Genomic DNA, 57,671 nt, shown 5'->3' on the forward strand with positions numbered 1-57,671 from the left:
TGAGATTTCCCAGTATGTAAGACCCCTTGTAGACGACGAGGTTGATAGGTTCGAGGTGGAAGTGCGGCAACGTATGCAGCTGACGAATACTAATCGGTCGAGGGCTTAACCTAATATAGGGATCTTTAATCGTAAATTAAAGTCTCTCTGCTATCCTAAGTAGCATACTTTACGTGAGTTTCGTATCTAGTTTTCAAGGAATAATATTCCTACTGTGGCGATCGTGGCGAAGGGGTTAACGCACCGGTTTGTGGATCCGGCATTCGTGGGTTCAAGTCCCATCGGTCGCCCTTTTCCCTTTACTAATGGGGATTAGCCAAGCGGTAAGGCAACGGACTTTGACTCCGTCATGCCTAGGTTCAAATCCTAGATCCCCAGTATACTTTCTTAAGCGGTCGTGGTGGAACGGCAGACACACCATCTTGAGGGGGTGGCGCTCACAAGGCGTGAGGGTTCAAATCCCTCCGACCGCATCCCAGCTTTACAAGCGTGAAACCCTTGATATTTAAGGGTTTTTTTGTTTTATAACAGATCGAATAAGTGCTTACCTCCATGCAGGTAGTTAGAACGTACACTTTTACTACGCCAGAGAATTTGCTATTAAACAAAGAAGCGAGAAGGATTAACTTTCCTCATCGCTTTTTTTTGTTTGTATTTAGTCATTCATAAAATCGGTATCCTTGATGCGTTTCCGGGATCGTCCGGAACACGGATTAATTTACTGGAATGCCCAACGTAATTGACGTCCCCTGTTTAGAGGCTGATTCGATAGTGACCTTGGATTGTTCGCCATAGTGCAGCTTGAGCCGCTCCATCACATTGGAGAGTCCGATGCCGGTCATTCGGCCGCCGCTCGTCTTCGTCGTTTTCTCCGCATCCGCAGATAAACCTCGCAATATGGCTTCTACCTTCTCTTCGGACATGCCGTCGCCGTTATCAGCGATGGTGATGTTGAATCTTCCATCTGTCATATCCGATTTAACGGCAATATGCCCGATTCCTTCCAGGGCAACACCGTGAAAGATCGAATTTTCCACCAGTGGCTGCAAAATCATTTTCGGAATAAGGAAACCCTCATGCTCCTGTGGTACCTCCACGCTGAAGGTGATTCCCTCGCCGTAACGCATTTGCTGAATTTGCATATAAGCTCTAAGTGTATCCAGCTCAAGCTGCAGAGGGACAAAATCGTTCTTCTTATCGATGCTGTATGTCAAAATCAGGATGAGTGAACGAACCGTTTCCTCAATCAGCTCACCTTTATTTTGTTTGGACAGGCTGGAGATACACGTCAGTGTATTATATAAAAAGTGCGGCCGGATCTGGTTCAGTAGAAGCCGGAGCTCCACATCCTTCTTTTTCTTCTCTGTCCGCTCGATGTCCTCTACGAGTATTTTAATCCGTTTTAGCATCGTCTGGAAACTGTGAGCCAGCAGACCAATTTCATCGGTTCGCTCGGTGAAGTCGATCTGAGACGTCAGTCTGCCGTCCTTGATCCGATCCATTTTTTTGGCCAGCCTGCGAATGGGAAGCGTAACCTGTCTGCTGATCAGGAGCACACAGATGAAGAGCAAGACATACCAGAGCAGTCCCAGCTTGAGGATGCGAGAGGTCAGCCCCTGGACGCTTTGCTGAAATACCTCTTCCTTCGTCAGGGAGACAAAGTACCATCCGATCTTGTTGCGGTTGCTCTTGGTGACCATGAACGAGCCGATCGTGTTTTGCACACTATGGATGCCGTTGGGCAGACTGATTAGCTGCTGAAGAACCTCAGAGGAAGGGGATTCCTGCGGCTTTTGGAACGCTCCTCCAGCGAAGGTGTCTCCTTCAGCGGCTATGACATCCCCGAACGTGTTGAACAGCACGTAGCTTTGATTTTGATCATTCAAGAACCGGCCAAGCTCGCGAGAAAGTTGCAGGATGTCTAGCTCGGCGGCAATCGCCAGCTTTTGATTCCCAAGGGCATCCTTCACGGACAAGACAAATGAGATCGTCTGCTCCGTGGACAGCGGAGAATAATAAGGCCGGCTCCAAGTAATGACCCCGGGATTGTCATTAGCAGTTCGAAACAGCTTTGAGATTTCGGGGTGGCCGATCACGTCGTACAAGACCGGACTGCTGGAGTACACGTGACCCTGTTGGTCGCCGACGAAAAGATGATTCACCAAGCCTTGATTGTTTATGGCATAGTTCCGCAGCGCTCCTTCAATTTCCATTTGACTGGATGACTTGGCGAACACGGGATGCTGCGAGATGCTGAGCAGGATATTTCGTATATTTTGGAGATAAAGATCCAAATATTGACCGGTCCGCTCCATGTACAAGGTTTGGTCGTTCGACTTTTGGGAGATCAAGGCTTCCTTGGAGCTGTAGGTCACGGTGTACAGCAGCCCGCAAAGAACAAGCACGGTTGGGATGGTTAGCATGATCATCAATTTAGCGAAAATACCGGCGCGAATAGGTAGGATACTTCTCATGAACTTCGGTACTCCCTCGGTGATTTACCGAATTGCTTTAAGAAAATTTCCGTAAAATAGCGGTAATTCGAAATGCCGATCCTGTCGGCGACCTCGTATACCTTAAGTGTGCTTCCTTTAAGCAGCTCCGCCGCATGCTCCAGCTTGACGCGTTTGACGTAGTCCGGGAAATATTCCCCGGTTTCTTTACGAAAAAGTCCTCCAAAGTAATTGACACTGAGTCCGACATGAGCAGCTATATCCGGCATACTGATGGTTTCTCCTTGATGCTGTCTGACATAGTCGATGGCTTGCTCTACTTCCAGACGGTAAAGACGCTCAGGCTTGGTAGGCACGACGTGATCGAGTGTTTGGCGTGCTTTATCCAAGGCTTCCAGCAGCTGCTGATCACGGTAAACGCCTTTCACCAGATAGTCGGTCGCACCAAGCAGCAGCGCTTCCCGGACATAGTCAAAATCTCTATGACAGGTTAGAAGAATAACTGGAATGTCCATTCCTTGGTCCCGGAGTGTCCTCATTAAGTGGATACCATCCATGACCGGCATCATAATATCGGTAATCAGGATGTCCGGCGAATGGCTTTGAATAAGCTCAAGCGCTTCCAAACCATGCCTAGCTTCGCCTGCCAGCATATACCCATGATCGCTCCATGGAAAAATTCGCATATTTTCCCGGATAGGAATCTCATCATCCACGATCAATACTTTCGTTGGTATTGTCATTTTGAAGCCTCCTGAGTGTCGTATCGAATATATAGTTTAAGTATAACGGATGAGGGAATTTTCGAATATCCGAAAAACAGCGATAATGTCAGTAATTCAACGATCCCTTAAATGGTCCACGTAATATCATTGATTTTCTGACATTATCGTCGTTTATCCGTATATTCAGAGGCGAGGCTTTGGACGTAGAATACGAAATATAACGCCACATGAGAAGGAAGAGCTTGGAGGGGAAGGAATGACAAAAGGACTAAAAGTAATCTGGAAATATCAAACCTTATATCTGATGCTCCTGCCCGGTCTGCTCTATTACGCAGTCTACAGGTATGGACCGATGTGGGGCTCCATCATCGCCTTCAAAGATTTCAACATTTTGGATGGCATCTGGGGAAGCTCTTGGGCGGATCCTTGGTATAAGCATTTCGCTTATTTCTACAACTCGCCGTATTTCGGCCAAATTCTTAAGAACACGTTCTTGATCAGTTTTTACAAAATCGTTTGGGGCGTGCCGCCGGGTATTATTTTGGCGCTAATGATCTACGAAGTGAGGAACGTCCGTTTCAAAAAATGGATACAGACGATCAGCTATTTGCCGCATTTTTTGTCTTGGGTCATTATTTACGGCATGCTGTTTGCTTTTCTCTCGGAAACCAGCGGTCTGGTTAGCCGGTGGGTCAAGGAGTCAATTGGACACTCGATCCCGTTCCTGACTTCCACGGAATGGTTTCGTACCATTCTCGTGAGTTCCGAGGTGTGGCAAAGCGCCGGTTGGGGCGCGATCATTTACTTAGCTGCGCTGGCGGGCATCGATCCGACGCTGTATGAGGCAGCTCGCTGTGACGGAGCCGGACGATTGCGCATGGTGTGGCATATCTCACTGCCGGGCATTCGCAGTATTATCATGCTCATGCTTATTCTGAAGCTCGGACATATTCTAGACGCCGGGTTCGATCAAATTTACATTATGTATAACATTCACGTTTATCAAGTATCGGACATTATCGATACTTGGGTGTTCCGCGTCGGTCTGGAACAGCTGAACTTCAGCTTAGGGGCAGCGGTCGGATTGTTCAAATCGCTGATCGGTCTGGCACTCGTCGTTATCGCCAACCAGATTGCAAGGAAATGGGGTGAGGGCATATGGTGAAGTCAACGCAAGAGAAAGTATATCTGAGCTTCGTTTACGGACTGTTATCTCTGTTTGCTCTCTGCATCATCTTTCCAGTGCTGTATGTCGTTTCGGTTTCGATAACGCCTTACAGCGAGCTTGTGAAGCATGGCGGCTTCGTTGTTATTCCACGTGAGATCACATGGGATGCTTATCGCATTTTCCTATCTGATTCAATTATTCCGAATGCGTATAAGGTTACCTTATTCATTACAGTAGTCGGTACGGCCGTGAACCTGGTGCTCACCTCGCTAATGGCATATCCGCTGAGTAAAAAGTTTTTGCCAGGCAGAAGCTTACTCCTGTTCCTGATCATCTTTACCTTCTTGTTTAGCGGTGGTCTCATTCCGACGTATCTGGTCGTGAAAGGTACAGGGTTGATCAATTCTGTCTGGTCCATGATCATTCCGCTGGCGGTGTCCTCCTACAATTTGCTCATCATGAAGACCTTCTTTGAAAATTTGCCAGAGAGCCTCTACGACGCAGCAAGGATTGATGGAGCAGGAGAGCTTCGAATCTTCGTACAGCTGGTGCTGCCTTTATCGATGCCCATCATGGCGACGATCGGATTATTTTGCGCTGTCGGCCATTGGAACGAATTTTTCCAAGCGATCATGTACATTAACGATAACTCGAAAAAGCCGCTTCAGGTCGTGCTTCGAGGAATCCTATTGAGTGCGATGAATCCCGATCAACAAGCATCGCTTGAACAGACGCTGCCGACCGAGTCCCTACAAATGGCGGCGGTTGTATTAACCGCATTGCCGATTCTCGTTGTATACCCGTTCGTCCAAAAGTACTTCACGCAAGGCGTACTTCTTGGATCAATTAAGGGTTAACATATTAGTAACCAGAGAGGTGGACATTTAAATGAAAAAGGGTATGGTCCAATCGATTTCATTAGGCTTGGCTTTGTCTGTTGTTTTGGCGGGCTGTTCTTCCAACACGCCGCAATCCTCGAGTAAGGTGGATAAACCGGCAGATAACGCGCCTAAAACGCCGGTCAAGGTAAGTGTATTCGTATCGGGAAGCGGTGTGCCAACACCGGATAAAGATCCGATTCTTCAAGCTTTGAATAAGGATCTAAATATGGATTTGGAGTTTAACGTAGCGACGAGCGATTATCCGCAGCAGTTGAACGTGAAGGTGGCCGGGGGGACGCCTCCTGATATTTTCGAGGTCGGCAAGACGCAGCTTGACGAGTTGTCCAAACAAGGTCTGCTGTTGGATCTGGGGCCATACATCGATAAAATGCCGAATGTCAAAAAAACCTATACCCCGGATGACCTAAGTAAAGGGAAGACGGGTGGTAAGCAGTTTTCCCTCTTGAAAAGAGGCGGACAACAGCAGGCATCGTTATGGATTCGTAAGGATTGGCTCGACAAGCTGGGATTGCAGATGCCGAAGACGCTCGATGATTTCAAAGCGACGCTTGTCGCGTTCACTGAAAAAGATCCAGACGGCAACGGAAAGAAGGATACGTTCGGCATGACCGGACTTGGCGACTTCAGTCAGCAGTCAGCTTTTAGCCCGATCTTTGCTGCTTACGGGGTACCGGTACCAGGCAATTTCACGATTGATAACGGCAAGGTCGGTTACTCAACGTTGGATGCGAAAACGCCGCAAGCCATCGGATATATTGCAGAGCTGGTTAAGCTAGGCGTTATCGATCCGGAGCTGGCGGCAAACAAAGGCACGAAGGACCAGCAGAAGGCTTTCCAGGGTCTAGCAGGCGTCATTTACCGCAACTGGGGTGAGATGTCGAAAGACAATTTCATCGCGGACTACAAGAAAATTAACCCGAACGCAGATTGGGTACAGGTCGGTGCACTTACAGGCCCGGGCGGAACTTTAAGCGGATTTTGGGACGAAGGCAGTGTATTTGGACGTATCGCACTCTCCAAGAGCCTGGAGAAAAAGCCGGACGTTTTGAACAAAGCACTGGAATACTTAAATTACATTACCGAGCCGGGCAAAGGGCAGAACATCGTAAATTACGGTGTGGAAGGCAAGCATTATGAAATGCTGAACGGCCAGATCAAGCTGCTGCCGGCGATTACGGAAACCGCTTACGCATTCCAGGTGCAGCTGACGGGACGTACGGAAGGTCCATATTTGAAAGCGAAATTCCCAAATCAGGTGAAAGTGATTGATTTTGCCGTTAATCTGCCCGTGATCAAAACGTATAGTGGCTTGGTCTCCAATCCTACTGGTGTTGTTGCTGACGATAAGAACCGTTATGAGCTGGAAGAAATCACAAAATTCATGTTCGGTAAACGCCCTTTGTCCGAGTATGCCCAATTTACGGATACGTTGAACAAGACTTACCAGCTGCCGCTTTATGTGCAAGAGGCTGATAAAGCCTTAAAGAGCTTGGGATACATCAAATAAAATAACAGCAGCCTAGGAGGAATTACCATGCTGATCAGAGAACAAGCCAAGGAAATTCCTGTCATTTATGAAGCGGACATTTGTGTGCTGGGAGGCAGTTGCACGGGCGTGTTCGCTGCCGTCAGAGCTGCACGGCTGGGAGCCAAGGTCGTCATCGTGGAAAAGCAGAGCGCATTCGGCGGCGTCGCTACCTCGGGACTCGTTAATATATGGCATTCCATTTACGACACTGTCTTCCAGCGTCAGATTATTGCGGGGATGACGACTGAGACGATCGAGCGGCTTCGCCGCAGAAGCGCAGTCACGGAAGAGCAGCGCAGCCACTCCGTTGGATATGTGCTCAATACCGAAGAGCTCAAGATCGAGCTTGATGAACTAGTCCAAGAAGTGGGTGTGAAGTCGTACCTGCATACGATGTTCGTAGCTCCATATCTCGAGGACGGCAAGCTTCAGGCGATAATCGTGGAAAATAAATCGGGTCGCGGTGCGATTAAAACTTCATATTTCATCGATGCCACAGGAGATGGCGATTTGTGCGCCAGGTTGGGTGTTCAGCACCGGATGTCTTCGCATCACCAGCCCTCGACGATGTGCGCCAAGTTCAGCGGATGGGGCGTTAATGATCAAGTGCAGGATGATGTGACGGGCTCGGATCAGCTCACAGGACTTGATCTGCAGCAGGCTCTGCTTCAGTACAAGGATGAATTCGGCATCCCGGAAGGCTTCGGATGGGGACGTCACGTTCCGAGCAGCAGAGATGTGTACATGTATGCCGGAACGCGTGTCTACCATGCGAATAGCGCAGATGGTGAAGATCTGACCTACAGCGAGATGGAAGGGCGCCGTCAGGTGAGAGCGATTATGGACTTAATCCGCAAGTATGGACCGGATAACAAGCTCTCGCTCGTGTCGCTGCCTTCGTACATCGGTACGAGGGAAACGCGCCACATCAACTGTGCATACCGGTTGACAGGGGAAGATGTTCTGTACGGCAGACGGTTCGACGACGCCATTGCCAACGGCAGCTACCGGGTCGATATTCACCACCAGGAGAAGCCGGGGTTGACGTTCAAATATCTCGATGGCGAACAGGTGTATATACGTCCCGGGTATCCGAAAGAGGTCGGGCGTTGGCGGGATGCGCTACCGGCGGGGGATCCGACATTTTATCAGATCCCATACCGCAGTTTGCTTCCGGAAGGATCTTACGGAAATGTCATCGTCGCCGGGCGGATGCTTGACGCCGATGAAGAAGCCTTCGGCGGCGTGCGCGTAATGGTCAACATGAATCAGACCGGCGAAGCGGCTGGTGTAGCGGCGTATTTGGCACTGACGGGGTCGAAGTCGTTCAGCGAGATTAGCGTCTCTTCGATTCGAACCCTACTAACGAACGGCGGTTCGCAGATCATTTAAGGTAATGTGTAGAGCAGCGTTTAACAGGATTCACGTTAAGCGCTGTATTTTTTATGAACTTATCCGACCTCATTTTGCTGCATAGGAGAGATATCGAATGAAGAAATTGGCGGGGATTGCCGACTATAACCGAATTCCGGCGTTCAGTGTAAGTGAAAATGCCAAAGTGCTGTTGCGATATGAATATGTCGAGAGGAGACTTGTCCGCATGATGGCCGGGTGGATGGCCGGTGTGAAGGAGTGGGAGGCTAAGCTGCTGCTCGGCCGGATGGTATGGGAGGACGCGGTGCATGCCACAGAACTGCGCACTCGCATTCTCGAGCTTCGCACTGGCTCTAGAGCGCTCGAACGCTGCCCGGATCCGCATCTGGACTTGATGTTGGAGGAAGCGTTGCTAGCCGAGGATTCTTTAGCGTTTCTGAGCGGGCTGGTCGTCATTAAACAGCATTTGCTGGCAGCGTACCGCAAGCATCTCACCCAAACACAGCCGCTGGTGGATCAGCCGACGACGAGATTGCTATCCATCCTCATCATGGAGGTTGGGCATCAGCTTGAGGAGCTGGAAGGCATTATAGCCATGTGGATCGACGATTCGAATGCTGGTCAATTAAATCAGTGGCAACAAACGATCGAGGCGCTGATTCATGCCGCAGCAGGCATCCAAGGCCTGGATCCAGTTGTTTACAATGTGAAAAGCGAGTCGCTCCGTGCCGGTAAGGGTACGAAGTTTACGATATCCAAGACATACGGACTGGACAGCCGTTTTGTGCTAACACAGCCTTATCGGTACAGTCCGGAGCAGAAACCGGATACCGCAGACCCCTATGCGCTGCAACGAGGTATGGGGCTCGCCCGATTTTACGAAATGCAGGCTGCGCTAGGCATTGCTACCAGCATCTATGAGAACGACGGGATGCCTTGGGAGTATTATTCCACCTTGGCCCGCCACCTGTGGGATGAGATCCGGCACTGCGCAATGGGGCAGGGACTCATCGAAAGCTTGGGGATGGATTTTACCAAGGTTCCGCATTGGACCGGGAATTATGATTTCTACACGACCTTGACGCCGCAGGAAAGATATATTCGCTTAGGCGTTATTATTGAACTTGAAGCCATGGAGTCAGGCACTAAGAAGGCGGAGTATGAATTTTGTCGGAAAAATGGATTCGAGCTGGCTGAAACGTTTCAGGATTACGACTGGGCCGATGAAGTGAATCATGTGGAATGGTCAAGGCGCTGGGTACAATACATGGTTGGCGGGGACCAGGAGCTGTTGGAGCAGAAGGTTGCTGAAGTGAAGATGAAATATGCGGAGTTCAAAAAGCCCTGGGAGGAACTGGGTAATATTTTCTAGGGCAGAATTCACATCCGAGGAGAAACGATATGATGTCAGTGCGACTATGCGCTTCCAATCTGGAGCAGTTCCAACACCCAATAGAAGCTTGGGAGAAGGATGGTTTTAAGGTTGAGGTAAAAGCTTGTCTTAGCTACTGCGGCGATTGCACCGAATGCCCTTACATCGAACTGGATGGAGAGCTCTTGATGGAAGATACGATGGAGGCTCTGCTCGAGCAAATGCGTAAAAGCAGCAGGAAGTAAATGATGCATAAAGAGGTCGAGACAAAGCTGCCAAGAGTAACATATATCACGTAGCGACTTCATGTTGCATGACTTTACTGCTTTCTAAAAAGCCTAACCGTTCCACTTTGTACAAATCATAGATGAATTGATTATGATTTATTGATTGATATATGTGAAGGTTTGTATCATTTGCTAATAGGGCATACGGTAGTTTTTCTACGGCCTTCTTCGATCGAATATTTTGTTTTCGAATTTTCAAAAATATAGTATCGATCTTATTTTCAAGAAATAATTCTGTGAAAAAGGATTCCTTCGCTTGTTGGTTATAACCTTTTCCAAAATAAGGGGCTCCAATCCATGTTGCCAAGAAGCCTGTTCTATTAACTATTTCATAGAGTTCAATTGTACCTATAGGATGTCCCATTTCATCAAGAATTGTTCTAGAAATACATGTTTCCTTATCTTCTTCAACGATCAATTGTTTGGTTATGAACAAATATTCTTCATAAAACTGGCATTTATTACGAACGTAAGGGAAAACTGCAGGATCTGTCATTAAGTTAAACAGTGAATGGCATTCGTGTAAATCACGCTTTTTTAACATGTTATCTACCACCTAGCTCTTATGATTCGTAAAATCAGTCAATCTAAGTATATAAAAGGACTTTTCGGATTATATGAACTCTACGTTTTGTTTCTGTAAATTTAGCGTAGAGACGAGTTAGAAGCTCAACAGATATCACTTGGAACCGGCCTATGTGCAAACAAAAAGGAGGATACCCCCAAGCCACAACGTGGCTAGGGGGGCATCCTCCTCTTTACATAAACCTACTTACATAAATCGAATCCATCCCATGTCGATGTTGCAGCCGGGAAGAAAAATCAGCGACACGGTATTTTTACCTGTGATCGACTCGTCTAGACTAAACACGGCACTGGTATACTCATCACAGTTTGCCACTTCTATCATTGTTCTGATTTCACGTTGGCCGTCATCGGTAAACACGAGCTGTATTGAATTTTGTGCAATGTTTGAACGCAAGCAAATTTCAATTTGTCTGGCGCCTAATTCACCAAAGTCCATATTTTCGTATACGAGTGATACGTTATTCCCTATCTGTTCGATCGTATCCTCTCGAATGGTAAAGCAATCGCCATACACGGTTGTGACTTCAGTGGCCTTCAATTTTTGGAACGCCTTTTGATACTGGGAAAAAGTAAAGCCTTGGATGTGTACCTTTTGTCTAAATACAAAGCATAAGGTGGTCACGCCGATCAGTCTACGAGGGAGTTTGCAGATGATTTCCTGGTAAGTATTCCAAATGGAACCTTTGTCGTAGTGGATGGTGCTGAGAAGCTCGCCGCCCTCCAAAGGCATTCCTTCCCAAATCTCAAAGGTAAAAGGGTCTTTACTCAAAGGGAATAAAGGCAAAGTAATCTCATCTGACCCGTAATCTCCAAAGTCTAGGTCTTTAAACCCGACATGACTTTCGCCATCTCTTAACGTAGCTACCCCGCGCTCATTGCCATTGGTCAACGCTACGTTGCTCGTATTGTACAGTCCGCCGGATACGAATTCATAAGGATTTATAAAAGGCTTTCCTAAGCCTTGGATTTGCAATGTAATCATCGAGATAAAAGCAAAATGATTGCCGCCGTTCTTAGGGGAACAACGCACATAAACTTCACCGTCTCCCCTAGGCTTGATGGTTGCGCTTCGTCCATCTTCAGCTACCACAATCGTGGCCAACTGGCTATCAATACCAGCGGAGTCTGTGACCCGCCAATATAAGTCGCTGTAGGTTGCATGTTCTGGGAATGTCTTTGCCTTCACATGGTAACCGTCCACTGTCAATTGGATTTTGCGAATAGGTACTTCACTCTGCACTATTTCAGCATGAACGACAGGAACGCTATTACCATCCCGCTTTACGATGGCCAACAACTTCCCGCTAAAGAGCCGCCTGGAGTCCGTCTGATACTGGTCATAGTCTGTAGCATCCCCGTTATCCAGTGCGAGCAATGTTCCGTTCTCGACGGATACCTGGACACGACAGTTGGCATTTTCAACGGGATTCCCTTGCAAATCCAACGCTGTAATCGTTGTAAAAAGAAGCTCGCCTATGATTTCGTTCTCTAGCTGCAACTCTACAGCATCACCAAAAGATGTTCTGCTCTGCTGTGCAACCTGTATGCCATCGCCATCGTAAGCGACGGCGCGAAGTGTGCCAGTCCGATAGTTGATTTGCCAATCAGCAACGATTTTATCATGATCCAACGAGACAATACCTTGACTCTCCTCATTTACAAACAATTCGACTTGAGGCGCGTTGGAGCAGACTCTTACGTCGATGAGCTGACCTTCCGAAAAATCCCAGTACGGATACAGATGGACAAAAGGCTCTTCTCGATAGTCGGTCCAAGCAGCTTTAAACAAGTAATACGAATCTTTGGGAAAGCCTGCTGTATCTACATGTCCAAGATAAGTATTCTTGGTGTGGTAAGGTGTTGGCTCGCCAAGGTAGTCCTGGCCTGCCCAAATAAACTGTCCTAGTGAGAAAGGAGTGTTTGCGTCTGCTTGGATACACCATTCCACGCTTTTGGCTCCCCAGCTTGTGGCGCTGTTGCCAAGAGCCGAACATTGCAGATCATCGTCCGCTAAAATTGATTTGGACAGTGGGAAATGGTAAATGCCTCGGCTTTGCACCGTAGAACAAGTCTCACTCCCATAGATAATCCAATCCGGATGAGCAGCATGATGTTTTTCGTATAAGGATTCAGCGTAGTTATAGCCGATTAGTTTGATAACGTCGGCGCATTTTTGCGTATTTTCCCAAGGCATGTAGTTGGAGCATAAGGTAACAGGCGCATGAACATGGGGATCATGTTTTTTCACCAATTCCATGAGGTACGTCATCGTAGCTATTCCAGTCTCTGCATCTGCATGCGTATCATAAACTTCGTTGCCAACGCTCCACATGATAATTGAAGGGTGATTGCGATCCCGGCGAATCCAAGAGGCCACATCCTTTTCTGCCCATTCATCAAAGAAATTTGCATAATCATGTTTTGTTTTGGGACGCTTCCATACGTCGAATATTTCGCTCATGACAAGAAAGCCCATTTCATCGGCAATATCGTTAAAAATGCTAGCGGGCGGGTTGTGAGCCGTACGGATGGCATTGACGCCCATTTTACGGAATATCGTAAGCTGCCTGCGAATGGCGTCCGGATATACTGCGGCACCCAATCCGCCGAGATCGTGATGGAGGCAGACGCCATTTAACTTAACATGCCTGCCGTTGAGGAAGAATCCCCGATCTGTCGTAAACGCGATCGTCCTAAAGCCAAAGCGGGTATCCGCTATATCTGTGATCTCACCGTTAACTGAGAGCTCACTTCGCAGCGTGTAGAGCTTTGGATTGTCAACGTCCCACTCGACGATTTCGTCATCGTTTTCTAAAAGCGTGTGGCGAACCTGATAAGGTATTCCTTCGGTTTCTACTTCCACATCTACGTCGTAACTCCATTTACCGTCTACTTTACGCGTCGTAATATAGATGCCGTCAGATACAAAATGACAAGCGTTTTTGATAATCAGAAACACATCTCGATATATGCCGGCCCCTGTATACCATCGGGAGTTTGGCGCTTGATGAACGACTTTAAGCAAAATAGTGTTCATGCTGTCTTTGTTTATAAATCCTGTAATGTCAAATTCAAAAGCGGTGTACCCGTACTTCCACTGACCTACCTCTTGGTCGTTTACAAACAAGGTACTATCCATATATACGCCATCAAAGCGGATGAAAAGACGCTGTCCATCCTTTATGTTACTTGCGTCCAGATCACGTTTGTACCAGCCAATGTCATCTTTGTACAAATTGTTGGTATCTGCAATTAACCAGTCGTGGGGAACGCTGACAGGTACAAACTCGCGCGGTTCCCCTTTTGCAAACAGCCAACCATTATTCAATAGCTTCATACGAATCCCATGCCTCCATAAAAGCCTAGAGGCTTGCATGCGCAAGCCTCTGGGCTATATCAATCTTTAGAATGCTATTTTAGCGTTGTTTCTTTTCCGAAAGATTTCTCCCATGCAGCTGTTCGCTCGTCGATAATCGCTTGACCGCCTGAATTGAGGTAATCCTTCATGCCTGCATCATAGACAGCGTCAAATTTATCAACAGGTGCCACAACAGCCTTGTTCAAGATCGTATCACGTTTTTCTTTAAGAGCTTGCCCTTGTCCGTTTTCAGCCTTGATCGCACCCACATTGGCATTTTTGCCTACACGACCATCATGAGTTGTAATTTGATTCGCTTTCTCAATATATTTGGCGTCAATACCCGCATATCCGTTGGCAATGGATTTGACTGTCTTAGCAGGATCGCCAAGGTCAAGACCATTACTTGTAATCGTGTAGTCGATGTTTGCTGGAGAGTTCATAATTTTTTCGCCTGTTGCTGCAATTGTCTTCACGGAACCGTCAGGCAACGTTTGACGAGTCACTCCTTCTTCTCCAAATTGAAGGAATACGCGATTATCAAGCTTGGAAATCCAATTTAAATAGAGCAGAGAAGCAATGGGTTCTTTGTTCGTAGCTGGGAAAAAGATTTTACGGTCAACAGGACCTGATAAAAATTTCTTATAAACACCAGCATCATTGGCGAATGGTTCAACAGCAATATAAGCTGCATCTGGGCTAACAAGCTTCTGAAGGCCTGCCTGAATGCTGTCGGCGCCGTTACGATATGGGTAATCCCAGTTGTGCATGAATGCGCCAACATAGCCCGCTTTCATGAGATTATCCTCCGTTTTATCTCCGGCAGGGTAAAGTGCGAAATCCTTCCAAACCAAACCTTGGTTATACCACTTGTTTATCGTTTTGATGCCTTCTTTGTAGTTCGGATAGAGGAAACGTCGATCGTCAAAATCGTGCGTGAAGATGTCTTTGTCTGATAGATTATTGGGCGCGTAGGCCGCAGTTAGATGATCTGTACGCCAACCAACGTCAAAGCTCGTTGAAAAAGGAATCATCTTGTCAGCATCTTTTCCTAAAAGCGTGGAAGAGTTGTCTTTAAATGCTTTTAGCATGCTTTCAAATTCTGGTAACGTTTTTGGCGCTTGAAGATTGAGCTTCTTTAACCAATCCTCGCGCACAAAGGTATTCGTGCGGTTAAGGGTGTTCAAACGAGATTCTATGGCCCACAAGGTTCCTTTGCTAGGATCTTTGTCCCAATAGATGTTGGCTTCCGTTAAATATTTCCACATGTCTGGCAGAAGGTCTTTGTTATCCTTGAGCAGGGGACCTAGGTCAAGAACACCGCCCATATTGGCGTACGTTTGGATGGTTGGATAAGAGTAGGTCAGACTGATATCCGGTGCTTGATTCCCTGCCAAAAGGTTGTTAATTGCTTCGCCCTCTGTCCAACGTGGTACAGGAACAAAAGTAACATCTACATTGTGGTCACGAAGCATGCCGTCCTTAATATATTTTGTATAGAAGTTGTTCTCTGGTTTGGTTCCCCCGGGATTACCACGGTCATAAATCTCTACTTTGATTTTACGAGTATCCTTGAATTTGAGATTGGCATCGAGACCTAGCTTTTCTAGTGCTGCGTTGTTGTTAGGCGCATTAGATGCAGGCGCCGAAGATGATGGGGCTGATGAAGCTGATGGAGTTGGTTTGTCGTCAGTGGTACATCCTGAAAGTGCTCCAGCAAAAATGGTACTAACCGCTAGAACGGACAATGCTTTGAGAAATTTCACGGTTATTCCTCCTAGTTCTTATTTGGTTTCCTTTATAAAAATTGACGTAGCCAATTCCTATCATGCGTTAAAATTAACCTTTTACCGCTCCAATTGTGACGCCGGAGATAAAGTATCTCTGCAGCCACGGATAAATGAGCAAAATGGGTACGGTTGCAAACATAACGGTTGCTGATTTAATCGTTTCAGACAGGCCTGGGCTTGAAAAACCTTCCTGCGTAGCCACCTCAATGCTACTGACACTATTAAGTATGTTATAGAGCAGCAATTGTATGGGGAAGTAGGTTCTATCGGACATAAACATTAATGCATCAGAGAATCCGTTCCAGCGGCCTACTGCATAGAAAAGCGCCAGCGTTGCAAGCACAGGAGTGGAAAGCGGTAGATAGATGTTGATAAGTACCCTAAGAGGACCTGCACCATCGATTTCAGCGGATTCCCTAAGACTCTCTGGAATCCCGAAGAAGAAGCTGCGCATGATGATGACATTAAATACACTAATGCAGTTTGGCAGAATCAGTACCAACGGATTATTAAGCAAGTGCAGCTCTTTCAAAAGCAAGTAGGTCGGGATTGTGCCTGCACTAAAGTACATAGTAAAAATGATGAGTGCCGTGATAATCTTTTTACCTTTAAGGTTGTCATAGGTGAGAGGGTATGCACACATAATCGTCATGAACATCGACCAAAGCGTGGTAATCACAGTTAGTATGGCTGTCCACAACAACGCCCATGTGTATTTGGAATCGCCAAGTACCGTTGAGTAAGCATCGAAATTCAGTCCTACAGGCAGAATTAATACTTCATTTTTCACCAAGGAACTCGCAGAACTCAAGGATCGCGCCAAGATATTCAATAACGGCAGGAGACAGACTAAAATACACAAGAAGCAAACGAAAGCGATAATCCAGTCTCCGATTCTAGTACCTTTTGATTTAATCATGTTACAGCCTCCTACCAGATGCCACGATCGCCAAATTTTTTCGCCAGAGCGTTTGCTGCAAACAAAAAGATGACGCACACGACGGACTGAAATATACCGACGGCAGTGGTGAGAGAAAATTGCAGTCCACGAATACCGTTGTTGTATACGAATACGGAAATAACGTTAGAAACTTCTGTGACAAGTTTATTGCTGAGTGCGTAAGGTCTGTCAAATTCACTGCCTAAAATACGTCCAAGGCTTAGAATAAGCATAATAATGATCGTAGGACGAAGTCCTGGCAGCGTAATGTGCCAAATATTGCGTAAACGACTTGCGCCATCCACCGATGAGGCCTCGTACAGTTCAGGGTTGATCCCTGTAATGGCTGCTAGATAGATGATGGTATTCCAACCACAGCTTTGCCATATGCCCAGTAAAATGTAAGTGACCACCCAATAACCAGGCTCATTTAGAAAAGGAATGGATGCAATGCCCATCTTATTTAGCAGGATGTTGACAAGCCCTGTAGTTGGCGCAAGAAGCTGGAGTGCCATACCTGAAATAATAATCCATGACAAAAAGTGCGGCATATAGACAATCGTTTGGGTGAATCGCTTAAAACGTTTGAAAGCGAGCTCATTTAAGAGAATGGCTAGAATAATTGGTGCAGGGAAGCCAAACAGTAAGTCAAGAAAGTTTAGACCGATGGTATTTCTAAGTGAATAAAGAAAGTCGCGATTAGAAAATGCCTGTATAAAATATTCGAACCCATTATTTCCTGCCCACTCCATCTCTGATGGGCTTTTTACAAGGCTATAGTTTTTGAAAGCAATTTGAATGTAGCCCATAGGTATGTACCGGAAAATGAGAAAGAAGGCCATTGGGAGAACCAACATCACATAGAGTATCCAGTAACGTTTCATGTACCGGATTGATGGACTCTTATTTGTAATTACCATATTTGCACCGCCTTACTTATAAATTTTTCTTCCCTTGTCATCGTCAATGCCTGTTTTGCGATAGAAGTACGTATTCACTTGATCTCGCCACTCATGAGCATTGCGAAGTTGATGTTTAAGCCGCTCTTTCACCGAGTTAAAGACTTCCTGTGGAAGTCGGTTCTCCAGCGTCTCCCAGAATTGTAACAAGGCTTCCGCTTGCTGAGCACCCTCAAAGTGACTGTCATACATGTATTGCAGCAATGTTCGTCCGTCCTTCATTTTGTAGTCATACCGAACGCGATGGAAGAAGAGTAATAATTCCTCCGGACAAGTTGCTATATGGTCATACATGTTTTGCAATGACTCTGGATACTGAGTTGTAAATCCCGTTCCTTTGGAAGTGCGATCGACCCCAATGGCATCAAAGCTTGCTCTGTGATACGTCCCCCACTTTGAAAACTCATAGCCGTCAACATTAGGCCCATAGTGATTATTGGGATTTACCATAAAGCCAATACCAAGAGGTGCTGTATAGCTCTCGTAAATTCCGCTTGATGTAAGCAGCATCTCCTCGACCGTTTGGCACCCATGCTCATCTGTTTCGAACGTGAGCCGAACCCACTCGCCGATCAGTTCTTTCGCAGTAAGTTCCGGATTCCACGCCATTCTCCCAAAGGCATACAGATTACACTGCGCAAGGGTGTTGCCTGTCCAGTTCCTGTTATTTCCTGTGTTCGTAACCGCTGTTACAGCAACGATTTCTTGACCAAACAAGCTTTTCAACAGCTTCCCTTTGTCAACTTCCGTTGTCAAAATTTCTTCCCATTGAACAGCTAAGCTGAATAGGTCGATTTGCTGGCCTGTGTACTCCTGAGCGATCTGAAATTCAATAGCTTCGCGCGTGTTTTTAAGGCTTGAAAAAAGAGGTGATACAGGCTCTCTCGTCTGAAAATCGACAGGTCCATTTTTAATTTGAAGAATAACGTTCTGATCAAATGTGCCATCCAGTGGCTGAAAGTGTTTATAAGCCGCCATTGGACGGTCGGTTTGTGTATCTCTCCAGTCCTGCTGGCAGTTATACACAAAGCATCGCCAAAAGACCAACCCGCCAAATGGAGCAACAGCTGCGGCAATCGTATTGGCACCGTCTGCCTGAGTTCGTCCGAAGGCCTCCGGGCCACCTCTGAATTCGGAATCCGCTTTCACAACATACCCTAAGAAGTCCGGAATTTTATCGTATACAACAGCAGATTGCGCTTTCCAAAAATCTTTTACTCCCGCATCCAGCGGATCAGAAGTTGTAAGCCCTCCGACGATCATCGGTGCGTCAAAATGTACCGATACCAACAATCGAATGCCAAAGGGCCTAAACAGATCAGCTAGTTCTGCCAAGTCAGCAAGCAGCGGTTCAGCAATCAGAGCAGCACTTACTTTGTTCACGTTCACATTGTTAATGCAAATTCCGTTAATGCCGATAGAAGCCATGAGTCGGGCATAATCCTTGATTCTTTCTGCATCATAATCAAACTTATTATTACGGAAGAAGAAAGAATTACCAGCATATCCGCGTTCAATATGTCCATCCATGTTGTCCCAATGATTGATGATGCGATAGTCCACTTGGGGGGCGGAGCGTTCATGAATCTGTTCCATACTCTCTCCAGTGGCAAGACGGTTAAGGAAGCGATACACACCATATAAGAGACCCATCCTACTGCCGCCTGCGATTTCAAATCCATTAGCCAGTGGGGTGAGCGAAAATGCCTCATGCGCCAAGTCGTCAATTTTCAATTGCAGCGTATACGCAGCACTTTCTTGAATTTCCCCCCATAGGCGATTTAGACCTAGGCGACATTCTTGATGGATAAAATCTAAATCGAAGCCTGCACGAATTTGCAAAGGTTTAGGTTCTAGATTGAATTTCGGCTGCAGCCAAGCATTGTATTCGGAATATTTTCGTATTGTGTGATTCATGAAGCACCTCTATTAGTTAATTAAAGCGTTTTCTTAATTAAGAATTTAGCATTGAAAGATTCCTTTCAACAATAGTCTGACTATAGTTAGCAATGCCTAATTAAAGATATTATTTGCAAAAAAAATAGACTAGCGATTGCTAGTCTGGTTGATGTCTGAGACATTGTGATGGCGAATAGCCTTTGATTAACTTAAATTGCTTGCGAAAGTGCGACAGATCGCTATACCCGCAACGCTCGGCAGCTTCGGTTACATTGCATTCGCCATTTTGCAGCATGTCCTCTGCATGATTAATTCTTGTTTGCGTCAAATATTGATTGACCAGCATGCCCGTTTCATTTTTAAATAGTGCCCCAAAGTATACGGTATTGAGTCCTGCAAGATTAGCAAGCTCTTTGACAGTAACATTGCTTGTGTAGTTTTCGGAGATATAATTGATTGCCTTTTTCACCCGATAGTCTGATCTTGTGGTGTCTTTTTTAAAGAGAATCAACTCATACAATCGGTGCATAATGACGAGCAACTGGCCTCTGGTTTTTGTACGATATCCGGTTTCTTTACGCACCCAGGCATTGGATAGCTCGCGAAAGAGTCCGACGAGGTCACTCTTAATCCCAATGTGCGTCAGTAAAGGAAGAGGCAGATCGGCCTGTTGTCCGTTCATGTCATAGATGTTGAAGTTAGCAGAGTACACATTCATAAGGTCATCTACGATGCAGTGGGCCATACGAATACTTCCGCGTGGAATGCAAAGAAGATCACCGCGTTTCACCTCGTATTGTATGCCATTAATTGTATAGATGCCTCTACCTTCTATGACATAGGTGATGTCATAGAATGAGATTTCATTTTTGGCAATTTCCCATGTTGGTGTGCACTTTCTATATATTAAGTAACCAATATCAGGTACTAAGAAGTCGTTAATTTCTACGGACAATGTGATCGCCCTCCCAAAACCATGTCTTTAATTTATACCCTATAACTATAGTTCAACCACTGTCAATAAAAAATGTAGAAGTTTGATTGAATTGGAAGGAATAGTGAAATATAAGCTTTTTTTTTACTTTGAGCAAATAGAACGAAGATACTGCATCAAAGAGGTGACAAATTCGATATTCATGTCATGTAACCCTATAGCTTGAACAGAATGGCTGCTGTTAGGATGAGAAAGTATTGTAATCGTTTTCATCAAAAGGGGGTGACATTTGTAGATGAAAAAAGCGAGGAACGGCATGTTGGCATTCGGCTTAGGGTGTTTCATTCTCATTCTGGCAAGCACATTGTCGGGATTTATGATGCGCAGTGAGAGTTCATATTCGGATGCTGCTCATGTTGCCTCCGTGAATGGTGAAGCCGTTGAAGCAAGAGAATTTTCCGCTTTGCTGGGTGCTGAGCGCTCCAAGACTTATGCATATTTTCAAGATAAGTATGGAGCGGAAGACAGTACGGAATTTTGGAATCATTCGTACAATGGCGAAATTCCAATGGAAAAAATAACGCAGACTGTGCTAAAGCAACTGGTAAAACGCAAGGTTCAGCAAGCGTTAGGCGTACAATACGGGCTGCTGAAGGATACGAGCTATTCCACTTTTCTGGAAGAGCTGCGGATCGAAAATGAGCGCAGAAAGAAGGAGGTAGAGCTTGGTAGACCCGTTTACGGCCCAAAACAAGTCACAGAGAAAGTATTTTATGAGATGCGACAGACCCAATTACTGGAGGACTTAAAAAGGAAAAAAGCTAGTGAAACAGCGATCAGCGATCAAGACATTTCAGCCTTCTATGAGGAGCATAGGAATGATTTCAGGCGAGCAGATGTGAACAGGGTGAATATTTTCCCAAATACTCAACCGTCAACGGATACGAAATCATCCCCATCTAAGGCAACTAGTACGAACGATGGCGACGCGATAATCCCGCTCACTGAAGTGAAAGATCGCATAGCTGCCCATTTAAGTGATCTTTCGTTTGAACAATTCGTACTGGATCAAGCCAATCAGGCACAGTTAGTTGTGAATGATTCCATGCTGAAGTCCGTGGCAGATAAGGTGCTGCGGGGAGAGTCTTGAAATTTATCTTAAAAGATGAGGTGCAGAATGAGGAAAAGAATAACCATGCTTCTTATTGTTACGCTTCTATTCAGCATGTTTCCTTTCGTTATACCTAAAGCAGAAGCAGCTATTGTCAACGTGTTATCGGAAAACTTCGAGAGTACAACCATTGGGCAAGTGCCGGCAGGGTGGACGGCGTCGACCGGCGCGAATCTCGTTTCTGTCGCACAAGATACGGCTGGCAACGGCTATTTGACCACGACAGAAACGAATAATTCCGTGGCGAATACAGCGACTTATGCTTTTGCAGCGCCGATTACGACGGATTTCTCGATCGATATGCAGGTCATGACGAAGCAGACTGGCTCAAGTTTTGAGGGCTACTTCCTTTTACTCAAGGATGCCGCAGGCGATAAAGTGCTGGAGCTGCTATTCAATGGAAGCAATATTGCGCGCAGATATGGCAGTAATTTAAAATCGACCGTACTGTCAGGCATCGTAGCCAATGAATGGTATAACATTCATGTTGACGTGAATATGACAACGAAACAATACAGCGTGTCCATCGACGGCTTGCCTATGTCATCCGCAACGAATGTTGCGCTGTATAAAGCTGCGAGTGAAGTGACGGATTATACGTTCTCCTCCTATCGCTTTCAATCGGGCACGATTCAGTTGGACAATATTACGGTGAGCAAATTTGTGGCAGATCCGGCTAATCAGGCGCCAACCGCATCCGGCGTGACGGTGAACGGTACAACGCTAAGCGGCCAAGTATTAACGGGCAGTTATACGTATGGGGATACAGAATCGAATCCGCAAGGCACGTCAACGTTCAAATGGTATCGGGGGACGAACGCAGATGGCACGGGTAAAACGGTGATCAGTGGCGCTACCTCGCTTTCCTATACGGCTGGGGCAGCCGATGTGAACCGCTATCTGTTCTTTGAAGTAACACCGGTTGCAACAGCAGGTGTGCTCACGGGTACAGCTGTACTGAGCCCATCTGTCTATATTCGTTATCCTGGCAATGTCCTTACCTTTGATGTTACAGGGCGTGCCACCGATGCGCTCAATCAGCTTGATCTCGTGTACAGCCAGAGCGGTGTTACCTTAAGCAGTGGAAGTGTAACAGGAATTGGCGGCAATTTCACTTATTATGCAGGTGCACAAGATTTCAAATCGTTCGGCATTGATGTGACGTATAACAAATGGACGATGAATTTTACGCCATTAGATGATTTATCCGTTTATGAAGCGACCTACGACAGCCAAACAGGAACGCTCGTGGATGGGAATAAAGTAACGCTAGTACGTAAGCTTCATCCTGAGCTCATGTCCGACGTTCAATATGTGAAAGCAACGTATGTCGCTGCGTCACCTATTACGGCTGGCACCAAGTTCCTTCGTGTAAAAATGCCGACAGCAGCATTTAACAGTGGGACAGCGTCAGATTTTAAGGTCGATCAAGTTGCTTTTGAAGGTTCACTTTCAACTTTAGCTCGCATTGACGGCTATGTGGAAGATACGATGGTCGATTTCTCGAAGTACGTGAGCGGCGGCGACACGAGTAACTTGCAAGTGGTTCCGTTGACAACTTCTACGTTGATCCGCACGTTTAATACGACGTCTTATGTGAAACGAACCAACCCGGCTGTAGCGACAACAGCTATGACGTTTGCAGCACCAACCGGCAAAGATTTCAAATCAGCCTATCTCGAGGGCTACTATTACGCCAATTTGCCGAGCACTCCTGCCTTTGAGCTTTGGACGTCTTCAAACGGCACAGATTTCACGCTGTATAATCTGACTGGCATTTATAAGCATCCTGCCTTCGGATCCTCAGCTAATAATAGTATTCCTGACACCTTGCATGCTAATTATTTGCCAAATGGGGTGAAGTTCGTCAGGGTAAGGTTGGCCGGCAATATCGCGAACGGGTTCCCTAACATGACGAAGCTTGCCTTCGGCTATGGCGCAGAAATCCCTGTAGTCCCGGCGGATTACGACGTTACGATCAAAAAGACAGCCTCCGAAATAACGCTGGATGGTGTCGTGTCGACCGATGCAAGCGGCAACCCAAGCGGCGAATGGGCGGGCAGCGAGTTGATACGCATCCAAGGATTGACGGATAACAACGGGGATCAACATCGGGCAGATATTTATCTGAAATATGATGATAAAAAGCTCTACCTCGGCGCGAAAATCAAAGACCCGACCCCGATGAACAATACGCGAACAGGAACAGGCATCTGGAACGGCGATGCGCTTGAACTCTTCCTGGGTGATGAGGATATGGATTTCACACAGCATCCGGAGGCCGTCGGAACGATGCTGCCAAGCGACCGTCAGCTTGTTCTAGGCAGCGGTATTGAAAATGGCTACCAATGGTATATGAATACGCAAGGCGCTAATTCGAAACCGCTAGTTTTCATGGAAATCGTGAGAGATGCGGATGGCAGAGGATATACCATGGAAGCAGCCATACCGCTTTATGCGCTTGGCATCACAAATCCATGGGAAGGGAAAGCACTTCTTCTGAACGCGGCGCTTAGTGATGGCAGCTATGCGAGTCGTGGACAATGGGGCTGGACGACTAATGGCGAATCAGCCAAGCGGGCAAGAGGACAATTCGGTTCAGTCACATTTGAACAGGCCTCTGCGCCAGCAGCAGAAATGAGTTTATCCGCCAGCTATAACAACGGCACGAATCTCCTTACCGTTACGGGGCAAACGACCCAAGTGAATACGCGTTTGATGACATTGTTGGTCAAAAATGCGGCAGGTGCTACGGTGTACTTTGAACAAATGCTAAGCAATGGTACCGGAAACTTCACGTTTAGCCACAACCTAAGCACACTGGAAGCTTCCCCTGGCACTTACACAGTAAAAGTTGGCGGAGACGGCGTACGCAATCCGCGAGTGACGACCGTTGTTATTAACTAATCGGCAGTTCATGAGGAGGGAAACCATGAAGCTTAAAGGGATCATAGGGCGGGCATTTTCGATTTTAATGTCAGCTGCTGTGTTGATGACAGCATGGGTGGCAGTCGTACCAGGGGAACATGCTTATGCTGACAATACGGCGTATTACGTCGATGCTGTAAATGGGAACGACAGTAATAACGGCACAAGTACGACAACGGCTTGGAGAACGATAACCAAAGTCAATGCGAAGACCAACTATTTGCCTGGGGATCAAATATTGTTCAAATCGGGCACGTCGTACACAGGCTCGCTTAAACTTAGAAACTCGGGTGCTTCGGGTAATCCAATTATTGTGGGGAAATACGGCGGGGATGTTAAACCGATTATCAATGCTAATGCTGCCTACGCTGCGATTGAATTGGAAAATATTCAGTACTTTACGTTGCAGGATCTGGAGATAACGAACTATAAAGCTGCCGATCCCGACGATTACTTGACCGGCTACTATCGCCGGAACGGGATATGGATTAAAGCTTTTCATAACGGTCCAATGCGAGGGATAACGATCCGCAACATGGATATCCATGATGTGACGGGTATGAATCTGACCGGTGAGACGACAACGACGACGACAGACGGCAAGGATAAAGGCGTGAATAAAAATGCGAACGCCGGTATTCAAATCGATGGTTGGGAGTGGGAACCAACTCAGCCGAAGGCTTATTATGACGGTCTGACGATTGAGAATAACTACATTCATGATCTGGTTACGATCGGGATCAATATGGCGGGGCACTCCAATGATACGGCGTACTTTAACAGAAATGTTACCGTGCGAGGCAATTCAATTATGAATAACGGTGCGGATGGCATTATTATCGCGGTTACCAACAATCCGCTGATTGAGAATAATGTCACCTTGGATGTGGGGGCCTATGCACCTGGTATCAAATGGATTGCAGGCATCTGGGTATGGCGAACGAATCAAGCGCTCGTGCAGTTTAACGAAGTGGGAAGAGTGAATGCGGAGATTAAAAATGACTCCGATTCAACGGCTTTCGATACGGACATTCAAGCGCAGGGTGATCATATTTTTCAATATAATTATAGCCATGAGAATGAAGGCGGATTTTTCATGGATATGAACCAGTTGAAAAATGGGAGGAACATCCTCCGATATAACATCAGCCAGAATGATAAGCGGAATGGCTGGCATAGCTTCACGATCAACAGTGCGGACCCTAGCATTTTCTACAATAACGTCTTCTATAACAGCCTTGGTATTGGCTTCCAAATGAAAAACAGTGCAAACGCCACGTTCATCAACAATATTTTCTATGTCACAGGGTCAACTGAGACGTATGCCGCATTGCCAAGGTTTATTAATAATGGGTTCTATGGACAGCCTGCGCCTGCTCAAGGGCTAAGCAATATCGTAGGAAACCCTGGCTTCGTAAATCCAGGTGCAGGTACAGATGGCATGACGACTGTGGATGGGTATAAATTGAATGCCAGTTCTCCGCTCATCGGTGCCGGAAGAGTGGTTGCTAATCACGGAGTTCGCGATTTCTGGAACAATCCGATTTATATAGGATTACCAGATATTGGGGCTTTCGAACATCCAACAAGTATAATCACAGATACGGTGGCGCCGAGCGCTCCAACAGCTGTCACGGTTACAGGCAAGAGCGATACGACGGTATCGTTTTCGTGGACATCGGTTGAAAGTGGTGTTCCATTGGATGCAGACATTTATAATGCTGCGAACAACCAGGTCCTGACTTCGGTCATCGCTGCTAATACGGCTACAGTGACCGGTCTGACGCCGGGAACGGCCTACAGCTTCTATGTCAAAGCGAAAGACAGAAACTGGAATGCTTCTGCAGCTAGCGCTACCGTATCCGCAACAACGAAAGTTGCAGTTACGGTTGATAACGCGCAAGCTGTTCGAACCGGAAGCTGGACGGCGGCAACGGGTGGTAACGCTTATAATAACGATTACCATCGTATCGCAGCAGGTTCAGGATCGAGTACGGTCAAATGGACACCGACAATCCCGACTACTGGATATTATACGGTGTACTACTTCCTGCCGGATGGAACGACATCGCGCGCTGGTAATGCAAGCTATACGGTCAGCGGAGCCGGCGGCTCCAAAGCGTACTCTGTCGATCAGCGCGTGAAAGGCGGCGCATGGGTTCCGCTCGGTATTCATCGCTTCAGCGCAGGCACTACAGGCTATGTGCAGCTGAACGATACGGGCAACGGCGAAGTTGCAGCGGATGCCGTGAAATTCGTCTATGAGAGCACATTCGGCTTAGATGATATCGTGAGTGTCCAGTTGACGACGAAAAAGCTGCAGCTGCGTTTAGCGGAAACCACCACGTATACAGTCACGGGCGTTGATAACCTGGGGCAATTGATAGATCTCGTCGCAGATGGTGCTGCGCTTACGTACACTGTGGATAATCCGTCGATTGCCGGTTTAAGCAGCGGTATAATTACCGGTAATGCGAGCGGCGCAACGCAATTCCGTGCGAACTTTACATTTGGCGGCAATACGTTAGTGAGTAACTCAGCTGAGGTTATTGTTGGACCGAGATTGACGGTAGATGTGCCAACATTTACGAATGCAACGGGTCAGACAGTAACGTCGATCTCAGCGAACAGTGCCATTACTGCTTCGTCTAGAGTAATAAATTCCTCGGAGAAGCAGATTAGCGCGACACTAATTCTTGCCTTGTATTCACCAACGGGACTTGTGTCTTACACAATTCAAGAAGCCGTTGTGAATAAATACGATAACAAAACGTTTACCACAACGTTAACGACACCTGCTTCTGTGAGTGGTCATTACATCAAAGCTTACATGTGGGATAACACAAACGATACGGCGGCGTTGGCGGAAGAAGCGACGCTTCAGTAGATGAATAGAAGGTCGGCTAACAGCTCGTTGCTGTTGGTCGGCCTTTTTCTATGTAGTCGCAGCCAGCGGCAGCTCGCTAGCGCACAAAAATTGTGCGCAAGGTGCAAGTCGCGGCAGGCAGCTGCTCGTTAGCGCACAAAAATTGTGTGCGAGGGCCTCGTCGCGGCCGGCAGGCCAAACGCGATGGGCAGCGCAATTTTAGGCCAGTCGTGTTCTAAATATTCAATCGCCCGAAAGTGATCGCTGACGACCCACGTGCCAAAAATGCCAAGCAGGACGCAGACGGGGAGAATATTACCAAAATAGCTTTTTTGGGGCTGTTGTCACTTTTGGGATTGCGGTGGTAAGATAAAAGGATTAACTAACTATTAATATGACGGTTTGAAAGCGTTTCCAAATAGTAGTTCGGGATACACATATCCGAGAGGTGGAGAGCCAAATGGCGATAAGCCAATTGATGGAGCAGCAAAAAAAGTATTATCACACAGGGGCTACGCGAGGACTTGATTTCCGTCTTACACAGCTCCGAAAGCTGAAACAAGCGATTGTTGATCGGGAATCGGAGATTATCCAGGCGCTTCGCACCGACTTGAATAAAAGTGAGAAGGAAGCGTACGCGTTTGAAATCAGCATTGTGTATCAAGAGATTGCACATGTCATCAAGCATCTGAAACGTTGGATGAAGCCGAAGAAAGTGAAAACTCCAATGACGCATTCGGGGAGTCGCAGCTACATGATCCCAGAACCACTAGGCGCGGCACTTATCATTGCACCGTGGAATTATCCGTTTATGCTGGCATTTGATCCGTTAGTGGGAGCCATTGCTGCAGGAAATACGGTGGTATTGAAGCCATCGGAGCTAGCACCAGCGGTGTCAGCTGTGATGACCTCGATACTACGTGCAACATTTGAACCGCAGTATATAGCTGTTGTGGAAGGCGGCGTGGAAGCCAGCAGTGAGCTGCTGGAGCAGCCGTTTGACAAGATTTTTTTTACGGGCAGCGTTGCGGTCGGAAAAATTGTGATGGAAGCGGCGTCGAAGCGGCTCACGCGAGTGACGCTGGAGCTCGGAGGCAAGAGCCCCTGTATCGTCCATCATGATGCGCAACTGAAGCTGGCCGCACAGCGTATCGCTTTCGGGAAGTTCTCAAATGCGGGACAGACCTGCGTTGCTCCAGACTATCTGCTCGTGCATCGGAGCGTGAAAGATAAACTGCTGGCCTATTTGCAAGAGGCTATCAATTCCTTTTATGGTGACAAGCCGCTGCTAAGCCCCGAGTATGGCAAAATCATATCACGCCGTCATTACGAGCGATTGCAGCATTTTATGAAAGATGGGAAGGTCGTTATCGGTGGAGACGCTAATGACCAGACGCTGCAAATTGAACCGACAGTGCTAGAAGCGGTCACATGGGATATGCCAGTTATGCAAGAGGAGATTTTTGGGCCCATACTTCCAATCCTAACCTACGACAGTCTCGATGAAGTGGTGGGCTTGATCCAAGCTCGGCCGAAGCCGCTAGCCCTATATGTTTTTTCGGAGGACAAAAAGGTACAAGATGCCTTGCTTGAGCGTATTTCATTCGGCGGCGGTTGTGTCAATGATACATTGATGCATTTTGGTTCCACGCATTTACCTGTCGGCGGAGTAGGTGAGAGCGGAATGGGCAGCTATCATGGCGAGATGAGTTTTCACATATTTTCGCATATGAAAAGTATATTGAAACAGACAACGATGTTTGATATTCCTTTTCGCTATCCCTCGAGTAAAATCGGGCTGAAAATCATTCGCAGGCTGACTAAGCCTTAATACGGCTCACTAGGAAGAGGTAAGTCATATGTTAGGATCCTACGAGTACTATAAACAGATTTTCAAGGATGTACCGAAGCCATTCGCATTCGTAGATTTGGATTTGTTGGATGCTAACATCAGGGCCATTGCGCAGGAAGCAGGGGGAAAAAAGATTCGGGTAGCGAGCAAATCGATTCGCTGCCCCGAGGTGCTTCGCCGTATTCTAGCGGCTGATGGTGTGTATCAGGGGATTATGTGCTACACGGCGGATGAGGCTGCTTTCTTAGCCCGCGATGGTTTTGATGACCTTCTACTTGGCTATCCGCAATGGCATGCTGAGGCGCTGACCGACGTGATTTCACTTATTGGCGAAGGCAAAACGATTACGTTCATGGTCGATAGTATCGAGCATGTTGAGCAATTAGAGCAGCTCGCAGCGAAGCAGCAAGTAACTGTACCCATTTGTCTCGACATCGATATGTCGACTGATTTTCCTGGATTGCATTTTGGCGTATGGCGCTCACCGTTGACGCGATGGGAGCACGTACGGCCTGTTGCGGAAGCCATCGTTAAGGCCAACTGGCTGCGGTTGGACGGCATTATGGGGTACGAGGCGCAGATTGCTGGTGTTGGTGATAATGTGCCTGGGCAAGCTGTGAAAAATGCGCTAATCCGCAGATTGAAAAAATCCTCTATCCGTAAAGCCGCCAAGTGGAGAGAAGAAGTTACACAACGGCTGAACCAGATGGGGGTCCAGCTTCGTTTCGTCAATGCGGGTGGGACAGGAAGTATGGATAGCTCGCGGGAAGAAGCGTGGGTGACGGAGATCACCGCAGGGTCAGGCTTTTACTCACCTGGCTTGTTCGACAACTACAAGTCGTTTCGCTATAAGCCCGCTGCTGGGTATGCGGTAGAGATTGTACGGCGTCCACAGCCGAATATCGTGACGTGTATGGGTGGCGGTTATACAGCCTCGGGACCGACAGGGGCAGATAAACGACCCAAGCCGTATTTGCCTGAAGGTCTGGAGCTGTTGGCATTAGAGGGCGCAGGCGAAGTGCAGACGCCGCTGCGCGTGCGCGGGAAAGTCAAGCTGGAGCTGGGCGATCCGGTGTTTTTCCGTCATGCGAAGGCAGGGGAGCTATGCGAGCGTTTCCTAACGCTATATGCCGTGTCGCAGGGCAGCATTGTAAGTACATATTCAACGTATCGCGGTATGGGGGCGTGTTTTCTATGAGAAGCCAATCAGGGACATGGACGAATTGGTCAGGTACGGTTCAGGCTTCGCCGCAGACGGTGCTCTATCCGGACTCCATTGAAGCGGTGGCCCAGGCTGTGCTGCTTTGCAGACGAGAAGGACGCAGGCTGCGGGTTGTCGGTACGGGACATTCGTTTACGCCAATTGCAGCATCGGATGATGTGCTGATGACACTGGACCGAATGCAAGGCCTAGTGGAGTTAGATGCAGAGGCAAAGACTGCGACGGTTTGGGCAGGCACCAAGCTCAAGCTGCTTGGGGAGCTGTTATTCAATCAAGGGCTGGCACAGGAGAATCTGGGTGACATCGATGTACAATCGATTGCTGGCGCCATCAGTACGGGGACCCATGGCACTGGCCAACAGTTCGGCAACATTGCCACGCAAGTGGTGGGACTGACGATGGTGACGGGGGCTGGCGATGTTATCACATGCACACCTGTGACTCACCCTGATTTGTTTAAAGCGATGCAGGTTTCCATTGGCGCACTGGGTATTATTGTGCAAGTAACGCTCAGGCTTCAACCTACTTTTAAAATGAAGTACGAAAGTAAGCGAATACCGCTGAAACAATGCTTGCAGGAGCTGCCGGAAATCGCAGGCGGACATCGGCATTTTGAATTCTATTGGTTCCCTTATGCGGATCCCTGTCAGCTCAAATTCATGAACCCGACGGATCAAGCGGTGACGAGTCGCAAGATGCGTGATTACATTGGGGATGTCCTACTCGAAAATACGGTTTTCGGTCTATTGTCCGAGTTATGCCGTAAGGTCCCGAAGCTCAGTCAGACGGTGAGTCGACTATCCGCATCGCAAGTGCCTGTAGGCAGCAAAGTCGATTACAGCCATCGACTGTTTGCCACGCAAAGACTCGTTCGTTTTAACGAGATGGAATATAATCTTCCAGCAGAAGCCATGCCAGCGGTTATTGAAGAAATGCGAGCAAAGATGACGAAAAATAAGTACAACGTTCATTTTCCAATCGAGTGTCGTTTTGCGAAAGGGGATGACATCTGGCTCAGCCCGGCGTTCGAGCGTGATTCTGCCTACATTGCCATTCATATGTATAAAGGGATGCCGCATGAGGAGTATTTTGCAGCGATGGAAGACATATTCCTGCAATACGGCGGCAGGCCGCACTGGGGCAAAATGCATTCGCTGCGGTCAGCGGAGTTGTCAGAAAGATATCCGAATTGGCAGCCATTTTGCCGTATTCGAGAGGATTTGGACCCAGATGGCATCATGCTGAATGGGTATCTAGAAAAGATATTCGGTGTGACTGGATAGGTTTGATAAACAATGGGGAGGTGTCTTCATGGTGGAGTCAAGTGCGTCTCGCTCTCGCTGGTCGGTTGTCGCTGCTTACGCCTTGCTTGCAGCAGTAACTCAGCTGCTGTGGGTAACCTTCACCCCCATAACGACGGCAGCTTCCCGTGAGTGGGAGGTTTCTATCGATGCCGTAGGCTGGTTATCTCTCGTCTTCCCGCTTGTCTACGTGCTGCTGTCTATCCCTTTTGGTCTGGGCGCTGACCGGTGGTTTCGCGGATCGTTGCTCATCGGCGGTGCGTTGACGGCAGTTGGTGCGCTTATTCGCATCGTGCCTGGCTATGAATATGCACTCATCGGGCAGCTTGTGATTGCCATTGGACAGCCACTTGTACTCAATGCTGTGAACAAAGTAGCTGTGCTCTATGTGCGACCCGAGCAACGAGCGAATGCCATTGCGGCAGGTACGGCAAGTCTATTCGTCGGTATCCTGGTATCGACGGTTACAGTTCCTTTTGTGATGGCATGGCAGGGAATGCTGGCTGTTCTGTGGACGCAAGGAGGTATTAGCGTAATTGCCGCCGTGGCAATGCTGTTGGCGCTGAGACGTGCGCCAGTATTCGAAGTTGATGCGGCTGCTGCTGATACGAGCAGCGCATTCGGGTTAAGCGCGATTGCGACCCTTTGGTCGCAGCGTTTGGTGCGGCTATTCAGCCTGCTCCTTTTCGCAGGCTTCGGTATTTTCATTACGCTGGCGACATGGCTCGAAGTGCTAGCCAGCGCGATCGGCTACAATGCCCAGCAAGTCGGCATTGGCATCGGTGTTATGACGGCGGCGGGCATTGCCGGCGCTGCGGCCCTGCCACGATGGGCGCTGAGCGGTCAACGCGCTAGGAAGGTCGTTCTCTGCTCGCTTGTGGCGAGCGTGTTGCTTCTGGTCGGGCTCGCAGTTGGTATGCCACAATGGCTATTCATCAGCTTGCTTGCCGTATGTGGATTTCTGCTGCTTGCTGATTTGCCCGTGATGCTTTCGCTGGCAGAGGCCAAATCCGATCCGAAGTTAGTCGGCGCCGTCACAGGCTTATTGTTGTTGTTTGGCAACTTAGGGGGAATCGTGCTTTCTTTGGCTGTTCAACTCTTGTTAGGAAATAGGATTGTCGCGATCGGAGTTGTAGCTGCTGTGGCCATTCTCATTTTGCCTGCTGTTAGGTCGCTGCAGACGGTGCCATTGAAGATCCAGCGTGAAAAAAACGAACAGATGTAAGATTTCATTTAAGCAGCGAAGTGAAAGGTTTAAACACAATCTCAATAAGTTGCGTAGTTCCTGGCATATTCGGAAAGAGACACACGGTAATCAAAAGTGCCCAACCAATCAAGGTAATGCTGACGAGTGCAACTTGTTCTCGCCTTGGAGATTTTTTGTGAATTGGCCACTCTAAGAGAATAATAAATAGAGCAAGGAGAGTCGTACAAAGGATTGTTACTATTTTCATAACTACTCCTCCTTGCTTCCCATTTTTTTACTAGCAGGATCCTCAATAAAGCCAGTCCGTTCCAAGTTAACATCCGTTTCGACACTAACAATAACTTGGGGGAACAAAGTGTCCCATTGCGGACCTAATTTTTTCCACTGCTGAGGATATTTCCTGTGAAATGCTGTCGCGAAGCCGAGTGCATCCACGTGAAAGTCGTTTTGAGCTTGTGTGACGACAGATAAAATTCTTTCTTTCAAAATACTGGAAATTTTGCTTTCTACGATTTTAGCGCTTTTTTCTTCCAGCATATTTAGCTTTGTCGTGTTCTCAACAACGTTGCACTCTATAAGTGTTGTCACTTTCACAGACAAGTTGTCCCCTTCAATGAAAGGTTCAATGCTTGATTGACTATGAAACACATCAACAGACACTTTTCCCTGATTTTGATTGAAATTGACAGTGACTAGAGCTGATTTGATCGCATTGGTCAACCACATGAGGCCTCTCGTCGAAGCGTCATCCAACAGTCCGACCATTTGATTTTTCTTAAGCAATGCGGAGCCGTATACATAAATGGCTTTATTTTTTTGTTTCTGCGATGTGTACATTTTGGTATAAGGAAGGGCGTAGGACTGGGAATCAGATTCAAGTAAATTATGCAGTTTCAACAACGTTACGTATAATCCCGTGTGTAAATTGGACATTTCACGCAGTTCCTCCGACGTATCCCTCTCGAGGACTGGATTCGCATTTAGCATATCAACAGCATTTCCTTGACAGACATAGATAAGTGATCTTCCTCTTGGACCAGGATGACGACGGAGAAAAGCAAGCGGATCTTCTAAGCTGTCTCTCGCTAATTCTTCTCCAAAAACAATTGTACTGGCATGCCCCCAAAATAATTTACGAGAAAGTTTCTCTTGTAGTCTTTGATTGGCATCCGACATATTTACACCTGTCGCGGAAACTACGATGCTCTCAGGATTTTTCCCTTTACTTCCTTCCATGCCTCCAATGCTTGTGTTATTCGAGCTCGGTACGAAGACTTGAACGGATACTACGACACCCTCGTTCTCTTGATTTTTATCTACGCCAATAGCTGTAACGATACCCAGATCGTTGACTTCCATGCGATCCCAACAGCCAGTTAAACATATCAAAATTAAACAGATGAGACCTAATCTCAGATATGTTTTCATAGCTTATTCATCGACCTTATGTGCTGATTTCCCGTGAACATTGGGCTTCATGGCTGGCGACTGACGGTGTCTGTTAAGGGGAGACGCTACACGAGGCCTTCGGTTAAATAACCATCTTGGTGCACGTATGATCAAATCGAGCAAAGCGTAGGGCTGTACAGGGGACATGGGTGTCAAATACGGAGAACCGAATGAACGAAGTCCGAGCAAATGAATGATAATCGCAAGGATACTGAGAATGACGCCTAATAATCCTAAGATTCCAGCGGTAATCATGATAGGAAAGCGCATAAGTCGGATAGACGTACCTGCTCCATAGTGAGGAACCATAAATGAGGCAATACCGGTTATGGCTACAACCATGACCATCGGAGCGGATACGAGACCTGCGGCTATGGCTGCTTGACCAATTACAAGCGCACCAACGATACTCACCGCTGCTCCTACCTGCTTCGGCAAACGGATGCCTGCTTCGCGAAGCGCCTCAAAGGTGACTTCCATCAAAAGCGCTTCAACAAGTGCTGGAAAAGGGATATCTTCTCTGGACTTTGCCATAGAAAGCAATAGCTTCGTGGGAATCATTTCCTGATGGTAGGAAACAACGGCAATATAAATGGATGGAGCTAACAGGGCGATGCCAATAAAAAAGTAACGAAGCAACCGTATCGCTGATGCCACATAAAACCGTTGGTAATAGTCTTCTGGCGATTGCAAGAACACCGCTAGCGTACCAGGAGCTATCAAAACAAAGGGCGTTCCAGCAACAAGAACAGCAATACGCCCTTCCAGTAATGAGGCGCAGACAATGTCTGGACGTTCAGTCGAAAGCAGTTGTGGAAAAGGTGAAAGAGGGTTATCCTCAATTAATTCTTCTATGTAGGAGCTTTCCAGAATACCGTCAATCTGGATGGATTGAAGACGAGTCATCATCTCATTTACGAGACTTGGTCGAATAATGCCTTCGATATAAGCTATCACGATTTCGGTCTGCGAATACTTGCCGATCGAGATGGCTTCAAGCTTTAAATCCGGATTTCTAAGCTTTCGTCTGAGCAGGGACGTATTTACCGAAATGGATTCGACAAAACCTTCTCTAGGTCCACGAACAAGTGTCTCAGAACTGGGTTCCTCGATATTCCGCGTCTCCCATTTTTGACAGGAAATACCTAAAGCTCGATCTTCACCGTCTATAAGGAGAATGGCAGCTCCCATGGAAACAGCAGAAATGATATCTGCATAGGTAGAAACATATTGAATGTCGGAAAGTTTGAGTTCCTCTTGAATCGCTTCAGCGGTAGAAATCCAAATGTTTGAAACGGATAAGGGGACAAGTAGTTGTTGATCCACTAACTGCGAATCTGCAAGCCCATGTAAATACACAATACAGGCATCAAGTTCCTCACCAATACGGAATTCATGAAAAACAATATCATAGCAGCGGTCGTAAATGGTGTGGAGGCAATTTAAACTATCCGTTAGGGTGGGCAGGATCCTTATGTTCGAATAATCGGTCATTGGTACCCATGCCTCCTTTTTTAGTGGGAATCAATCGATTAGTAGCGAGGATTAAAAGAATACCGGGGCAAACTAGTCGGAAAAAAAGATCATTGAAGTCTCCGCCACCGCTGCTTCTAGATACTAAGGATGGTAAATTTGGAATCCCCCATAACGAGAAGAGCGCAATTAGCAAACCTGTTGGAAGCACGATTGCCCGGTAATTCTGTAGTCGCAGCCAATTTGTAATGGCCATAACGGTAACATAATAAAACAAAGAAATTTTGATAAACAAACCGATGACCCAAATGATGACAATAAGAGATTCAATATTTTCGAGAAAATCTGCTACACTCACATATCGTGCCGCAGCTAAAATAGGGTAAAGAAATGTTTCCAAGCTTGGACCGAGTAGCCATAGTACAAATAAATTCATGCCGGACATTGTAGCTACAGCCCAGATGACAGAGCGAGTTGACCATTTGCCGATCGAATCGGCATCATGGATATAAGGGATCAGGAAACTCATGAAGAAGAATTCAGAAATCCATGTCATGGAATGAATGGATCCCTTAAGAGCCGGCAACAATCCGTTTTCAAGGATTGGCAGCATGTCCTTGATGTTATAATCCTTCGAGAGCAAAGCTATGATGAAAATAAGAGAGATAATAACAACAGGCATGAATAGCTGAGCTGCTCTCCCTATTATTTCCAATCCGCTTCGTACGGCATAAGCGCAAATGATAAGCATAGAGTAAATGATGACACCCTTAGGCGTCATCCGTAGAAAGGCGTTGAGCATTAATTCGGTATAAGATCTCAGAACCGCACCACTCATATTTAACAACGAAATAATATACAAGAATCCTAGGATTTTAGCAGGCCATGATCCAATGATTGCCGGTAAATATTCCATAAAAGTTTGATTAGGATATTTCTTGGCCAACTTACAGGTTACAAACACCAAAAGAAATCCCGCTACCGAGCCAATAATTGGAGATAGCCATAAATCATTGCCTGCTGATTTGGCCGTAATATTGGGCAAGTACAGCAGTGCAGTTGAAATAATACTTAAGTAGAGGAGTGCAGCCGCTTGACCAGCTGTTATTTTTCCATGTTCAGTCAAAGTGTCTCTCTCCTACTCGTAGGATGTGCGTAACAGATAGATTGGTAATTATATAATATCCAAAATAAGGATGCCTATTCAAAAATTAAGATGCTGAAAAAGGGATAGGGGCTTCTAAATAGAAATAAATGTAGGAAGCTATTTCTTGGGGGGGCCAATGGACATTATTCATCGAGATGCAGATTTTACGAACGCGATGTTGTTTGGAACATACATCATGGTTCTATTGGATGGCAAAATGATTGGCGGCGGACTTGTTGCTGGGTTTGACGCAACCGAAGTGGAGGTAGGGAGCTGTCGATATTTGCGCAGTAGCTCCACCTTCGTAATAGCACCACCACCGCAATGCTCGATACATCCATGAGGTAATCAGAGTTATGACAGAAAAGACGTTCCGATGAGTCCATCGAACGTCTTTTCTGTCGTATGAATCACACATGCACTGCGCGAAAATCCCTGTATTTCTGCAGAAAATACATGACATTAGTCATATAGAACTAATCTATCATGGGTAATTATATCTATTTACTTATCTTTTTATCCCGATTATAGTCATAGGTAAAATATATATTACATATTTAAACAAAAATCTACTTTAAGTGATGAATCGGGAGATATTTCCAAGAGGAAATACACATTTTTAATGACTCAACTAGAAGGTGATTGGGATACTTAATCATGCTATGAATGACTCCTTGCTAGAAATGTATGTCTTCGAAACGACACAACTCACGGAACAGTTAGAGCAGCTTGTGCTTGCTGGTGAGAAGTTACATGGGTTTAACCTCAACGCAATTAATGAAATATTCAGGATCATGCATACAATTAAAGGATCCTCGGCCATGATGGGCTACACACAAATTGCTGCTCTTGCCCATGCGATTGAGGATGTATTTGCCTATCTGAGAGCAGAGCAAGTCGAGCTAATGGACTTCTTCTCGCTTTCGGATGTAATTCTGGAAAGTACAGATTGGATAAAAAGAGAGATCGATAAGGTCAAAATGTTCTCTCCTGTAGATGGGGAAGCCAGCTTCATCATTGAACGTCTCCACGACTATTTGCATGATCTAAAACAGCTTGGGCTTCAACATCATTTGCATGTCTCAACACCCTCACTGCACAGCTATGAAGCCATTCTCTATTTCGAGGAAGACTGTCAGATGGAGAATATTCGTGCCTATAATGTGATCCACCAGCTTCATGCGATCACAGACAACTTCTCTTATATCCCCAAAGATATTCTAGAGAATGAAGAAACCATTCCATATATTCGTGAACATGGTTTTCATCTTGTTTTTCAATCGGTACATACATATGAACAAGTACATATCCATTTGGCTGATACGCTTTTTTTACGGCAATTGGAGCTTCAGGTCGTAAAGCGGGAGTCAACGTTAGTTGACCAAGAGGAAGAACGTCCCCTAGTTGGAATGGAACAAGATGAGATTCAAACTTCAAATCCTTCAGTCAAAGCGACGGGAGCAAGTCTCATTCAAGTACATGTTGCCAAGCTGGATCAACTCATGGACCTGGTTGGGGAACTCGTCATCGCTGAAGCCATGGTCACACAAAATCCGGATCTAGATCAGCTGCAACTGGATAATTTTCATAAGGCATCTAGACATTTACGCAAAATTACAAAAGAACTTCAGGATGTCGTCATGTCCGTACGCATGGTTCCCTTAACAGCGACATTTAACAAGATGAATCGGGTCGTCCGTGATATGTCTAGAAAATTGGATAAAGAGGTTGAGCTGCGCATTCTAGGTGAAGAGACTGAGGTTGATAAAACAATTATCGAACAAATTTCAGATCCCCTGATGCATCTGGTGCGAAATGCGATTGATCATGGGATTGAAAACAAAAATGAACGGCTAGCAAGCGGTAAATCTGCTATTGGAATCGTTACTTTGGAAGCGAAGAACGCAGGAAGTGACGTATTGATTATTGTGAAAGATGATGGGAAGGGGTTGAATAAAGAAAAACTACTGCGCAAAGCACTGGAGAAAGATATTCTTCTACGATCTGCCGATGAGATGCTAGATAAAGAGATTTATCAACTTATTTTCCATCCAGGCTTTTCTACGAAGGAGGAGATTTCTGAATTCTCAGGCAGAGGCGTGGGCATGGATGTTGTTGCCAAGAATATTGAAATGGTTGGCGGCTCCGTGTCTATAGACAGTGTTGAGGGTGAAGGAATCACCGTTACCATCAAAATTCCTCTGACTCTGGCCATCATTGATGGCATGAATATTCGTGTTGGTGCATCGCGCTATACGATACCTACATCCGTCATAAAGGAATCATTCCGTCCTGTGGAATCTGATCTCCTTGCAGATCCAGATGGTCATGAAATGATCATGCTGAGAGGGCAATGTTTGCCAATTGTGCGTTTGCATCGCTGTTTTAAGGTGCAGACACCGATTACAAATTTTACGGAAGGCATTATTGTGATTGTGGAAGATAAGGAGAAGGTACTCTGTCTTTTCGCAGATGAGCTCTTGGGTGAACAGCAAGTTGTTGTAAAGTCACTGCCTACCTATATAAAAAGAACGATCCGCATTGGCGGAATTGCAGGGTGCACGCTGCTTGGGGATGGGAATATTAGCTTAATTTTGGATATTGCGGAATTAAACAAATGATGAGAATCCAATGTACAAGTGTTCTGTAGAACGCAAGGGGAGTGGGGACAATGGAAGTGAAGGATGATCTGTTGGTACGAGAGCAGGAGGAAGACACGCAAAAAGGAAAGTACCTTGCTTTTTCATTAGGTAACGAAACCTATGGGATTGAGATTCGATTTGTTACTGAAATCATAGGTATGCAGCCGATTACAGAGGTCCCTGAGCTTCCTGATTACATGAAAGGCATCATTAATTTAAGAGGCAAGATCATTCCGGTCATGGATATGCGCTTGCGGTTCAAGAAAGCATTTCGAGCGTACAACGATCGTACATGTGTCATCGTCATAGATATCGCCGATTTATCTATTGGGCTTATCGTGGATAGTGTTGCAGAAGTGCTCATGATCCCAGATCATGACATTGTCCAGCCTCCGGATGTTAATGGTGGGCGAAGTCGATACATCAAAGGAATAGGGAAGGTAGCAGGGGATGTGAAGCTGCTTCTGGATTGTAATCAAATTGTGAATGACGACATTACAGAACAATTGGCCAATATACACTAGGGGGCGGTTACGCATGTTCACAGGATTAGCAAAGCTAAAGGTAAATATGAAATTGTTTATTGGTTTTGGTAGCATTATTGCCGTTGGAACTGTCATGCGAGCATTTTTTGAAGTTTCAGATCTGTCTATCCTAGGAACTGTCGTTATTCTGTCTATCCTTCTGGGCCAGCTCATTGCGAGCTCGATAACCAAGCCGATAAGCCGTCTTAGTCATGTTATTCGGCAAATGGCAGTAGGCGATCTGCGTGTTGGGTTTGATAGTACTGCTTCAAGCGAATTCACGGAGTTAACCTCAGCAGTCGCACAAGTGGCTGTCAGCATGCAAGAACAAACGTGGGATGCAGCAAAAATTGCACAAGGCGATCTCACGGTCAATGTGCAGATTAAGTCCGATCAGGATGAGCTTGGTAAAAGTATGAAACAGACCGTAGACACCCTGCGGGAATTGCTCGCTGAGATGAACACAATGTCCAAAGAACATAACGCAGGTGACATTGATGTCGTTGTTAACGTGAACAAATTTAAGGGTGAGTACAAGGTGATGGCTCAAGGCGTTAATGATATGGTGGCAGGCCATATTATTGTGAAGAAGAAGGCTATGGCTTGTGTGGATGAGTTCTCGAAAGGGAATTTCGAAGCTGAGTTAGAGACATTTCCAGGTAAAAAGGCTTTCATCAACGAAACGGTGGAGCGCTTAAGAACGAATGTGAAAAATTTCATCAGCGAGATGAACAACATGTCCAGTCAACATGAAGCTGGTGATATTGATGTGATTATTCCAACGGACAAGTTTGCTGGCGCATATAAAGTAATGGCTCAAGGCGTTAATGATATGGTGGCAGGCCATATTACGGTGAAGAAGAAGGCTATGGCTTGTGTCGCCGAGTTCGCTATAGGCAACTTTGAGGCGAAGCTGGAACAGTTCCCAGGGAAAAAAGCTTTTATTAACGAGAATATTGAGCTGCTGCGTAAGCATTTAAAAGATATTAGTCAAGAAATTAACCGATTAATTGATTCATCGCGCGCGGGGTTATTGAATGAACGTGGGGACGTAAGTCGATTTACTGGTGACTGGGCTAAAATGGTAAGCGGACTCAATGGAGTCATTGATGCGATGATTGCACCTATTCAAGAAGCTTCTCTCGTCCTTGAGGAGATGTCTAAAGGTAATCTCACTTCGAGTGTGAAGGGGGATTACAAGGGGGATCATGCCAAGATCAAACATGTATTAAATGATACGATTACAACCCTTTCATCTTATATTTCTGAGATTTCGGAAGTCATGACACAACTGGCAAACGGTGATATGGACGTAGAGATTAGAAATGACTACCGTGGGGATTTCCTATCCATCAAGACTTCTCTCAATCACGTTGTCTTCTCTTTCAATGATCTCTTGCATGAGATGAACAATACCGCAGGACAAGTTGCTTCTGGCTCTCTACAGGTATCGGGAACAGCGCAATTGCTTTCACAAGGTGCAACGGAACAAGCCAGCTCGATTGAACAACTAACAGCTTCCTTAGAGGAGATTGGTGCTCAGACGAAACAAAATGCATCGAGTGCGAATGAAGCGAGTGCATTAGCTGAAAAAGCCAAGATCAATGCAGTTCAAGGCAATGAACAGATGCAGCATATGTTGAAAGCCATGGTGGAAATGAATGAAGCCTCCGGCAATATTTCTAAAATCATTAAAGTGATTGATGAAATTGCCTTCCAAACCAATATTCTGGCATTGAATGCGGCAGTTGAAGCAGCGCGTGCAGGTCAGCATGGCAAAGGGTTTGCTGTTGTAGCGGAGGAAGTGCGCAATTTGGCGGCAAGATCGGCGAATGCGGCCAAAGAGACGACGGTGTTAATCGAAGGTTCCATTCGTAAGGTAGAGGATGGTACGAAGATCGCTAATGAGACCGCTGGGGCACTCAATAAAATCGTAGAAGATGTCGCAAAAGCTGCAGATTTGGTTGGAGAAATTGCTGTCGCCTCTAGTGAGCAAGCTACAGGGATTACCCAAATTAATCAAGGGATTTCGATTATTGCGGAGGTTACGCAAACGAACTCGGCTTCTTCGGAAGAAAGTGCTACCGCTAGTGAAGAGCTGTCTACACAAGCTGAAATGCTGAAAGAGATGGTGGGGCGTTTCAAACTCAAGAAGACAGCCTCCTCCATATTACGTGGACAGGAGGAATCGATCTTCCCTGTACAGACCTACGATACACGCAGAGGAAATGCGATGAAGTCAGCTCGAGCGGAGGTTGCCGCAACATCGGCTTCCAGCAATCGATATAAAATTGTTTTAAGTGATAGAGAATTCGGCAAATATTAAAGCTACAGCGGAGGGGCTCATGAAGAAGCTTCCTCCGCTTCTATATATCGAGGGAGGTCGCTCGTTGATATGCTTACAATTACCAGAGATGAGTTTACACAACTAACCGACTATATCCACAGAAACTATGGGATTGTCATTAAAGAAGACAAACAATCATTATTAACCGGGCGACTCCATCATGTGTTAATTGAGCGTAATTTGGCATCTTTCGGAGATTACTATACGTATTTAATCAATGATCGGACTGGGCGGGCTGCCGATACATTGCTTGAACGCATAACGACGAATCATACTTTTTTTATGAGAGAGCAGCCGCACTTTCAGTTTTTAAAAAACGAGGTACTACCTTATCTGCGTGAGACGATTACGGATCGAGACTTGCGAATCTGGAGCGCGGGTTGTTCAACGGGGGAAGAGCCCTATACGCTGGCGATGCTTCTGAATGATTTCTTTCAGTCAGATAAGCGTCAATGGGATAAAAATATATTAGCCACAGACATTTCCAGAAAAGTACTGGAAACAGCTTCCTCAGGGATTTATACGAATGACAGCTTACAATCGCTTCCCATACATTGGAAAATGAAATATGTAACGCGAATTGACTCGCAATTCTCGGAAATAATCGAGCCTATTCGGCGGGAAGTAACGTTTCGTCAATTTAACTTAATGGAGCCCTACTATCCGTTTAAGCGGAAATTTCATACGATCTTTTGCAGAAATGTCATGATCTATTTTGATCACAAAACGAAAATGGAATTGATCAATAAATTTTATCAAAACTTAGAAAAAGGCGGATATTTATTTATTGGTCATTCAGAGTCCATTCCACGAACAGAATCTCCTTTGCGATATATCATGCCAGCTGTCTATCGAAAGGAGTAGCCATGATGGTGCAGCCAACTAGAAGAATTAAAGTGTTAATCGTGGATGACTCCTTGATTTATCGCCGACTGCTGGCAGAGGGACTCGCGGCGGATCCTAGCTTTGAGGTCGTTGGGACAGCGGTAGATCCGTTTGATGCGAGAGATCAAATTATGGCACTGGAACCGGATGTGATGACCTGCGATATTGAGATGCCCAAAATGAATGGCATTGAATTTATTCGCAGGCTGCTGCCGCAGGTTGCATTGCCAGTCATTATGGTAAGTACGGTGGATAAAGCGGTGTTGGACGCGCTGCATTTTGGAGCTGTAGATTTTGTTGTAAAGCCGCAATCGAACTCAGCATTAAGGATGGAGCAATTTATTGCAGAAATCAAAATCAAGATCAAACTGGCTGTCGGCGCTCGCATATCTGTACCCAAGCCGTTGGTGCAAACAGCTGCGCTCCCTAAGGATGTTCGTTCTTTGGCGGAAACAAGTTATCGTGTAATCGCCATAGGCGCCTCTACCGGCGGGACAGAAGCGATTAGGACCATCTTGCAGGAGCTTCCTCCCAAAATGCCCGGCATTGTAATCGCGCAACATATTCCCTCAGACTTCTCCAGAATGTTCGCTGAACGGCTGAATAAAGTGACACCTTTTGCTGTGAAAGAGGCACAATCCGGTGACTTTATTGTTCCTGGTCAGGTGCTGGTTGCGCCTGGCAATCGGCATCTGCGCGTCAAGCAAACTGGCGCTAATTATCAAGTGGAATGTGTGGAGGGGGAGCGGGTTAGCGGTCATTGTCCCTCAGTAGATGTGCTTTTTCAATCGGTTGCAGAGGTTCTGGGTAAACGCGCAATAGGTGTACTCCTCACGGGTATGGGGAGCGATGGCGCGAAAGGACTGCTGGAGATGCGATCCAAGGGGGCACGAACAATCGGGCAGGATGAACAGACTTCCATTGTGTACGGTATGCCAAAGGTAGCCTATAACCTTGGAGCCGTAGAGCAGGAGATATCCTTGCATGCAATGGCGAGAAAGCTTGTGTCCTTGTTATAAAGGGTTCTGCATGAAAAAGAGCACCTTCTAACCGAATGGTTAATAGGTGCTCTTCGTGGTGCTCGCCTTATTTGCTCGCGGCAACCGTCTCTATTTCTTTAACACTTTGATAAATGATGTTGAACAACTCTTCCAAGTTGCTTTCTTCAATGCAAGAGAAGGCAACGCGCAGATCTGTCTCGCCTAGCGCGATTGTACCTACACCATGTTGATTCAACAAATGTACGCGCAAAGCTTCGGCATCAACAGTTTTGAGCTTCAAGCACATGAAATAGCCGGAGTTGAACGGGTAGTAGCCCCATGCATCGTCAAACTTGCCGCTGTCCAAGATGGACTTCGTACGGTTCGCGCGACCTTTCATGATGTCGTATTTCTCTTGCTTTTGAGTTTTGAATTCTGGTGAATTCAAAGCATGAAGCACGAAAGTTTGGGAAGGATGCGGTCCGCTGGAAATGGTTGCACGGATAATCCCCATTGTTTTCTGTTCAAGCGCAGCAAGAAGTGCATCGCTTTGACCCGCATAGGTGATGAAACCTACACGGAAGCCCCAAACGTACTCTTCTTTGGTTGCCCCGTCGATTTTGACCGCAAGCACACGAGGATGCAGGTCAGCCAATTGACCGAATAAGGATTCATGCAACGAATTTTCGAAGAAAAGACCGAAGTAAGCATCGTCAGTAAGGACAACGACGTTGATACCTGCTTCTGCAGCTTCTTTGATCGCCGCTGTGATAGCATTGCCATCTTCTGCATCAGGCGTGTAGCCTGTAGGATTGTTCGGGAAGTTCAAGACAACGATCGCTTTGCCTTTGGATTTCTGAGCGAGAAGCGCATCAAGCAAGCCTTGGGAATTAAAGCGCTCTTGTTCGTTATAGAGCGGGTAGTTCACGATTTGGGCGCCGCGGCGAATCTCGAAAGTGAGCTCGTAATTTTCCCAATTTTTATCAGGAATAATAACCGCATCACCAACGTCTGCAAAAAGATCAGCAGCGATACTTAGACCATGCGTCAGCGCATTCGTTACAATCGGGTTACCGATAAGCTTGTTGCCAATGCCCGGATTTTCTTCGAGCATTTTTTTGCGCCAAGCAGTACGAAGCTCAGGCTTACCAGCAGGTGGAGCATATTCATATATATCTTTAGGATTGTAAGTGGAGAGTGTATCTTGAATGACCTTCAGATGCATGGGTTGACCATTTTCGATTGCAATACCGATGGTAGCATTGAATTTCTTAGCTTTGGTCTTCGCTTCAGCCGATTGGCTGAGAATGCCTTCTTTCGGGAAGTAAATCGATTTACCTAATGCAGAAAGCATGTCATGTACGTGAGAATTTTCACGTTGCAGGGTCTCGTTTAACTGACTTGCCAAAGGATTCATAAGATTGGGTCATTCCTTCCAATGAGCGATTCATTTTTTCCCAGTTATTATATCACTTTCACACCTGCACGTCACTGCGCTAAATAAATTTTCTACGAAACGATAAGAAAGAAGAAGCAAGTGCCTTGGAAGATCCCATCCCAGTCACTTGCTCTTGGTTTATTTGTCTAAAAAGCCTTCTAATCGTTGCTTGACCTGAGGCCACTCTTTGTCGAGGATGCTGTACATGACGGTGTCTCGCACATAACCATCATACATGACACGATGTTGCCGGAGGATACCTTCCTTCTGGGCTCCTAGACGTGCGATAGCTGCTTGGGAGCGTTCGTTGCGAAGGTCTGTTTTGATTTGAACACGAAGCAGGTTCAGAGATTCAAAGCAATAGCGAAGCAACAAATATTTGCATTCTGTATTCACGCGTGAGCGCCATACGCTAGGATTGTACCAGGTATGCCCGATCTCCATATTCCGATGAGGAACGGAGATATCAAAGAGTCGCGTACAGCCGACAATCGTATCGGTAAGCCGGTCATACACACTGAAAGGGATGCCTTGTTGTGCCTCCTGTTCCTTCAGCGCTTGTTCAACAAACGTGATGACTTCAGTTGGGCTCAGCAGGGGCGTCATAATGTTCGTCCAGATAGCAGGGTCATTCGCAGCTTCCGTCAGGCCAGGAATATGGGATTCATGTAGGGGAATCAGGGTAACACGCGTTCCTTCAAGAATAGGTGGCTGTAGATTCATTGTTCATTTTCTCCTTACCTGTGAATTGTGAATGAATGTAATGTGATTTTAGTTAGCATACGGTATAATTGGATTAATAAAAAGAACCAATATGACTTAATTTATATGTACCAATTTAGAAGGAAAAGATGTGGTTGGATGGCTATCTATTTGCCTTTTCAAGCGTACCTTACACGATATCCAAGTAAATATGCAGCATTGTATCACGCGCTTCGCGATGAAATCGTCGGAAATAAGCTGAAGATGTCCACCAAATTGCCAGCTAGTCGAGAATTGGCTGATCAACTTGGTATTTCTAGGGGTACAGTTAATCAAGTGTATGATATGCTGATCGCTGAGGGCTATTTACAGGCAGATATTGGAAGGGGGACCTTCGTCGTTTACGCTGACGGTCAAGTGATGCATGAGGCGAAGACGGGGAAGACTATTGAATTGTCGGCATGGGGCACTAGGGTGAGCGAAGCCGAGATCGGTGGAAGTAGTGAGTCGAGGAAAGAGAAAGAGCGTGCGGGTCAGTTCGCAGAAGCGGAGATTGCTTTCGTGGTGGCGCGGCCGCAGATGGACCAATTCCCGCGGGAGCAATGGAACCGCGGCATGTACGAGCAGGTGCGGCGGATGACGGAGTCGCCGCATGAGGACGTTCACATCGCTGAGGGGCACTACGCGCTTCGCGAAGCGATAGCGCTGCACCTAAGGCGGATGCGAGGCATTGATGCGCTCCCGGAGCGCATCGTCATCGTCAATGGGTCGATGCAGGCGATCGCCTTGCTGACCCAACTGCTCGTGAACCCGGGCGATCCCGTGGTGCTGGAGCGCCCCGGGTATCAAGGCGCCAGCCGCGCGGTGCTGGCGGCTGGCGGTGTGCCCGTCCACGCGGCGGTGGACGAGCAAGGGCTGATCCCGCAGCCGTGGGACGCCCGGCTGCTGTTCGTGACCCCCAGCCGCCAATTCCCTACGGGGGCGGTGCTGGGACTGGAGCGCCGCCAGCAGCTGCTGCGCTGGGCGGCGGAGCAAGGAGCTGTCATCGTCGAAGACGATTATGACAGCGAGTTCAGGCACCGCGGGCGGCCGATAGAGCCGCTCAAGGTGCTGGACCAAGAGGGCCGAGTGGTCTACATCGGCACCTTCTCTAAGACGATGCTGCTGGACCTGCGCATCGGCTATGTCGTGCTGCCGGAGGCACTGCACGACGCATTTGCAGCCGCGAAGCGGCTATACGAGCCGCACCCAACGGGGCTGCTCGAACAGCGCTCGCTCGCCGCCTTCATGGCGAGCGGCGGCTACGAGCGACACCTGCGCCGCATGCGGCGGGTGTACGCGAGCAAGTTCTTGCTCCTGCAGGCGCTGCTGCAGGAGCAGCTGTCCACCCTCTTCGACTGGGTGGACAGTGACAGCGGGCTGCATCTGTTCGGTTGGTGGCGCGGAGACCTGCTCTCCTACAATGAGTATGCAGCTGCGTGTCGCGCGGCCGGCGTGACATGGACGGACGCTGGTAACTATGCGCTCCCTGCGGGGAGAGCAGGAGCCTGCTTCGGGTTTGCTCATTTGACGGAAGCCGAGATCAGGCAAGGTGTCAGCCGGCTCCGTTCGATCTACAAACCATAAAAAGTCTCTATCAGTGCGCAAAAGAAGTCTTTTGGGCGATTGCTTTGATTGCAATAGGTTGTATGATATCATCTAACATGTGGTCAATTAAATTATTTTCGTAGGAGTGATCCTTAGTATGGCAGGATTAAATGGTGGGGGCACAAGTGTCATCGTGCGTTTGGAAATACATAAAGAGCTCGTAACCTTTGGAAAAATTGCAACAGCCATTGGCGATGCAGGCGGAGATATCGTGGCGATTGACGTCACAAGAGCTAGCAAAACGACGACAACACGTGATATTACAGTCAAAGTTAGTGATCCCGAGCATACGGAAACGATTACGAAAGTACTGAAGGGCATTCCAGGTGTTCGCATCATCAACGTGTCAGACCAGACCTTCCTGCTTCATTTGGGCGGTAAAATTGAAGTGACCCCTAAAGTACCGATTAAGAATCGGGACGACTTGTCCCGCGTATATACCCCAGGAGTTGCCCGGGTTTGTATGGCAATTCATGAAGATCCAAGTAAAGCACATTCCTTAACAATTAAAAGAAATACCGTTGCTGTTGTTTCAGACGGTACAGCCGTTCTTGGCCTTGGTAATATTGGTCCCGAAGCGGCAATGCCTGTCATGGAAGGGAAAGCGATGCTTTTTAAACAAATGGCAGGCGTAGATGCCTTCCCGATTTGTTTGGACACGCAAGATACGGAAGAAATTATTCGTACTGTAAAAGCAATTGCACCAGGCTTTGGCGGAATTAACTTGGAGGATATTTCATCGCCTCGTTGTTTTGAAATTGAAGAACGCTTGATTAATGAGCTTGATATTCCTGTTTTCCACGATGATCAGCATGGAACGGCTGTTGTCATTCTAGCTGGGCTGCTGAATGCAGTTAAGCTGGTAGGCAAGCAGTTGGAATCTTGTAAGGTTGTTGTCACAGGTATCGGGGCCGCTGGTATCGCTTGTACCAAAATGCTGATTTCAGCTGGTGTTACGAATGTCATTGGTGTAGATCGTCAGGGAGCGATTGTGCGTGGAGAGACGTATACGAATTCTGCTTGGGATTGGTATGCGGCGAACACGAATCCTAATGAAGAACGTGGAACGTTATCAGATGTTATCTCGGGTGCAGATATTTTCATCGGTCTTTCAGGACCAGGTGTGCTCAAACAAGAAGATGTGAAACGTATGGCCGCAGATCCGATTGTGTTTGCGATGGCCAATCCAACGCCAGAAATTACCCCAGAGGAAGCGGAGCCTTATGTCCGCGTTATGGCGACAGGACGTTCGGATTACCCGAATCAAATCAACAACGTACTTTGTTTCCCAGGTATCTTCCGCGGCGTTTTGGACTGCCGTGCATCGAAGATTACGCAAGAAATGAAGCTTGCAGCAGCTAAGGCAATTGCAGCTGTTGTCAGTGAGGACGAGCTGAATGAGTACTATATTATTCCGAGCGTATTCAACCATGCGGTTGTTGAGAAAGTCAGAGAAGCTGTTATGGAAGCAGCGTATGAATCTGGTGTCGCTCGACGTCGGAGTCAACGTGAGGGACACGAAGCTCATCACGATTCATAGAAAAAAGCAGTTCGGTACAACGCTGATCCAGCGTGGTGCCTGAACTGCTTTTTTTGTTGGTTTGTATGATCTAATTTGCAAGTCGCATCATTGCTAATTCTTACGCATGTTCTTCTGTCCATTCTTTCAGCTTACGGTCTGTCGGAAGCAGGAAAGTAAGGATCCCAAGTAGAGGCAAGAATGCACATAGCTCCATTACGCGTGTGGTTCCAATGGCATCACACAGGTTGCCTAATACGACACTGCCAATACCGCCAAGACCGAAGGCTAATCCTGTGATTAGGCCGGATACGGTTCCGACTTTGCCAGGGAACAGCATTTGCGCATATATGACGGTAACAGAGAAGCTGGATAACAGGATGACACCGATAAGAACCAGCAGCACGTACGCCCAAGCAACGGACACATGCGGCAGTAATAAAGCGAAAGGTGCAGATCCTAACATGGAAAAGAAAATGACATTACGCTTACCGAAGCGATCTGCAATCGGTCCGCCAAAGAACGTGCCAACAGCTCCAGCCGCTAGGAATAAGAAAATGAAATTCTGTGCGCGGTCAATAGAGATACCATACGTATCTTGAAGGAAGAAAGCGAAGTAGCCGCTCATTGCTGCGCCGTACCAAGAACGAACAAACACAAGGAAAATCAATACACTAATTGCGAACATGACTTGCTTACGCCGCTGCGGATTAACCACACGTTTTACGACAGTTTTGGCCTTCACAGGCGCTTCCTGAAGGACAACCTTATACCAGCGTGCTATGTACAACTGAACGGCAATGGCGATAGCCGCGACACCGGTAAACCAGATAGATCCGAACAATCCCAGCGGAATGAAAATCCATTTGGTCATAATCGGAGCCAAGGATTGCCCGGCGTTGCCGCCGACTTGGAAAATCGATTGGGCTAAGCCTTTACGGTTTCCAGCGGCCATGTGTGACACACGTGAACCTTCTGGATGGAAGGCAGCCGAGCCTAGTCCGACAAAACAGACAGACAAGAGCACAACCCAATAAGAATGAGCGAAAGCAAGCAGCAGCATCCCGATTAAGGTCGATGTCATCCCAATGGGCAATATGTAAGGAGATGGCTTCCGATCCGTGTAGAGACCGACAACAGGCTGCATAATGGAGGCTGTAAAGTTAATGGCGAACTGCACCCAGCCGACTTGCGTGTAGCTAAGCCCCATTTCACTTTTTAAAATGGGAAAAATAGCTGGAATGACAGATTGAATGGAATCATTCAGCAAATGAACTAGCCCGATTGCGAATAAAATCCGGTAAACCGTAGGTTTGATATCTCCTGTTCCTTGCAAGCTCTTCGAGCTAGATTTAGGAGACGTTGTTGAAATGGATGCCATGGTTTTCTCCTCTCAGGTTCTGATCCCCGACTAGGTGTCTAAAAAACGTCCGATGTCTTCGCCCATTTTTACTTTGGAGCCTAACTTAAGATCAGTACGTGGTTCGAACATGCCATCTTCAAATAGCAGAACGACCGTAGAACCGAACTCGAAATAGGCGAGCTCTTGACCACGTTCAAGTTTATTCGGAAGCGGTGATACATATTGAATAGAGCTTACATTCAGTGCGCCGACTTTAACGACAGCTACTTCTCCGGTTGCATGTTGAATGAAGGTAATTAATCGTTCGTTGCGGCTAAGCACGCGCTTCATGTGACGTAAACCAAACTCATTTACCGGATACACTTTCCCGAGGACATGCTCTTTCTCCAGAATATCACCTGAAATTGGCGAATGGATACGGTGATAGTCAGTTGGGCTCAAGTACAAAACGAAATAAAAACCGTTGTTGTAATTGACTGTGCGCGGTGAGCGGTTAAGCAGCTCATCAATGGTATAGTCTTGACCTTTGACATTGACGATTTGGCCCTCTTTGATGTCGCCAATACCTGTAATCATGGCATCAACAGGACTTACAACGCGGGTCGTATCTTCGTGGATCGGGCGCAAACCTGGTTTCAATCGGCGAGTAAAGAAATCGTTCAAGGATTTATAATCTTTGATATGCTTCTCAGCGTCTTCAATAGGAATCCCATAGGTTTGGGCAAACCGAGGGATAAATAGCCGGCTTATTTTGGAACGGGCAAGGGCACCAGTCAATTGAGAAACCCATTTGCGTGAAGACAATTCGGTCAGTAATCGGAAAAAAGGTTTAGACATAGATCATAAACTCCTGTTCATTCGTTGGTTAGGAGGGACTTGGGTTTTCGGCCAAAGTTTCCTATTAGCGGTTCTTCGCTAATCTTGCCACAGAAAGGTAAAAGAATCAATTGCCGATTGTACAAATCCATTGATAAAGCGCGGAAGATTTTTGTATTTTCGACAGCAAAATCGTCAATGCTGTTGAAGAGGTGAAAGCGACAATGTCGATTATAATCGTTTTATTTGTTATTTTGATTCCACTAGTTATGTTGTGCAGTTCTTGGGTACTACAATCTTTCAAAGCTGTATTCGCAGGTGCAGCTGTGTTGTGCGCTTATGTCTTGGGTTCAATCATCGCTGTGAACGTGTACCAGATCCTTCGGGATGATACGGTTTTCATGACGAATATCCATGTTATTTTTACAAACAAGCTATTTCTATTCACAGGTGCCTATTTAGGAGCCTATGGCATTTATGTGATGTGGCATTGTTTCTTGCAAGAGCTTCGCAGTGAGTAAAGCGATAATTCAACGAATTCTAGGGGTAGAGCGTCTACTCTATAGAGTGGATTGTGAATGTAAAGGCAGGCGATTATATGAAACGAGCGTTATTCAAAACCATGCGTCGAATTGGAAGCGTAGGGGTACTTATGCTTTTTATTACGGGATGTACGTCACAACATGAAGCTCAGCCAAGTGGATCACCTGTTTCCAGTACACCGCAGGCGAGTGTCTCGCCGTCGGTCCATCCAACTGTTACTCCTACACCAACAAGTACAGTTACGCCATCTCCTACCCCAGTAGTTTCCATAAGTCTTCCAAAGATGTCTTTGGAGGAGAAGCTGGGTCAAATGATTATTGCAGGTATCGATGGTTACACGATGAATGAGGAAGCAAGGAGCTTGCTTACAACCTATCATGTAGGCGGTATTATTTTGTATAAACCGAATGTGAAGGATACTAATCAACTAGTTGGACTCGTCAATGAGTTGAAAAAGACGAATACCGTGAACAAGCTCCCGCTTTGGCTTGGGGTGGATGAAGAAGGTGGCCGGGTAACGCGTTTGCCTGAAGAAATTACGAAAACACCGACTAGTCAGACGATCGGGAAATCCGGTAAAACGCAACTGGCCCACAGTATCGGTCAATTGCTCGGAAAAGAACTAAATGCCTATGGGCTTAATATGGATTTTGCGCCTGATTTGGATATAAATAGTAATCCCAATAATCCGGTTATCGGTGATCGCTCTTTTGGTGCAAATGCAACACTCGTAAGCAGCTTCGGTATTCCGATGATGAATGGTATACAAGAGATGAAGGTCGTACCGGTGGTAAAGCATTTCCCGGGACATGGCGATACATCTGTAGATTCCCATATTGGCTTGCCTGTTGTTCAAAATGACCTTGCTCGTCTGCGAAAGCTTGAGCTGATCCCTTTTGCAGATGCGATTAAGCATCAGGCGGATGCCATTATGGTTGCGCATATTTTGCTGCCCAAAATAGATACGAAATACCCAGCCTCGATGTCGAAGACAATCATGACGGATCTTTTGCGCAAGGAGCTTGGCTTCCAGGGCCTTATTATGACCGATGATATGACAATGGGCGCTATTGCGGAAAATTATGAAATGGGAGAAGCTGCTGTGAAATCTGTGCTGGCGGGATCCAATATCGTGATGGTCGGTCACGATCCGCAGAAAGCGATTGCGGTTATTAATGCTTTGCGTACCGCTGTGCAAGCAGGGCGGATTCCGCTGGACACGATCGACCAGAGTGTGGCCGAAGTCTATAAGCTGAAGCAAAAGTACAAGCTTCAGGATATTTCGGTGACAGCGCCGGATCCGAAGCAGCTAAACGCTGAGGTGCAGCGTGTGCTGGCTCCGCTTAGCGCGAAATAAGATGGAAGTCGGCTTGGCTGTAAGTCTCTTGATCTCGGAATAACTGGAAAATATACAGCTAATTTCGAGCGATTCTAGTATTTATATGAAATAACTGGAAAATAGGAAGTTAATTTCTCGTTTTTCGTCTCGACTTGGGAGAATGATGGGAATTAACTGTAGAATTTCCATCTAATCATCAAAAAGTATGGAAAATGGCGAAAATAACTGGACTTTTTCCAGCTAATTGGCCTATGTGGCAGGGTGGGAGCCAGCAAGTGTCGGATAGAAGTAGTCCTAGTGGAAGTGCCAGAGAGTGTCGGATAGAAGTAGTCATAGTGGAAGAGGCCACTGCCGCTCAGAAGTAGCACGGTAAGCTTCCCCTCTCTCCACCACTCATCCTCACGAAAAAACACCGTACCCCCGAGTTAATGCTCGGGGGTACGGTGTTTTTTGGCTCTTAGCACGGGGGCGTGCCGCCGTCTAAGATGAATTTGGCATAGGCCATGGGATTAAAATAGGTGGCTCTCCAACATTCTTGCATATTTGCTTCACGGAAACTGTAACGTTGATCCTTCCCATTGCATTCGATAAACAAAGGGAAACCATCATCCCTCATCGCGATGTCCAATCCTAGATCAGCCAAATTCGGCAATTCTGTGCTTAGGTGCTGGGCGACCTGGAGCGCGAATTTCGTCATCTGTCGGCAGACAGCGTCTGGATCAAGCTGCGGGTAGTGGCTGCTCAGAATTTCAGATAAGGATATGACACGCCCGCCTTGCGCGACATTCGTTAGGAAATGCTTATGGGCGGCCACTTTGGCGATGATGCCTGTCACGCCCCATGCTCCATCGGTCCCGCGCTGAACGGAAATACGAAGGTCAAAGGGAGCGCCATCTACGGTGGCAAGCGGCAGGCATTCTTGAACCATATATTTGCCCTTAAGTATTCGCCTTTGAAGAATGCCTGGCAAGTGATGGCGGAACTTGAGTGTTCGCCAACTCCGATTGGTAAGTTTTAAATTAAGGGGATAGAGCAGTTTCCACACGTTACCTTGACGCGATAATTTCATCACACCGCGCCCAATGCTGGAATGGGTCGGTTTGATAATGAGTGTGTCATACGAGTCCATCATGGCCTTCACATTTTCAATTGTGGCGGGAAAGCTGCAGGGGAGATGGGGGCGAATGCTCTCATTTTTCCATAAAATTTCATGTATGCGCATCTTGCTATAGCGGTTCCAATGATTAAAGAGGGTAACACCCTGCTGTTTCCATGCTTCTAAAATTTTGGCTGATGAAGAGTCCAAATAAATAGCGCGATTATGAATGACTTTAGGGAGATCTGACCATTTTCTTTTGAAATGTTGGCCATCCTTTACATAGGCATGTACCTTCATTGTTTTCATATGAACATCATGAATTCGGAAATAACAAGGGGTAAGGCCATAGAGGTTGCAGGCATCCTCGTAAAATCGAATGGCTTCGTATTGTGTGTTCCCTAGAGGAATACCTGCGTACAAGGAATCGTTTACTAAAATACCCACATAGGGATTACTCATTGACTTCACTCCCTCTCTCATTGGGGCTTGCCTATTTGCCGAAGACGGAATCACTCTTAGTTTATGGAAAAAGAACGCTACTTGTTTGTACAAACGCTGATACTTTCTTGTCAAACAAGGACAGTAGCCTATGCTTTACCACTTTATCCGCATATGTATAGAAGAAGCAGCGAAAAGGGGCGGAGCCTAGCCCATTGAATCCAGGAGGTTTAGAACTTGAAGACTAAACGGCAGCCCAAATCAAACCGTCTCGTCATTGTCACACCAGGATCCTTTCCTATACCTTCTGGAACGAGCAGCTCGGTTGAGCAAGTGGTTCAGAAAACAGGGGAGCAATTGGTGAAAAGTATGCCTGTCGTGGTACTAGGACGGAAAGTATCCTATCAACCTTGGAAGGATATCCAACGTGGTGTATCGTATCAGCGAGTACCTTATCAGGGGCAAACCGCCTATATCAAACAGGTAGGTAAAAAAATCTCTGCTCTAAGTCCTGGCATTATTCAAGTGGATAATCGGCCGCGTTTCCTGCCCTTTCTTCGTAAACGAAATCCTCATGCCATAATAAGTCTCGTCCTCCACTCTACGTCATTTATTACAAAACCATATATATCTAAATCATCGTTAACCGTTTGTTTGCGTGATGCTGACGTCATTATTGTTAACAGCGACTTTCTTAAACGATTTTTGCAAAAAAAAGTGCCGAATGCTGCTCATAAAATTGTTACGCATTACTTAGGTGTTGATATTGCGCAATTCACGTCCAAATGGTCGGATGAAGGCATCAAATCTCGTAATGAAATGCGCAAAGGACTAGATTGCGAGCATCGCAAAATTATTTTATATGTGGGGAGATTGATACCTAAGAAAGGTGTGCATCATCTGCTGAAAGCAATGAAAACTGTTGTGAAGAGTGAACCAAACGCCAAGCTTGTTATCGTAGGGAGTGCATTTTATGGATCAAAGAGAGTGACAGCCTATGTAAGGCAATTAGTTAAAACGGCGAAAACGATGCCTAAACATGTGCTATTTATTCCATATGTGAAGCATCAAGATATGCCGAAATGGGTTCGTATTGCGGATGTTTTTGTTGCCCCCTCCGTTGGAAACGAAGCGTTTGGTCTTGTGAATGTAGAGGCTATGGCTACAGGTGTCCCCGTTGTTGCAACTCGAATAGGTGGCATACAAGAGGTTGTGGAGGAAGGTAAAACCGGCTATCTAGTAGAGAAGGACGTCATTGAAACAGAACTCCCAGAGCGTATCCTACGGTTATTAAAAGATGAAAGCCTGCAGCGGAAGATGGGAGAAAACGGCATAAAAAGGGTCGATAACTTGTTTACGTGGCAAAGAGCTGCTGAGGTGAGGTCAGATTTGTACACCCAAATGTTAAAGGCAACGGCTCTTGTCTAGGTTAGCGCACATTTTTGGGGGCTAATGTACTTATTAAGGTCAGAATGAATATGTTACCAATGATAAATCTTGGCGAATGGAGAGGAGTCATATGAATAAGCGTAAGAGTAGCACCACCCAGAAAGCGAACGTGCACAAAGTGAACTCCAATATGAACGAATTAAAATGGCTGGATGAGGCACCAATCAAGCAAGACAAAGTGGTTGAGCAACCCAAACTGATCGTGAAAGCCAACCCATCTTTGACGACAGAGAAGACAGACAAGACAGAGAAGACAGACAAGACAGAGTCAAGCAAAGTTTTGCATGTCTCGAAGGCTGCTGAGCAGATCACACCTGATTTGTTATTAACGGAGCGTAAAACAGGGAAATTCGTTGACCCCGTTGTTTATACAGATGACATTGTTGATGAAGCGGTAACATCGGATAAAATTGCAAGCCGCTCGATAGATGAAACGAAGATAAAACCGTTCAGCATTGGTGTCAGATCCATCAAGGATGGTGCCATCGAATATTCCAAGCTTGCCCAGGCTAGCGTAACCCGCCCAAAAATTGCCAACCAGGCCATCCATGATGAACATGTAGCACCAAACAGCATCGCAGGGGATAAAATTCAAGATAACACATTGTCTGGTGGGAAACTGTTCGATAGCTCCATTACAACTGCCAAAATTGCAGATAAATCGGTAGACGCCACGAAATTGGCGGACGGCGCCATTTTGCCACAACATTTATCTGAACTGATGATTACTAGTGAATTGATTGATCACCAAGCCATCACATCGGATAAAATTCTTAGCGGTGCTGTACAGACGAAGCATTTGGCGAATTATATTATTGATACGGCTAAGCTCATGGACGCTGCGATCACCTCTGCGAAAATTAGAGAAGGTGCAGTGACAGAAGATAAACTGGGTACGGACAGTATCAGTTCGATCCATATTCAAGCTGAGAGTATTCAAACAGATCATCTAAGGACTCACTCGATTACCAGTGATAAGCTCACTGATCAGGCTGTGACAGGTGCTAAGCTTGCTCCGCAAGCCGTAGATTCGATTCATATCACACA

43 protein-coding genes, 3 tRNA genes and 1 rRNA gene (1 of these 47 running past the window's edge) are annotated in these 57,671 nt (G+C 46.6%); 29 read left to right on the plus strand and 18 right to left on the minus strand.

The window, feature by feature from the left end; translation table 11 throughout:
• The 4 genes from AC58QM_RS15220 to AC58QM_RS15235 form a co-directional block, all read left to right on the plus strand.
• A 23S ribosomal RNA gene (locus tag AC58QM_RS15220) occupies positions 1-113 on the plus strand; the annotation flags it as partial.
• Between the two features lie 104 nt (positions 114-217).
• A tRNA-His gene (locus AC58QM_RS15225) sits at positions 218-290 on the plus strand.
• A 16-nt stretch (positions 291-306) separates the two neighbouring features.
• Positions 307-378, plus strand: a tRNA-Gln gene (locus AC58QM_RS15230).
• 13 nt (positions 379-391) lie between these two features.
• A tRNA-Leu gene (locus AC58QM_RS15235) sits at positions 392-473 on the plus strand.
• Positions 474-713: 240 nt separating this feature from the next.
• On the opposite strand, the gene AC58QM_RS15240 is transcribed toward AC58QM_RS15235, so the two are convergent.
• Positions 714-2,474 (minus strand): sensor histidine kinase, encoded by a 1,761-nt coding sequence (locus AC58QM_RS15240; protein ID WP_497285325.1) that lies wholly within the window; start codon positions 2,472-2,474, stop codon positions 714-716.
• Positions 2,471-3,196 carry a response regulator transcription factor gene (locus tag AC58QM_RS15245; RefSeq protein WP_497285327.1) on the minus strand — a complete coding sequence of 242 codons (726 nt, stop codon included), beginning with the start codon at positions 3,194-3,196 and terminating at the stop codon, positions 2,471-2,473. The genes AC58QM_RS15240 and AC58QM_RS15245 overlap by 4 nt, the downstream gene beginning before the upstream one ends.
• 238 nt (positions 3,197-3,434) lie before the next feature.
• Between AC58QM_RS15245 and AC58QM_RS15250 the strand changes: the two genes are divergently transcribed.
• The 6 genes from AC58QM_RS15250 to AC58QM_RS15275 all read left to right on the plus strand — a co-directional run bounded on the left by AC58QM_RS15250 (position 3,435) and on the right by AC58QM_RS15275 (position 9,767).
• Positions 3,435-4,343 carry an ABC transporter permease gene (locus tag AC58QM_RS15250; protein WP_497285329.1) on the plus strand — a complete coding sequence of 303 codons (909 nt, stop codon included), beginning with the start codon at positions 3,435-3,437 and terminating at the stop codon, positions 4,341-4,343.
• Complete coding sequence (locus tag AC58QM_RS15255) at positions 4,337-5,203, plus strand: carbohydrate ABC transporter permease (RefSeq protein ID WP_497285330.1); 867 nt, start codon at positions 4,337-4,339, stop codon at positions 5,201-5,203. Before AC58QM_RS15250 ends, AC58QM_RS15255 begins: the two co-directional genes overlap by 7 nt.
• Before the next feature lie 31 nt (positions 5,204-5,234).
• Complete coding sequence (locus AC58QM_RS15260) at positions 5,235-6,755, plus strand: extracellular solute-binding protein (protein WP_497285332.1); 1,521 nt, start codon at positions 5,235-5,237, stop codon at positions 6,753-6,755.
• 27 nt (positions 6,756-6,782) lie between these two features.
• Positions 6,783-8,168 (plus strand): FAD-dependent oxidoreductase, encoded by a 1,386-nt coding sequence (locus AC58QM_RS15265; RefSeq protein WP_497285334.1) that lies wholly within the window; start codon positions 6,783-6,785, stop codon positions 8,166-8,168.
• Positions 8,169-8,265: 97 nt separating this feature from the next.
• Positions 8,266-9,522: a hypothetical protein gene (locus AC58QM_RS15270; protein WP_497285336.1), complete on the plus strand. Its 1,257-nt coding sequence runs from the start codon at positions 8,266-8,268 to the stop codon at positions 9,520-9,522.
• A gap of 29 nt (positions 9,523-9,551) precedes the next feature.
• Positions 9,552-9,767, plus strand: coding sequence for a DUF1450 domain-containing protein (locus AC58QM_RS15275; protein ID WP_497285338.1), 216 nt, complete (start codon positions 9,552-9,554; stop codon positions 9,765-9,767).
• Positions 9,768-9,813: 46 nt separating this feature from the next.
• Here the strand turns inward: AC58QM_RS15275 and AC58QM_RS15280 are convergent, their stop codons facing one another.
• The 7 genes from AC58QM_RS15280 to AC58QM_RS15310 all read right to left on the minus strand — a co-directional run bounded on the left by AC58QM_RS15280 (position 9,814) and on the right by AC58QM_RS15310 (position 20,298).
• Complete coding sequence (locus AC58QM_RS15280; RefSeq protein ID WP_497285339.1) at positions 9,814-10,353, minus strand: GNAT family N-acetyltransferase; 540 nt, start codon at positions 10,351-10,353, stop codon at positions 9,814-9,816.
• Between the two features lie 228 nt (positions 10,354-10,581).
• On the minus strand, positions 10,582-13,734 hold the full coding sequence (locus AC58QM_RS15285) for a glycoside hydrolase family 2 TIM barrel-domain containing protein (protein ID WP_497285341.1): 3,153 nt from the start codon (positions 13,732-13,734) through the stop codon (positions 10,582-10,584).
• Between the two features lie 74 nt (positions 13,735-13,808).
• Positions 13,809-15,521: a type 2 periplasmic-binding domain-containing protein gene (locus AC58QM_RS15290; RefSeq protein WP_497285343.1), complete on the minus strand. Its 1,713-nt coding sequence runs from the start codon at positions 15,519-15,521 to the stop codon at positions 13,809-13,811.
• 73 nt (positions 15,522-15,594) lie between these two features.
• Complete coding sequence (locus tag AC58QM_RS15295; RefSeq protein ID WP_497285345.1) at positions 15,595-16,464, minus strand: carbohydrate ABC transporter permease; 870 nt, start codon at positions 16,462-16,464, stop codon at positions 15,595-15,597.
• 11 nt (positions 16,465-16,475) lie between these two features.
• Positions 16,476-17,405: an ABC transporter permease gene (locus tag AC58QM_RS15300; RefSeq protein ID WP_497285347.1), complete on the minus strand. Its 930-nt coding sequence runs from the start codon at positions 17,403-17,405 to the stop codon at positions 16,476-16,478.
• Positions 17,406-17,417: 12 nt separating this feature from the next.
• Positions 17,418-19,361 (minus strand): alpha-glucuronidase, encoded by a 1,944-nt coding sequence (locus AC58QM_RS15305; RefSeq protein WP_497285348.1) that lies wholly within the window; start codon positions 19,359-19,361, stop codon positions 17,418-17,420.
• 139 nt (positions 19,362-19,500) lie between these two features.
• Complete coding sequence (locus AC58QM_RS15310; RefSeq protein ID WP_497285350.1) at positions 19,501-20,298, minus strand: AraC family transcriptional regulator; 798 nt, start codon at positions 20,296-20,298, stop codon at positions 19,501-19,503.
• Between the two features lie 274 nt (positions 20,299-20,572).
• Between AC58QM_RS15310 and AC58QM_RS15315 the strand changes: the two genes are divergently transcribed.
• The 7 genes from AC58QM_RS15315 (at position 20,573) to AC58QM_RS15345 (ending at position 32,842) form a co-directional block, all read left to right on the plus strand.
• Complete coding sequence (locus AC58QM_RS15315) at positions 20,573-21,427, plus strand: hypothetical protein (RefSeq protein ID WP_497285351.1); 855 nt, start codon at positions 20,573-20,575, stop codon at positions 21,425-21,427.
• 27 nt (positions 21,428-21,454) lie between these two features.
• Positions 21,455-24,355, plus strand: a complete 2,901-nt coding sequence (locus AC58QM_RS15320) for a sugar-binding protein (RefSeq protein WP_497285353.1) — start codon at positions 21,455-21,457, stop codon at positions 24,353-24,355.
• 25 nt (positions 24,356-24,380) lie between these two features.
• Positions 24,381-27,263, plus strand: a complete 2,883-nt coding sequence (locus AC58QM_RS15325; RefSeq protein ID WP_497285355.1) for a golvesin C-terminal-like domain-containing protein — start codon at positions 24,381-24,383, stop codon at positions 27,261-27,263.
• Between the two features lie 439 nt (positions 27,264-27,702).
• A complete protein-coding gene (locus AC58QM_RS15330; protein ID WP_497285357.1) occupies positions 27,703-29,073 on the plus strand; it encodes an aldehyde dehydrogenase in 1,371 nt (456 codons plus the stop codon).
• A gap of 28 nt (positions 29,074-29,101) precedes the next feature.
• Positions 29,102-30,292, plus strand: a complete 1,191-nt coding sequence (locus AC58QM_RS15335; RefSeq protein ID WP_497285359.1) for an amino acid deaminase/aldolase — start codon at positions 29,102-29,104, stop codon at positions 30,290-30,292.
• Entirely contained in the window at positions 30,289-31,599 is a 1,311-nt protein-coding gene (locus tag AC58QM_RS15340) for a D-arabinono-1,4-lactone oxidase (RefSeq protein WP_497285361.1), read from the plus strand. Before AC58QM_RS15335 ends, AC58QM_RS15340 begins: the two co-directional genes overlap by 4 nt.
• A 28-nt stretch (positions 31,600-31,627) precedes the next feature.
• A complete protein-coding gene (locus AC58QM_RS15345) occupies positions 31,628-32,842 on the plus strand; it encodes an MFS transporter (RefSeq protein ID WP_497285363.1) in 1,215 nt (404 codons plus the stop codon).
• Between the two features lie 4 nt (positions 32,843-32,846).
• Here AC58QM_RS15345 and AC58QM_RS15350 read toward each other — a convergent pair whose 3' ends face one another.
• Genes AC58QM_RS15350 through AC58QM_RS15365 form a run of 4 tightly spaced genes read right to left on the minus strand, consistent with a single transcriptional unit; the run spans position 32,847 to position 36,872 of the window.
• Complete coding sequence (locus AC58QM_RS15350) at positions 32,847-33,071, minus strand: hypothetical protein (protein ID WP_497285364.1); 225 nt, start codon at positions 33,069-33,071, stop codon at positions 32,847-32,849.
• Positions 33,072-33,073: 2 nt separating this feature from the next.
• On the minus strand, positions 33,074-34,252 hold the full coding sequence (locus AC58QM_RS15355; protein WP_497285366.1) for a Ger(x)C family spore germination protein: 1,179 nt from the start codon (positions 34,250-34,252) through the stop codon (positions 33,074-33,076).
• Positions 34,253-34,255: 3 nt separating this feature from the next.
• A complete protein-coding gene (locus tag AC58QM_RS15360) occupies positions 34,256-35,767 on the minus strand; it encodes a spore germination protein (protein ID WP_497285368.1) in 1,512 nt (503 codons plus the stop codon).
• On the minus strand, positions 35,721-36,872 hold the full coding sequence (locus AC58QM_RS15365) for a GerAB/ArcD/ProY family transporter (RefSeq protein WP_497285369.1): 1,152 nt from the start codon (positions 36,870-36,872) through the stop codon (positions 35,721-35,723). Before AC58QM_RS15365 ends, AC58QM_RS15360 begins: the two co-directional genes overlap by 47 nt.
• Before the next feature lie 157 nt (positions 36,873-37,029).
• Here AC58QM_RS15365 and AC58QM_RS15370 point away from each other — a divergent pair, with 157 nt between their 5' ends.
• The 6 genes from AC58QM_RS15370 to AC58QM_RS15395 all read left to right on the plus strand — a co-directional run bounded on the left by AC58QM_RS15370 (position 37,030) and on the right by AC58QM_RS15395 (position 44,310).
• Positions 37,030-37,236, plus strand: coding sequence for a hypothetical protein (locus tag AC58QM_RS15370; RefSeq protein WP_497285371.1), 207 nt, complete (start codon positions 37,030-37,032; stop codon positions 37,234-37,236).
• Between the two features lie 319 nt (positions 37,237-37,555).
• A complete protein-coding gene (locus tag AC58QM_RS15375; RefSeq protein ID WP_497285372.1) occupies positions 37,556-39,514 on the plus strand; it encodes a chemotaxis protein CheW in 1,959 nt (652 codons plus the stop codon).
• Positions 39,515-39,564: 50 nt separating this feature from the next.
• Positions 39,565-40,059: a chemotaxis protein CheW gene (locus tag AC58QM_RS15380; protein WP_497285374.1), complete on the plus strand. Its 495-nt coding sequence runs from the start codon at positions 39,565-39,567 to the stop codon at positions 40,057-40,059.
• Between the two features lie 13 nt (positions 40,060-40,072).
• Positions 40,073-42,385 carry a methyl-accepting chemotaxis protein gene (locus tag AC58QM_RS15385; RefSeq protein ID WP_497285376.1) on the plus strand — a complete coding sequence of 771 codons (2,313 nt, stop codon included), beginning with the start codon at positions 40,073-40,075 and terminating at the stop codon, positions 42,383-42,385.
• A 69-nt stretch (positions 42,386-42,454) separates the two neighbouring features.
• Positions 42,455-43,270 (plus strand): CheR family methyltransferase, encoded by an 816-nt coding sequence (locus AC58QM_RS15390; protein WP_497285377.1) that lies wholly within the window; start codon positions 42,455-42,457, stop codon positions 43,268-43,270.
• A gap of 2 nt (positions 43,271-43,272) precedes the next feature.
• Entirely contained in the window at positions 43,273-44,310 is a 1,038-nt protein-coding gene (locus AC58QM_RS15395) for a protein-glutamate methylesterase/protein-glutamine glutaminase (RefSeq protein ID WP_497285379.1), read from the plus strand.
• 67 nt (positions 44,311-44,377) lie between these two features.
• On the opposite strand, the gene AC58QM_RS15400 is transcribed toward AC58QM_RS15395, so the two are convergent.
• Both AC58QM_RS15400 and AC58QM_RS15405 read right to left on the minus strand, forming a co-directional pair.
• Positions 44,378-45,688 (minus strand): aminotransferase class I/II-fold pyridoxal phosphate-dependent enzyme, encoded by a 1,311-nt coding sequence (locus AC58QM_RS15400; protein WP_497285381.1) that lies wholly within the window; start codon positions 45,686-45,688, stop codon positions 44,378-44,380.
• 159 nt (positions 45,689-45,847) lie between these two features.
• Entirely contained in the window at positions 45,848-46,432 is a 585-nt protein-coding gene (locus AC58QM_RS15405; protein ID WP_497285383.1) for a GNAT family N-acetyltransferase, read from the minus strand.
• A gap of 138 nt (positions 46,433-46,570) precedes the next feature.
• Here AC58QM_RS15405 and pdxR point away from each other — a divergent pair, with 138 nt between their 5' ends.
• Together pdxR and AC58QM_RS15415 are read left to right on the plus strand one after the other, a co-directional pair.
• Entirely contained in the window at positions 46,571-48,037 is a 1,467-nt protein-coding gene (pdxR, locus tag AC58QM_RS15410; protein WP_497285385.1) for a MocR-like pyridoxine biosynthesis transcription factor PdxR, read from the plus strand.
• 118 nt (positions 48,038-48,155) lie between these two features.
• Positions 48,156-49,598 carry an NAD-dependent malic enzyme gene (locus AC58QM_RS15415; protein WP_497285387.1) on the plus strand — a complete coding sequence of 481 codons (1,443 nt, stop codon included), beginning with the start codon at positions 48,156-48,158 and terminating at the stop codon, positions 49,596-49,598.
• A gap of 100 nt (positions 49,599-49,698) precedes the next feature.
• Here the strand turns inward: AC58QM_RS15415 and AC58QM_RS15420 are convergent, their stop codons facing one another.
• Together AC58QM_RS15420 and asd are read right to left on the minus strand one after the other, a co-directional pair.
• On the minus strand, positions 49,699-50,958 hold the full coding sequence (locus tag AC58QM_RS15420) for an MFS transporter (RefSeq protein WP_497285389.1): 1,260 nt from the start codon (positions 50,956-50,958) through the stop codon (positions 49,699-49,701).
• 30 nt (positions 50,959-50,988) lie between these two features.
• Positions 50,989-51,777 (minus strand): archaetidylserine decarboxylase, encoded by a 789-nt coding sequence (gene asd / locus AC58QM_RS15425; RefSeq protein ID WP_497285390.1) that lies wholly within the window; start codon positions 51,775-51,777, stop codon positions 50,989-50,991.
• A gap of 203 nt (positions 51,778-51,980) precedes the next feature.
• Between asd and AC58QM_RS15430 the strand changes: the two genes are divergently transcribed.
• Together AC58QM_RS15430 and nagZ are read left to right on the plus strand one after the other, a co-directional pair.
• Positions 51,981-52,277 carry a transposase gene (locus AC58QM_RS15430; protein WP_497285392.1) on the plus strand — a complete coding sequence of 99 codons (297 nt, stop codon included), beginning with the start codon at positions 51,981-51,983 and terminating at the stop codon, positions 52,275-52,277.
• 77 nt (positions 52,278-52,354) lie between these two features.
• Positions 52,355-53,656, plus strand: a complete 1,302-nt coding sequence (nagZ, locus tag AC58QM_RS15435) for a beta-N-acetylhexosaminidase (protein ID WP_497285394.1) — start codon at positions 52,355-52,357, stop codon at positions 53,654-53,656.
• A gap of 439 nt (positions 53,657-54,095) precedes the next feature.
• Here the strand turns inward: nagZ and AC58QM_RS15440 are convergent, their stop codons facing one another.
• Complete coding sequence (locus AC58QM_RS15440; RefSeq protein WP_497285396.1) at positions 54,096-55,196, minus strand: YheC/YheD family endospore coat-associated protein; 1,101 nt, start codon at positions 55,194-55,196, stop codon at positions 54,096-54,098.
• A 216-nt stretch (positions 55,197-55,412) separates the two neighbouring features.
• On the opposite strand from AC58QM_RS15440, the gene AC58QM_RS15445 reads away from it, so the two are divergent.
• Positions 55,413-56,603 (plus strand): glycosyltransferase family 4 protein, encoded by a 1,191-nt coding sequence (locus AC58QM_RS15445; RefSeq protein WP_497285398.1) that lies wholly within the window; start codon positions 55,413-55,415, stop codon positions 56,601-56,603.
• 91 nt (positions 56,604-56,694) lie between these two features.
• Positions 56,695-57,671: the 5' end (the start) of a WIAG-tail domain gene (locus tag AC58QM_RS15450; protein WP_497285400.1), read on the plus strand. It continues 2,386 nt past the right edge of the window; 977 of the gene's 3,363 nt are visible here — the first part of the coding sequence; its start codon is at positions 56,695-56,697; the stop codon falls past the right edge of the window.

The organism is Paenibacillus sp. J22P165, from assembly GCF_059692015.1.

What these genes read in the sequence shown, in the direction of transcription:
- AC58QM_RS15245 (WP_497285327.1), bottom strand. Translation starts at nt 3,196, where the DNA reads ATGACAATACCAACGAAAGTATTGATCGTGGATGATGAGATTCCTATC.
- AC58QM_RS15335 (WP_497285359.1), top strand. Translation starts at nt 29,102, where the DNA reads ATGTTAGGATCCTACGAGTACTATAAACAGATTTTCAAGGATGTACCG.
- AC58QM_RS15285 (WP_497285341.1), bottom strand. Translation starts at nt 13,734, where the DNA reads ATGAAGCTATTGAATAATGGTTGGCTGTTTGCAAAAGGGGAACCGCGC.
- AC58QM_RS15275 (WP_497285338.1), top strand. Translation starts at nt 9,552, where the DNA reads ATGATGTCAGTGCGACTATGCGCTTCCAATCTGGAGCAGTTCCAACAC.
- AC58QM_RS15325 (WP_497285355.1), top strand. Translation starts at nt 24,381, where the DNA reads ATGAAGCTTAAAGGGATCATAGGGCGGGCATTTTCGATTTTAATGTCA.
- AC58QM_RS15270 (WP_497285336.1), top strand. Translation starts at nt 8,266, where the DNA reads ATGAAGAAATTGGCGGGGATTGCCGACTATAACCGAATTCCGGCGTTC.
- AC58QM_RS15350 (WP_497285364.1), bottom strand. Translation starts at nt 33,071, where the DNA reads ATGAAAATAGTAACAATCCTTTGTACGACTCTCCTTGCTCTATTTATT.
- AC58QM_RS15280 (WP_497285339.1), bottom strand. Translation starts at nt 10,353, where the DNA reads ATGTTAAAAAAGCGTGATTTACACGAATGCCATTCACTGTTTAACTTA.
- AC58QM_RS15260 (WP_497285332.1), top strand. Translation starts at nt 5,235, where the DNA reads ATGAAAAAGGGTATGGTCCAATCGATTTCATTAGGCTTGGCTTTGTCT.
- AC58QM_RS15340 (WP_497285361.1), top strand. Translation starts at nt 30,289, where the DNA reads ATGAGAAGCCAATCAGGGACATGGACGAATTGGTCAGGTACGGTTCAG.
- AC58QM_RS15405 (WP_497285383.1), bottom strand. Translation starts at nt 46,432, where the DNA reads ATGAATCTACAGCCACCTATTCTTGAAGGAACGCGTGTTACCCTGATT.
- AC58QM_RS15300 (WP_497285347.1), bottom strand. Translation starts at nt 17,405, where the DNA reads ATGGTAATTACAAATAAGAGTCCATCAATCCGGTACATGAAACGTTAC.
- AC58QM_RS15250 (WP_497285329.1), top strand. Translation starts at nt 3,435, where the DNA reads ATGACAAAAGGACTAAAAGTAATCTGGAAATATCAAACCTTATATCTG.
- AC58QM_RS15315 (WP_497285351.1), top strand. Translation starts at nt 20,573, where the DNA reads ATGAAAAAAGCGAGGAACGGCATGTTGGCATTCGGCTTAGGGTGTTTC.
- asd (WP_497285390.1), bottom strand. Translation starts at nt 51,777, where the DNA reads ATGTCTAAACCTTTTTTCCGATTACTGACCGAATTGTCTTCACGCAAA.
- AC58QM_RS15240 (WP_497285325.1), bottom strand. Translation starts at nt 2,474, where the DNA reads ATGAGAAGTATCCTACCTATTCGCGCCGGTATTTTCGCTAAATTGATG.
- AC58QM_RS15390 (WP_497285377.1), top strand. Translation starts at nt 42,455, where the DNA reads ATGCTTACAATTACCAGAGATGAGTTTACACAACTAACCGACTATATC.
- AC58QM_RS15430 (WP_497285392.1), top strand. Translation starts at nt 51,981, where the DNA reads ATGTCGATTATAATCGTTTTATTTGTTATTTTGATTCCACTAGTTATG.
- AC58QM_RS15265 (WP_497285334.1), top strand. Translation starts at nt 6,783, where the DNA reads ATGCTGATCAGAGAACAAGCCAAGGAAATTCCTGTCATTTATGAAGCG.
- AC58QM_RS15440 (WP_497285396.1), bottom strand. Translation starts at nt 55,196, where the DNA reads ATGAGTAATCCCTATGTGGGTATTTTAGTAAACGATTCCTTGTACGCA.
- AC58QM_RS15305 (WP_497285348.1), bottom strand. Translation starts at nt 19,361, where the DNA reads ATGAATCACACAATACGAAAATATTCCGAATACAATGCTTGGCTGCAG.
- AC58QM_RS15395 (WP_497285379.1), top strand. Translation starts at nt 43,273, where the DNA reads ATGATGGTGCAGCCAACTAGAAGAATTAAAGTGTTAATCGTGGATGAC.
- AC58QM_RS15400 (WP_497285381.1), bottom strand. Translation starts at nt 45,688, where the DNA reads ATGAATCCTTTGGCAAGTCAGTTAAACGAGACCCTGCAACGTGAAAAT.
- nagZ (WP_497285394.1), top strand. Translation starts at nt 52,355, where the DNA reads ATGAAACGAGCGTTATTCAAAACCATGCGTCGAATTGGAAGCGTAGGG.
- AC58QM_RS15380 (WP_497285374.1), top strand. Translation starts at nt 39,565, where the DNA reads ATGGAAGTGAAGGATGATCTGTTGGTACGAGAGCAGGAGGAAGACACG.
- AC58QM_RS15385 (WP_497285376.1), top strand. Translation starts at nt 40,073, where the DNA reads ATGTTCACAGGATTAGCAAAGCTAAAGGTAAATATGAAATTGTTTATT.
- AC58QM_RS15345 (WP_497285363.1), top strand. Translation starts at nt 31,628, where the DNA reads ATGGTGGAGTCAAGTGCGTCTCGCTCTCGCTGGTCGGTTGTCGCTGCT.
- AC58QM_RS15255 (WP_497285330.1), top strand. Translation starts at nt 4,337, where the DNA reads ATGGTGAAGTCAACGCAAGAGAAAGTATATCTGAGCTTCGTTTACGGA.
- AC58QM_RS15355 (WP_497285366.1), bottom strand. Translation starts at nt 34,252, where the DNA reads ATGAAAACATATCTGAGATTAGGTCTCATCTGTTTAATTTTGATATGT.
- AC58QM_RS15370 (WP_497285371.1), top strand. Translation starts at nt 37,030, where the DNA reads ATGGACATTATTCATCGAGATGCAGATTTTACGAACGCGATGTTGTTT.
- AC58QM_RS15320 (WP_497285353.1), top strand. Translation starts at nt 21,455, where the DNA reads ATGAGGAAAAGAATAACCATGCTTCTTATTGTTACGCTTCTATTCAGC.
- pdxR (WP_497285385.1), top strand. Translation starts at nt 46,571, where the DNA reads ATGGCTATCTATTTGCCTTTTCAAGCGTACCTTACACGATATCCAAGT.
- AC58QM_RS15360 (WP_497285368.1), bottom strand. Translation starts at nt 35,767, where the DNA reads ATGACCGATTATTCGAACATAAGGATCCTGCCCACCCTAACGGATAGT.
- AC58QM_RS15375 (WP_497285372.1), top strand. Translation starts at nt 37,556, where the DNA reads ATGAATGACTCCTTGCTAGAAATGTATGTCTTCGAAACGACACAACTC.
- AC58QM_RS15415 (WP_497285387.1), top strand. Translation starts at nt 48,156, where the DNA reads ATGGCAGGATTAAATGGTGGGGGCACAAGTGTCATCGTGCGTTTGGAA.
- AC58QM_RS15295 (WP_497285345.1), bottom strand. Translation starts at nt 16,464, where the DNA reads ATGATTAAATCAAAAGGTACTAGAATCGGAGACTGGATTATCGCTTTC.
- AC58QM_RS15330 (WP_497285357.1), top strand. Translation starts at nt 27,703, where the DNA reads ATGGCGATAAGCCAATTGATGGAGCAGCAAAAAAAGTATTATCACACA.
- AC58QM_RS15420 (WP_497285389.1), bottom strand. Translation starts at nt 50,958, where the DNA reads ATGGCATCCATTTCAACAACGTCTCCTAAATCTAGCTCGAAGAGCTTG.